This is a genomic window from Promicromonospora vindobonensis (assembly GCF_042685865.1).
In the GTDB taxonomy this organism is placed as follows: domain Bacteria; phylum Actinomycetota; class Actinomycetes; order Actinomycetales; family Cellulomonadaceae; genus Promicromonospora; species Promicromonospora vindobonensis.
Window position 1 is genome coordinate 3,303,962 of the sequence record NZ_JBHUOG010000002.1, and the last position, 57,671, is coordinate 3,361,632.

31 protein-coding genes (2 of these 31 running past the window's edge) are annotated in these 57,671 nt (G+C 71.6%); 2 read left to right on the forward strand and 29 right to left on the reverse strand.

The genetic code is table 11. The annotated features are described in order from the left end of the window. From ACFS27_RS28030 to ACFS27_RS28170, 29 genes are all read right to left on the reverse strand, one after another. Window positions 1-1,708, reverse strand: partial view of an FHA domain-containing protein gene (locus ACFS27_RS28030; protein WP_377190451.1) — the 5' portion only. 92 nt of this gene lie to the left of the window's left edge; the window shows 1,708 of its 1,800 coding nt (coding positions 1-1,708); its start codon is at window positions 1,706-1,708; its stop codon lies beyond the left edge, outside the window. 90 nt (window positions 1,709-1,798) lie between these two features. After that, on the reverse strand, window positions 1,799-2,605 hold the full coding sequence (locus ACFS27_RS28035) for a PP2C family protein-serine/threonine phosphatase (RefSeq protein WP_377190453.1): 807 nt from the start codon (window positions 2,603-2,605) through the stop codon (window positions 1,799-1,801). Then, on the reverse strand, window positions 2,602-4,173 hold the full coding sequence (locus tag ACFS27_RS28040) for an RDD family protein (RefSeq protein ID WP_377190455.1): 1,572 nt from the start codon (window positions 4,171-4,173) through the stop codon (window positions 2,602-2,604). Before ACFS27_RS28040 ends, ACFS27_RS28035 begins: the two co-directional genes overlap by 4 nt. After that, window positions 4,170-6,644, reverse strand: a complete 2,475-nt coding sequence (locus ACFS27_RS28045; protein ID WP_377190457.1) for a transglutaminase family protein — start codon at window positions 6,642-6,644, stop codon at window positions 4,170-4,172. The genes ACFS27_RS28040 and ACFS27_RS28045 overlap by 4 nt, the downstream gene beginning before the upstream one ends. Further along, window positions 6,641-7,984 (reverse strand): DUF58 domain-containing protein, encoded by a 1,344-nt coding sequence (locus tag ACFS27_RS28050; protein WP_377190459.1) that lies wholly within the window; start codon window positions 7,982-7,984, stop codon window positions 6,641-6,643. Before ACFS27_RS28050 ends, ACFS27_RS28045 begins: the two co-directional genes overlap by 4 nt. Beyond that, entirely contained in the window at window positions 7,981-8,955 is a 975-nt protein-coding gene (locus ACFS27_RS28055) for an AAA family ATPase (RefSeq protein WP_377190461.1), read from the reverse strand. The genes ACFS27_RS28050 and ACFS27_RS28055 overlap by 4 nt, the downstream gene beginning before the upstream one ends. Window positions 8,956-9,048: 93 nt before the next feature. Further along, a complete protein-coding gene (locus ACFS27_RS28060; protein WP_377190463.1) occupies window positions 9,049-15,105 on the reverse strand; it encodes an Ig-like domain-containing protein in 6,057 nt (2,018 codons plus the stop codon). Between the two features lie 171 nt (window positions 15,106-15,276). Beyond that, window positions 15,277-21,423, reverse strand: coding sequence for an Ig-like domain-containing protein (locus ACFS27_RS28065; protein ID WP_377190465.1), 6,147 nt, complete (start codon window positions 21,421-21,423; stop codon window positions 15,277-15,279). Window positions 21,424-21,530: 107 nt separating this feature from the next. Continuing rightward, the gene (locus ACFS27_RS28070; protein ID WP_377190467.1) at window positions 21,531-27,590 is read right to left on the reverse strand and encodes an Ig-like domain-containing protein; all 6,060 of its coding nucleotides are present in this window, start codon (window positions 27,588-27,590) and stop codon (window positions 21,531-21,533) included. Window positions 27,591-27,641: 51 nt separating this feature from the next. Continuing rightward, entirely contained in the window at window positions 27,642-33,773 is a 6,132-nt protein-coding gene (locus ACFS27_RS28075; RefSeq protein WP_377190469.1) for an Ig-like domain-containing protein, read from the reverse strand. Between the two features lie 216 nt (window positions 33,774-33,989). After that, window positions 33,990-35,390 carry an ATP-binding protein gene (locus ACFS27_RS28080; RefSeq protein ID WP_377190471.1) on the reverse strand — a complete coding sequence of 467 codons (1,401 nt, stop codon included), beginning with the start codon at window positions 35,388-35,390 and terminating at the stop codon, window positions 33,990-33,992. A gap of 57 nt (window positions 35,391-35,447) precedes the next feature. After that, window positions 35,448-36,536, reverse strand: a complete 1,089-nt coding sequence (locus ACFS27_RS28085; protein WP_377190473.1) for a polyprenyl synthetase family protein — start codon at window positions 36,534-36,536, stop codon at window positions 35,448-35,450. Further along, window positions 36,533-38,317: an NADH-quinone oxidoreductase subunit NuoN gene (gene nuoN, locus ACFS27_RS28090; RefSeq protein WP_377190475.1), complete on the reverse strand. Its 1,785-nt coding sequence runs from the start codon at window positions 38,315-38,317 to the stop codon at window positions 36,533-36,535. Before nuoN ends, ACFS27_RS28085 begins: the two co-directional genes overlap by 4 nt. Then, on the reverse strand, window positions 38,314-39,897 hold the full coding sequence (locus ACFS27_RS28095) for an NADH-quinone oxidoreductase subunit M (protein WP_377190477.1): 1,584 nt from the start codon (window positions 39,895-39,897) through the stop codon (window positions 38,314-38,316). The genes nuoN and ACFS27_RS28095 overlap by 4 nt, the downstream gene beginning before the upstream one ends. 11 nt (window positions 39,898-39,908) lie before the next feature. Then, a complete protein-coding gene (gene nuoL / locus ACFS27_RS28100) occupies window positions 39,909-41,834 on the reverse strand; it encodes an NADH-quinone oxidoreductase subunit L (RefSeq protein ID WP_377191209.1) in 1,926 nt (641 codons plus the stop codon). A 19-nt stretch (window positions 41,835-41,853) separates the two neighbouring features. Next, window positions 41,854-42,153: an NADH-quinone oxidoreductase subunit NuoK gene (gene nuoK, locus ACFS27_RS28105; protein WP_020016046.1), complete on the reverse strand. Its 300-nt coding sequence runs from the start codon at window positions 42,151-42,153 to the stop codon at window positions 41,854-41,856. After that, window positions 42,153-42,995 (reverse strand): NADH-quinone oxidoreductase subunit J, encoded by an 843-nt coding sequence (locus ACFS27_RS28110; protein ID WP_377190479.1) that lies wholly within the window; start codon window positions 42,993-42,995, stop codon window positions 42,153-42,155. Before ACFS27_RS28110 ends, nuoK begins: the two co-directional genes overlap by 1 nt. After that, on the reverse strand, window positions 42,992-43,918 hold the full coding sequence (gene nuoI / locus ACFS27_RS28115; protein WP_377190481.1) for an NADH-quinone oxidoreductase subunit NuoI: 927 nt from the start codon (window positions 43,916-43,918) through the stop codon (window positions 42,992-42,994). Before nuoI ends, ACFS27_RS28110 begins: the two co-directional genes overlap by 4 nt. After that, window positions 43,911-45,209 (reverse strand): NADH-quinone oxidoreductase subunit NuoH, encoded by a 1,299-nt coding sequence (nuoH, locus tag ACFS27_RS28120; protein ID WP_377190483.1) that lies wholly within the window; start codon window positions 45,207-45,209, stop codon window positions 43,911-43,913. The genes nuoI and nuoH overlap by 8 nt, the downstream gene beginning before the upstream one ends. Continuing rightward, window positions 45,206-47,812 carry an NADH-quinone oxidoreductase subunit G gene (locus ACFS27_RS28125; protein ID WP_377190485.1) on the reverse strand — a complete coding sequence of 869 codons (2,607 nt, stop codon included), beginning with the start codon at window positions 47,810-47,812 and terminating at the stop codon, window positions 45,206-45,208. The genes nuoH and ACFS27_RS28125 overlap by 4 nt, the downstream gene beginning before the upstream one ends. Next, window positions 47,809-49,179 carry an NADH-quinone oxidoreductase subunit NuoF gene (nuoF, locus tag ACFS27_RS28130; RefSeq protein WP_377190487.1) on the reverse strand — a complete coding sequence of 457 codons (1,371 nt, stop codon included), beginning with the start codon at window positions 49,177-49,179 and terminating at the stop codon, window positions 47,809-47,811. Before nuoF ends, ACFS27_RS28125 begins: the two co-directional genes overlap by 4 nt. Beyond that, window positions 49,176-49,988 carry an NADH-quinone oxidoreductase subunit NuoE gene (gene nuoE, locus ACFS27_RS28135; RefSeq protein ID WP_377190489.1) on the reverse strand — a complete coding sequence of 271 codons (813 nt, stop codon included), beginning with the start codon at window positions 49,986-49,988 and terminating at the stop codon, window positions 49,176-49,178. The genes nuoF and nuoE overlap by 4 nt, the downstream gene beginning before the upstream one ends. Then, window positions 49,985-51,340 (reverse strand): NADH-quinone oxidoreductase subunit D, encoded by a 1,356-nt coding sequence (locus ACFS27_RS28140; protein WP_377190490.1) that lies wholly within the window; start codon window positions 51,338-51,340, stop codon window positions 49,985-49,987. The genes nuoE and ACFS27_RS28140 overlap by 4 nt, the downstream gene beginning before the upstream one ends. After that, window positions 51,337-52,098 (reverse strand): NADH-quinone oxidoreductase subunit C, encoded by a 762-nt coding sequence (locus ACFS27_RS28145; RefSeq protein ID WP_377190492.1) that lies wholly within the window; start codon window positions 52,096-52,098, stop codon window positions 51,337-51,339. Before ACFS27_RS28145 ends, ACFS27_RS28140 begins: the two co-directional genes overlap by 4 nt. Next, window positions 52,095-52,646 (reverse strand): NuoB/complex I 20 kDa subunit family protein, encoded by a 552-nt coding sequence (locus ACFS27_RS28150; protein WP_275006255.1) that lies wholly within the window; start codon window positions 52,644-52,646, stop codon window positions 52,095-52,097. The genes ACFS27_RS28145 and ACFS27_RS28150 overlap by 4 nt, the downstream gene beginning before the upstream one ends. Window positions 52,647-52,720: 74 nt before the next feature. After that, window positions 52,721-53,080: an NADH-quinone oxidoreductase subunit A gene (locus ACFS27_RS28155; RefSeq protein ID WP_377190494.1), complete on the reverse strand. Its 360-nt coding sequence runs from the start codon at window positions 53,078-53,080 to the stop codon at window positions 52,721-52,723. A gap of 43 nt (window positions 53,081-53,123) precedes the next feature. After that, window positions 53,124-54,428, reverse strand: coding sequence for a geranylgeranyl reductase family protein (locus ACFS27_RS28160; RefSeq protein ID WP_377190496.1), 1,305 nt, complete (start codon window positions 54,426-54,428; stop codon window positions 53,124-53,126). A 145-nt stretch (window positions 54,429-54,573) separates the two neighbouring features. Further along, a complete protein-coding gene (locus tag ACFS27_RS28165; protein WP_377190497.1) occupies window positions 54,574-55,266 on the reverse strand; it encodes a response regulator transcription factor in 693 nt (230 codons plus the stop codon). Then, window positions 55,263-56,513, reverse strand: a complete 1,251-nt coding sequence (locus tag ACFS27_RS28170; RefSeq protein WP_377190499.1) for a sensor histidine kinase — start codon at window positions 56,511-56,513, stop codon at window positions 55,263-55,265. The genes ACFS27_RS28165 and ACFS27_RS28170 overlap by 4 nt, the downstream gene beginning before the upstream one ends. 133 nt (window positions 56,514-56,646) lie before the next feature. Here ACFS27_RS28170 and ACFS27_RS28175 point away from each other — a divergent pair, with 133 nt between their 5' ends. Together ACFS27_RS28175 and ACFS27_RS28180 are read left to right on the forward strand one after the other, a co-directional pair. Continuing rightward, entirely contained in the window at window positions 56,647-57,453 is an 807-nt protein-coding gene (locus ACFS27_RS28175; protein WP_377190501.1) for an ABC transporter ATP-binding protein, read from the forward strand. Beyond that, window positions 57,438-57,671, forward strand: the 5' portion of a protein-coding gene (locus tag ACFS27_RS28180) for a hypothetical protein (RefSeq protein ID WP_377190503.1). It continues 1,467 nt past the right edge of the window; only the first 234 of its 1,701 coding nucleotides appear in the window; its start codon is at window positions 57,438-57,440; its stop codon lies beyond the right edge, outside the window. The genes ACFS27_RS28175 and ACFS27_RS28180 overlap by 16 nt, the downstream gene beginning before the upstream one ends.

The following is a 57,671-nucleotide window of genomic DNA, read 5'->3' on the forward strand; positions in this document are numbered from 1 at the left end:
GCCGCGGGGGCTGGCCCGGCCGCAGGAGCGTGGTCCCGTTCGTGGTGGCGAGGTCGGTCACGAGCACGTGCCAGTCCTCGAGCGAGATCTCGGTGTGGGACCGCGAGATGTCCTGCTGCGGGCTGGAGACCGTGACGAGACGCGGCATCTGGTCGGCCGACGTGTTGTTGGTGCGGGGCCGGCGACCCACGATCACCGGCCGGTCCAGCTCGACCACCTGGCCGCCACGCACGCCCGCCGCGCCGGCCGTCGCGGCGCCGGACGTCACGACCATGCGGCCCAACGACGGGCGCACGGCCAGCTCGGCCTCTGCCGACAGCGCGCTGCCGCACTCGCGGCAGTTCTCGCGGGCGGTCGGGTTGGGGTGGCCGTTCTCGCACGTCACCGCAAGGATCCGTGGCGCGTTCGGGTTGGCGGGTACGGAGAACTTCGGCGCCGACGGCGCGGACGCGGCTGCCTTGAGGTCGGCGATCGCCGACGACATCACCGTGTGCCCGTCGTGGTCGTCGTCGGCCGCTTCCGCCTCTGCTGTCGCCTCCGCGCCGACGGCCGCTGCGCGGTGCGCGGCGGCAGGGGTGGCGCCGGACCAACCGGGCACGCCGGAGATCGGGACACCGGAGATCATGCCGTCCGGTCCGGGGTCCGCGGTGTCGGGCAACGCGGGCGCCGGCACGGGCGGGGCCGGAGGGGGCGGCGGTCCCGCCGGGATCGCACCGGACGGCGGGGCGGGCTCGTCCTCGCCCTCCTCGATGCTCTCCGGCCGCACGGCAGCCGCCTCGACCCCGTGGGCGACGGTGGCGCCCCACAGGTGCATGTAGTCGTCCTCGTCCGGAGCCTCCTCCGGGGCGGCCTCCGCCTCGGCGGAGGCCACCGACGCCTCGCCGCTGTTGTCCTCGTCGGGCGCGATGGTCTCCTCGGACGCCGGGACCATCGTGACGGTGCCCATCGGGGCGGCGGTCTCGAAACCGGGCTCGACCGGCGTCTCCGCGGCCGAGCCTCCGGTCGCGACCGGCGTCCCGGAGGTAGCGCCCTGGGTCTCGACGCAGTCGACCAGCGACGCGGCGGGCTCGGCGGTGGAGCTCGCCGGCTCAGGGGTCTCGACCGGCTGGGCCGGGACGAGGTCGACCAGCGGTGCGGACTCGACCAAGAAGGCCGACTCGACCAGCGGCGGGACGGGCTCGGCCAGGCGCTCGGCCGGCTCGACCACCTGGTGGCGCACCACGCCCGCGAGGACGACGCCCGACTCGACGGGCAGGCCGTCCGCGAAGCTGCCGAAGCCCGAGACCCCCGTCGCCACCTCGACCGCGGTGACGCCGTCGACCACGCGCTCCGTCCAGGAGATCACCCCTGCGCCCGACACGGTCTGCGACTCGTCACCGGTCTCGATGGTGACGGTCAGCCCGTCGCCGCGCGCCACCACGTGCGCGCTGGCCGGCTCGCCCGTGCCGGCACCCGTGAGCACCACCACCGCGAACGGCGGGACTCCCTTGAGCCCGCCCACCGCGGACGTCGTCAGCGTGCCGAGGACCTCCGCGACCCCGGCGCCGGGTGTCGCGAGGTCGGCCCAGAGCCCGGCTGCCGGGTCCGCCTCGTCCGCTCCGGTCCCTTCGCCGGGCAGCACGACGACGGCGTCGCCGCGCACGATGACGCGCGCCTTCCCCGTCGTGTACCGGATCCCGGTTCGCTGTCCAGCGTCCGAGGTGCTCATGGTCGCCTCCTAGTGTGTTGCTCTGCTCGTGTCCCGCCCCTGCCCACAGCCATGCGTCAGTCTCTACCGACTGCCGCGACCCTGCTCGGCTCAGTCCCGCGGCAGGGTGTCCTCGTCCGCGAACCCACCCCGTGGCGAGGTGCTCGTGCCCGCCGTCTCGTGCGCGACGCCCGTCGCGTCCACCACGATGACGGTGATGTTGTCCCGGCCGCCCGCGGCGATCGCTGCCTCGACCAGACGTCCGGCGGCCACCTGGGGATCCGGGTGGCCCAGCATGATCTCGGTGATCCGCGCGTCGTCCAGCTCACCCGTCAGCCCGTCCGAGCAGACCAGGATCCGGTCGTGCGCGCCGATCGGGATGTACCGGAAGTCGGCTCGTGCCTCGTCCCGCCCGCCCAGCGCACGCGTGATCACGTGTCGGCGCGGATGGTCTCGCGCCTCCTCGGCCGTCAGCGTACCGGCGTCGACCATCTCCTGGACCTCGGAGTGGTCGACGCTCACCTGGTCCAGCACCCCGCTGGAGAGCAGGTAGGTACGGGAGTCGCCCACGTTCACGAACAGCCAGTACGGCGCGTCGTCGAGATACGCGACGACTGCGCCGGTGAGCGTCGTGCCTGCGCCCCTGCCGAGACCCGAGGTGTCGATGGCCCGGACCCGTTCCTGCGCCGTCTCGAGCAGCGCCTCCACGTGGTGGGGCTCCACGCGCTCGATGTCCGACAGCGGGCGCAGCGCGTCCAGCGCCGTCGCGCTCGCGACCTCGCCTGCCGCGTGCCCGCCCATGCCGTCGGCGACGAAGAAGGCGCCTCCGCCGGCGAAGTAGCCGTCCTCGTTGAGCTGACGGCGCAGCCCCCGGTCGGAGGCAGCGCCCCAGGCGAGCGTCAGTGCCTCCTCGCTCATGCGGAGGCCTGCGGATGCACGACGACGCGTCGGTCGCCCACGTGGATCGTCGACCCCACCGGCACCCGGACCCTGGCGCCCGGCTCGGCGACGCGCGGCGGCAGACCGGGAGCGGAGACCACCGTGCCGTTCGTCGAACCGCGGTCGGTCAGCCAGAGGCCTGCGGTGTCGACGCCCAGCTCGGCGTGCGTCTTGGACACCGACCGGGTCGGGTCCTCCACCTTGATCAGGATCCAGCCCGACGTGTCAGGGGCCTGCGGGTTGCGGCCCACGAGGGCCTTCGTGTCGACGACGTAGCGCTCGCCGTTCTCCACCTCCAGCACCACCGTCGTCACCGGCGCAGGGGTGAGCGGCCGGCTCATGTGGGTGCGCGTCATGTCGATCGGCGCCGAGTCACGCTGCTCCGGCTCCGGCTGCTGGACGTGCTGCGCCGGCTGGGCCGGCATCGGAGCGCGCTGCGTCGGGTCCGGCTGCGCCGCGGGCTGCCGGACCGGCGCGACGGGCGCGACGGGCGGCGTCTGCTGGACCGACGGCTGCTGCGCAGGGGCCTGCCGTACCGGCGGCTGCGCAGCCTGGCTCGGGTGCGGTGTGCTGTCGGAGCCCGGGTGGGGCCGGCGGACCGTCGCGGGCTCCTCCTGCGGGGGCAGCGCCTCCGTCGGGGCGCCGGGCGCCTGGCCGGGGATACCGGTGATCACACCAGCTCCGCCGCCGTTCGCCGACGAGTCCGGGAACGCCCACGGGTCCTGGGCCGGTGCGGCAGGCTGGGCCTGCTGCGCCGGAGCCTGCTGGGCCGGGGCGCCGTTGGCCGCGCCGGTCCACACCTGTGAGGTACCGGCGGGTGCCTTGGCGGCGGCACCCGCTGCCGGCCTCGCGGCCGTACCCGTGGCCGACCTGGTCGCCGCGCCCGCGGCGGAGCTCGCCGGGGTGCCCGCGACGTCGGACGCCATGAGCACCACCGCGCGGCCGAGCTTGTCGTGCCAGCCCTGCCGCTTGCCCTGGCCGTCGAACGCCGGGGACACGAGCACCAGGATCTGGCCGACCAGGCACACCAGGGCGCCGAGCCCCACGATGAGCCAGCGCAGGAACGCGCGACCGAACCCGATCGGCCCGTGCGCGACGGCGTCGACGGTGCGGATCTTGCAGACGAGGTTGCCGATCGTCTTGCCGGTCTTGCCCTCCCACGCGGAGACGCCGAGCCAGTAGCCCAGCGCGAGCAGGCCGCTGATCAGCTGCGGCACCGTCATCGCAGAGGCGATGGCCTCAGGCGTCATCAGCAGGGCGCCGGTGCCGCCCGCACTGGCGAGCCCGATCATGAGGATGACCCAGGCCACGACCCCGATCACCGCTGCGTCCAGGAGCGCCGCGAGGAACCGGCGTCCGGTTCCCGCGTACGTGACGGGTTCCGGCTGCACCGCCGAGACGCCTACCCGCGTGTGCGAGAGCGACTCCGGCACCGTGGTCCCGACATCACCTTGCTGGGCACGCGGGAACGGGCGTCCGCACACGCTGCAGTACGGGACGCTCCCGTCCTGTGTCGATCCGCATCCAGCACAGACCACGTCCGTCATCGACTCTCCTTCGTCCGACGGGACCCGAGTCCCCCGAGTGCCGCGAAGATCCCGCGGCGGCCACCGATTCGTGCCCAGACGGAGCGGAGCGACAACGCTGCCCGCACCCTCCGTCGCGTGCTCACGGTGGAGCGTAGCCCGCCGACGAGCTCGTCCACCTCAACCCAGAACGCCTCGACGTCGGCGGGCGTCGGTTGCTCCCGCCCGAAGACCGTCGCGTCGGCGCGGTGCGCGAGCATGAGCGTCGACGGGACCTGGTGCGCCCCTGCGATCACTCCGGCACTCTCCCGCCGGGTCGCCCCAGGGGGCACGGTGGTCCCGAGGTCGGTGACGACGTCGACCACCTCGTGCCACCCGCCGCTGACGCGGTCGGCAAGCTGCTCCGCGCTACGGCGCAGCGCCCTGCGTCGCGCCTTGTAGGCGAGGATCGCCACGATCGGACCGGCGATCAGCAGCAGCGGGATACCGACGGCGAGCAGGATCACGCCGAGCAGACCCCAGTCGAAGAGGTCGTTCTCGGCCTCGTCCTTCTCGTCGTCCTCGACGCTGCCTGCCTTGGCCTTGTCCGGCTCCTCCGGCGGCTCCGGGTCCTGGAGCACCGGCGGCTTCGGTACCTCCTGGCTCTTCGGCTCCGGCTGGATCTGCGGCTTCTCCTCGGGGACGGCGTCGACCGGCACCCAGCCGTAGCCCTCGAACGGCACCTCGATCCAGGCGTGCACGTCGCTCCCGAGCACCGTCCAGGGCTCGCCCTCCTCGTACGTGCTGTCCTTGTCCGGGTAGAAGCCCATGACGACCCGGGCCGGGATCCCCGACTGGCGTGCCATGAGGGCGAGCGCGACGGCGAACTGCTCGTCGTCGCCGACCATCTTCTCTTCCTCGACGAGGGTGTCGATGCGCTCGGCCGAGTGGCCAGGGCGGGACGGCACCTCTCCGTCCAGGCCGCTGGACAGCACGCCCGACGCCTGCAGGGCGTCCCGGATCAGGAACAGCTTGGTGGCCGCGTCGGTCTCCTCGCCCGTGAACTGCGTCGACTTGGCGGGCAGGCCAGGCGGCATCGCGCTCGCGTCGGTCTCGGGCAGGTCCGCCTCGAGGATCGTGCCCTTCTTGAGGGTGTCCTCGTCCGGCTCCTCGGTCACCAGCGTGTTCAGCCGGTACGTGTCCCCCGGCTTGATGCCCGCAGTGGTGATGGCGGTGCTGGTGGTCGAGTTGTAGTACGTACCGTCGGTCTGCGCCTCGGCGTTCGTGCCGGTCCACTCCACACCCGTGAGGCTGCCGATCTCCGGGACCCAGACGCCGCTGTAGCCCGTCACGGTGACGTCGATCGGCGTCGGGCTGCCCTCCTGCGAGGTGGCGATCTGCTCGCCGACGCGCGTGTACACGCCGGTGTCGCCGCCGTCGCCGGACGCGTCGAAGACCACGCCGTCGTACCGGTCGAGCGTGGCGAGCCGGATGCGGCCGTCCTCCGGCAGGTCGCTGACCGTGAACAGCTCGTCCTCGCGGGCGTCCTTGGCGTAGTGCCGGAAGGCCACGAGCGGGCTGGTGAACTGGTGGACGTCCAGCGGCGGCACGATCGTCTCGCGCAGGACCGTGCGGGGCTGGTCCGGCATGAGGATCGGCGCGGTGAAACCTGCGGCCAGCGCGGCGACGCCAAGGATGGTCGCGCCGGTGCGGATGCGGTACCAGCGCAGTCGGCGAGTGGCCTCACGGCTCGCCTCCGTGCTGATCGAGTGCGTGCCGACGCGCGCCTCCATGACGCGCACAGCGCCCCAGAGGAGGGCGGCGATGGCGATCACGAGGCCCTGCACCACCGGCAGCGCGGCGTCGAGCGTGCCCAGCAGGATCGCGGCGACCAGGGCGACGACGACCGGCACCACTGCCCACACCGCGTGCTTCGCGCGCCAGGCGATGGTGCCGGCGATCAGCGCGGCGAGCAGCATGAGCAGGAACGGGACCACCGCGAGGTCGGGGAACGACCGCATGGGCGGCACGGTGGTGACGAACTGCTTCCAGCCCTCGACGGAACCGAGCAGCAGCTCGCGCAGCGTGTCCAGGGTCGGCACCACGCCGGCGATGGTCGTGTGCGGCAGCGCGAGGGCGCCACCGAACAGCAGGTAGCCCAGCACGGCGAGCGCGGTGACGGTCACGGCGGGGAACCGGCGCCAGGCGCCCACCCAGGCGACGAGCAGGCCGACGACGGCGCCGCCGACCGTCGGCAGCACGTAGCCCAGCGAGCCCCAGACCGGCCCGAAGCCGACGGCGACGGCGCCGAGCATCACGCTCAGCGCCGCGACGTCGACCAGGGCGAACCAGGTCAGCGCCCGTGGACGCTCGGCCTCCTTGCGGCGCGTGGTGCCACGGCCCGTGCCCGTGCCGTAGCCGGTCCGGGTGCCCCGGGTGCGGGACGACGGCCGGCCAGGGCCTGCTCCACCCGCCCCGACCGGGACGTTCCCACGGGTGTTCTCGTCGCTCATCCGTCGCTCATCTTCTTCAGGGCAAGGGGCAGGTCTGCGAGCCGACCGAGGGTGAGCACGCCCAGCTCGGCGATGGCGTGCCGGCCCAGGGACGCGCCAGGCACGCACTGGATGGCCATGACCTGCACCCCAGCGGGGACGCGGGCCGATGCCGAGCGCAGCTCGGTGGGCGTCACCCTGCTGCCGATGACGAACGCGATCACCGAGAAGTCCGCTGCGGCCATGGCGGCCGAACGAGCCAGGTCGACCAGCTTGGACTTGCGGGACTCGAGCTCGATCCGGGACAGGTCGTCCATGAGGCGCGTGCGGTGGTCGCCGCGCAGCGAGGCCTCGTTGACGAGCACCGTGACGCCGCGGTCCTCCTTGATGGCCTGGAGGCCGAGGGAGCCGCACACGCTCACCGCGAGCTCGAACTCCTCGTCGTTCGCGTAGTCCTCCGCGCGCGTGGACAGCAGCACCGCGAGGTGCGAGCGGCGGGTCTCCTCGAACTGGCGCACCATGAGCTGGCCCGTGCGCGCCGTCGTCTTCCAGTGGATGTGCCGCCGGTCGTCGCCGGGCACGTAGTCACGCAGGGCGTGGAAGTTCACGTCCGAGTTCGTGATGTCGTTGGTGACCCGTCCCTCGAGGTCCTTGAGGAAACCGGTCGAGGAGCCCGTGAGGTTCTTGACGCGCGGGTGCACGAAGACCTCCTGCTCGTTGGTCCAGGTCATCTCGCGGCGGAGCAGGCCCAGCGGGTCGGCGCGCACGGACTTGACCGGACCGACGGAGATCACGCTGCGGCGCCGGGTCGGGATGGTGAAGATCTCCTCGTGCGAGCCGCCGCCGGGCAGCCGCGGCACGGGAAACGCGGCGGTGCCGGTACCGACGGGCAGCTCCATGACCGACGGCAGCAGCGCGCGGCTCGAGGCGTTGCGCACGTCGAGGCGCCCGACGGCACGGTCACCGACCGTCACGCGGGCCTGCGCCAGGTCGAGCACGACGTCGTACTTGAACCGGCCGAGCACGAACACGATGGCGCACACGAGCGTCACGGTGAGCACGATCGCGGCGACGAGCACCTCGAGCCAGCCGAGCATCAGCCCGGCGACCCAGGCACCGACGGCGGTCAGGGTCACCGCGATGCCGAACGTGCTGAACGTCCGGCGGACGGGCGCCAGCACGCGGCCGACCGCCGCCGCCCGCGAACGGACGGCGGCGGTGAGGGTCACCCAGCCGCGCTGGCCGCGCAGCACCTGCGCGCGGCCGGCGGCCACTGCCCCGCCGAGACCGCGCGGCTTCTCCTGCCGTTTCCCGTACGCGGTCCCCGACACTCCGCCGGACGAGATGCCCGTTGCCGTCATGCCGAAGCCCGCTCCTGCGGAGCCGCGACGTCGGCCATGATCCGGGCCAGGATGACGTCGGGGCGGGAGCCCGCGAACTCGGCCTCCGGGTCCAGCACGAAGCGGTGGCCCCAGACGGGCTGGGCCAGCTCCTTGATGTCGTCGGGCAGCACGTAGTTGCGGCCGTGCGCGGCAGCCCAGACCTTGCAGCAGCGCACGAGAGCGAGCGCGCCACGGACCGACACGCCGACCCGCACCTCGGCCGCGTTGCGCGTCTCCTCGCTGAGGCGGCTGATGTACTCCAGCACGGCTGTGTCGGTGTGCACGGTCATGGCCAGGTCGGCCATCTCCGTGACGGCCTTGGTGGTGATGATCGGCTGCAGCGCCAGGCTGCGGTCCTTCACCGAGGCACCCGAGAGGATCTCCACCGTCGACGCGTGGTCGGGGTAGCCGACGGAGGTCTTCATGAGGAAGCGGTCGAGCTGGGCCTCGGGCAGGCGGTAGGTACCGGCCTGCTCGATCGGGTTCTGGGTGGCCAGCACCATGAAGGGACGGCCGGTCTCGTGCGCGATGCCGTCGACGGTGACGCGCCCCTCCTCCATGACCTCCAGCAGCGCCGACTGCGTCTTCGGCGAGGCACGGTTGATCTCGTCCGCCAGGACGATGGAGTTGAAGATCGGGCCGGGGTGGAAGTCGAACTTGCCCGAGTTCTGGTCGTAGATCGTCACACCGGTGACGTCGGACGGCAGCAGGTCCGGCGTGAACTGGATGCGGTTGTGCGTGCCCTGGACCGACGCCGCGATGGAGCGGGCGAGCATGGTCTTGCCTGTGCCGGGGGCGTCCTCCAGCAACAGGTGGCCCTCGGCGAGCATGCAGGTGAGCGCCAGGCGGATCACCGGTGCCTTGCCAAGGACCGCCTGGCCGACGTTACCGACGAGCCGGTCGAAGGTCTGGGCGAACCAGGCCGCCTGCTCGGGGGTCATCGTGGTCATCTCATGTTTCCCTACTGCTCGTTACTGCTCGTCCGTCGGGTGAAGTTGTGTCGATGATGGCGTGACTCTGCGCTGACGGCGCGGTGGCCGGTGCTATCCGTTCCACCAGGTCGAGGACCCGTACTGCACGCCGTCGATCCACACGCGTACCGGCACGCCTGGATGGCCGAAGAAGCAGTTGAGGTTCACCGCGCCGTTGGCCGGGAAGGTGTACCGCTGCTTGCTGCTGCTCTCCCAGGTGCGGTTGTGGCTGACGATGTCGTGCCAGCCCTTGACCTCAGGGGTGTCCCCGGCCCAGCAGGCCACCTGGTGGCTTCCCGGCTCGAAGTCGGTGACGTTCACCCGGAAGTACGCACAGGAGTCGTGGCTGCAGTCGCCGTTGCTGACCCGGCTGCCGTGGGTGACCGTCGCCGTCGGGTTCGGCTTGGCGTCCGACGTGGCGGCGGCACAGGTCCTCGAGGACTGCCCCTCGGAGTCGGTCACCGTGACGCAGGCCTCCCGCCGCTGGCTGTAACCCGCCGAGGCGGTCTTGGAGCCGCTGGTCGCGGTGCTGGTGACCGCACCGCTGACGACCACGGTGGTGGGCCGGCCGTTCGTGGCACGTGCGTCCCACGTGAAGCTGACCTGCTGGTTGCCGCCGGTGGCGCTGATCGAGGGCTTGGGCACCGGACCGTACGGCGTCACCGCGTTCGAAGCAGCGGACGGACCGGAGCAGGTGTACTCGTTGCAGGCCCGCACCATGAACGTGTACGACGTCCCGTTGTTCAGCCCCGTGTAGGTGTAGGGCGAACCGCTGCCCGCGTTCCGCCAGTCCATGCCGCTGGCCTGCACCTCGTACCGTGCGCCGGTGCCTCGGAACTGGCTGATGCCGCTCCAGAGCACCTGGGCCTGCCCGTTGGGGTTGGAACCGAGCCGTGCCGTAGGCCGGCTCGGCGTGTCCGGCACCCCGTACGGAACCACCTGGTTCGACTGAGCGCTCACCGGGGACTTCCCCGCCTTGTTCTCGGCCTGCACCGTGAAGGTGTAGCTCGAGTTGGTGCTCAGGTCCTGGATGGTCTGCGACGTGTCCGCCGTGGTGATGGTGCGCACCTTCGAACCGTCCTGGTGCACGGCAAGGTAGTAGTCCGAGACGGCGTCACCGTTGTTCGCCGGCGCCGTCCAGGTCACCGTGATCTGGCCGCCGACGGCGGTGTCCACCCGCTTGGCGGTCGGCGCGGCCGGCTGCGCGGGCGGTGCAGCGGGGGTCTCCGGCGCGGACGGGTTGCTCCAGTCCGACGGGTCGGGAGCATCGTTCTTGGCCTGCGCCCGCACGGTGTAGGCAGTGCCGTTCTCCAGGTTGCGCCAGACCGTCTGACCGCCCTCGACGCACGTCTTCTGGGTTACACCGTCGGCCGGGGGCGGGCTGATCTCGAGGTTGACGCACTCGATCGCCGACCGGTCGGTGTAGGTCCGGTTCTTCCAGGTGACCGTGAGCTCGCTGTCGCCGAACTTCAGCGAGGGCGCCTCCGGCATGTCGGGCTTCTGGTCCGGCCGGGCCTCGCGGGACGCCGGCGACGGCTCCGACTCGCCCACGTCGTTGGTGGCCGTCACCGTGAAGGTGTACTTCACGTTGTTCTGCAGCCCGTCGAACGTGCACGTGGTCGTCGAGCACGCGTGCTCCTGGCCGGTGTTGGTCTTGAGCGTGTATCCCGTGATGTCCGAGCCGTTGTTGTTGGGCTGGTCCCACGTGAGCACCACCGTCTCGGACCGCACCTCCTCGACCCGCGGGGCGCGGGGCGCCTCTGGCTTGCCGAGCACGGTGAGCTTCGCGATGCCGTCGACCTCACGGTCCGGGTCCTTCGTGGCGTCCTGCACGCGGTAGCGCACCAGCATCGCGCCGGTGAAGTTCTCGTCAGGCGTCACCACGAGCTGGTTCCCGCTGTACACCGCCTCGCCCAGACCGGTGTCGACCGTCGGGGCGCCCGACAGCACGAGGTCCTCCCCCGGGAACGGGTTGGTGTCGTTGTCGAGCACCGACATGGTCGTCGCCTCGCCCTGGTGCGCGTCGCGCACGACGTCCTCGGTCGTCTGCACCAACGGCCGGGTGGACGCGACGACCTCGACGGTCAGCTTGGACGCGACGGGCGGGTTCTTGCCGTCGGAGACCGTCATGGGCAGCTCCCTCGTGGTGCCCTTCGTGACCGACGGCTCGACCTGGCCGGTCACCGTGGCGCCGGAGACCGACGTCGAGATGCCGTCGCCGCTCGTGACCTCGAACGTCAGCGGGTCCTTGTCCGGGTCCTTGACGTACCGGGACAGGTCGACGGACGCCTCCTCACCCGCCGAGACCTCGAGCACCGGGGTGCCCGTGATCTTCGGCGGCAGGTTCTTCGCCGGGGTCACGTCGATCGGCAGCGTCAGCACGGAGGTGAGCCCCTCGGCGTCGTCCGGCCCGCTCCCGTCGGTGACCTCGAAGCTGACGGAGGCCGCACCCGCGTAGTCCTCGACCGAGGTGTACACCAGGGTGTCGTGGTCGGTGACAGAGACCGTGCCCTCGACCGCCTTGACCGTGTCCTCCTCGGTGATCCGCGGCTTGCGGTCCTCCCGGACCACCACGTACTCGGCCAGGTCGATGGTGAGCGGCTCGCCGCTCGTGGCCTTGAGCGGGCCCTGGCCCGGCTTCACGTGCGGCCGGGACTGGTCGCCCGGCACGCGCACGAACGCCTTGGCCTCCAGCCCGTCCATGTCGGTAACGGTGTAGGTGATGACCCGCGCGCTCTCGGTGAGCTGCACCTCGAGCGAGCTCGACTCGGTGACCGTCACGCCGTCGAGGGACTCGTCGACGGCGACCTCGAGGTCGGCGGCCACGCCGTCCGGGTCCACGTCGTTGTCGAGCACCTTGACCGTCACGCTGGAGGAGCCCTCCACGTCGTCGGCCGTCACCACGTCGTCGTGCGCGATGGGGCGCAGCAACGGCGCGTCCTGGTCGACGTTCACCGTGATGGCGCCGCTCGCCCGCGCCTTGAAGGTGTCCTGGATGCCGTAGTAGAAGGAGTAGGCCCCGTCCTCGCCGGGGGCTTCGACGATCACGTCGTCGTCGACGGCCTTCGGGTCCACCTCGTCGTTGCCCTCGAAGCCCTTGGCCACCAGACCGATCTGGTCGCCGTCGGGGTCCGAGTCGTTGTCGAGCGCGGCGATGGCCACCGTGCGGCCCGGGCGGACCCTCGTCTCGTCATCGACCGCGTGCGGCTCCTGGTTGCTCGCGGGCGGCGTGGCGATGCCCACGCGGACGGTGCCTTCGGCCGGGGCGCCACGCGTGTCCATCACCTGGTAGGTGAACGTGTCCAGACCGGTCCCGTCGTCAGCCGCCTGGTAGTCGATGAACCCGTCCACGATGGTGGCGGTGCCCTGGCTCGGCGCCCCCGAGATCGAGCTCAGCGTCACGTAGTCGCCGTCGGGGTCGGTGCCTTCCAGCGGCAGCGGGATGCGGACGATCCCGCCGCTGAGCACGCGAGCCTCGACGTCGGGCAGCTGCGGGGCACCGTTCTGCGGGTCGTCCACCACGTGGATGGTGACCTGCGCGGAGTCCTTCTGCCCGTTGCTGTCCTCGACCTCGTAGACCGCGTGGTACGTCCCGGCCTCCTGGCCGGCGCGGAACCGGACGGTGTCCTCCGAGACGAACGCCTCGCCCGCCCCAGCGGGCGGCGCCTCCTGCAGCTCGTCGGTGAGCGTCATCTCAAGACCGTCCGGATGCGTGTCGTTCTTCAGCACCGGGATGGTCACCACGTCGCCCGCGTGGACGGTGGCCTCGTCGGGCCCGGCCTCCGGGGGACGCAGCTGAGCGGGCGCGGGGATGGGCACCACGCGGATCTGGCCGGTCGCGGTACCCGAACCGTTGGCCACCGTGTAGTCAAGGACCACCGGCTCGTCGAGGCGCTTGATCTCCGAGACCTTCAGGATCTGGTGGTTCAGCACGGACACGCTCACCGGGGCGTCGGACGGCACGTCGACGCCCTGCACGACGAGCACGCCGCCCGCCGGGTCGGTGTCGTTCGCCAGGACGTCCACGAGCGCTGTGCCGCCGGTCGGGAGCAGCACCTGGTCGGACACCGCCACCGGCGATCGCGCCTCGTCGGACGGAGCGATGACGTCCACCCGGACCAGCCCCATCGTCGGGTTGGGCCCGTCGGTGATCTGGTAGGTGACGTCGTGCGAGCCGACCTTGTCGCTCTCGAACTTGAACGTACCCGCCGTCGGGTTCTGCTCGATCGTCGCTGAGTCCACCTCGGCGACGCTCGTCAGGCGGATCTTGTCGCCGTTCGGGTCGTAGTCGTTCTTCAGGGGGTTGATCGTGATCGGCTCACCGGCGAGGACCGTGACGTGGTCCTGCACTGCCACCGGCTGCACGTTGGTCGCCACGACGTCGATCAGGAGCTTGCCCTCGACGGGCAGGTCCATCGCGTCCGACACCGTGATGTCCACGATCTTGCTGCCGGTCGCGGCGCCGCCGTCCCGGAACTCGATGGTGCCGTCCGGGCGGAACCGCACCTCGTCGCGCTTGTCGGCGGTGCTCGCGTTCGACAGGAACAGGTCGTCGCCGTCCGGGTCCTTGAAGTACGGCAGCACCTTGATGGTCCCGAGCCCGTCCTGGCCGACGCGCAGCACCGGCTTGCCCGTCTGGGTGGGCGGGTTGTTCTCCTCGAGCGGCACCACCTTGACGTCGACCGACGCGGTGGCCTTGCCGTTCTCGCGACCGTCGTCGACCTCGTAGTCGAAGCTGGTCGTACCCGTCGCCTCCGCGGGCACGTTCGCCTGCAGCGCCGCGCCGTTGAGCACCCGGTCGACGGCGATGTCGCCCTTGACCTCACCCTTGACGGACGCGGTCATGACGTCGCCGTCCCGGTCGAAGTCGTTGCCGAGCACGTTGAGGACGGTGGTGCGGCCCGGCCGCACGCCGAACGCGTCGTCCTTGGGCTCGGGCGGGCGGTTCGCCTGGTCACGCTTGGCCACGAACTGGTCGACGTGCTCGGGGGTGGTGTCCTCGGACTCGGTCTTCTCGCCCTCCTCGTCCTCCGGCATCTTCAGGTCCCAGTCGTCGACCTTCTCGAACTCGTCGGCGGCCATCCACAGGGAGCCGTCCGCGACGTCGTTCAGCACGATGACGTTCCGGTTCACGCGGTAGACGAGGGTCGCGGCGGCGTCGACGCCCTCGAGCACCTGGTCGACGTCGTTGTCCGGGCCCGCGCAGTCACGCACCACCTGGCCCGAGCCGGACCACGCCCCGTAGGTGCACCCGCTGAGCTGCACGGGTGCCGACGGGTTGCCGGACGCCGTACGCGTGGTCGACTCCCCGCCGTCCAACGGCTGGGTGACCAGGCCCTTGGTCGTGGCGAGCGCCACGTTGGACGAGTCGCCGGAGGGCTGCTGCAGCATGCCCTGCGCGCCGTCCTCGATCTCCACCGTGTCACCGCCGGGAAGCACCAGCGTCCCCGTCGACTGGTCCAGCACCACCGGCTCGTCGCCGACGGCCGAAACCTGCACCTTGGCGTCGGGCTTGACCGGGAGCTCCGACTCCTCCGGCTCCTCGGCGACCCCCTGGGTGCCGGTGGGGATCGTGTAGAGCTTGCCGTCGGACGGGACCGCGACGAACACGGTGCCGTCGTCGCTCACCGTGACCTCGCCGCCCGGGCCGGCCTCGAGGACCGGCTTCATCTCCTTCTCGTCGAAGGCCACTGCGCCGTCGAACGGGATGACCCAGGTCCGGCCGGTCTCTGCGTCGTACACACCGGTCGTGGCGCCGCCCGCCGCGACCTTCGAGCCAGCCGGGAACTTCATGGTGCCGTCCAGCGCCAGCAGCGCCGGGTCGACCGGGCTCGCGGACGAGTCACCCCCGCTGTCCAGCAGCACGCGCTGCGCGTCCTGCTCCACGTCGAAGCTCGTCGAGTTGGCGAGCAGCGTGCCGTCGAGGGCCTTCGCCTCGTAGTTGAACCGCCCGAGCTTGCCTGACGCTGTCTGAGTCACCCAGACGCCGGAGTCGTTGAGCTCGACGTCCGCCGTCGCTTCGCCTTCGTAGAGGAGTGCGAAGCCGACGAGCCCCGCACCGAAGAGGGTCACTGCACCGATCGATGCCGCTGACCGGCGATTCTCGTACACGCGTGAGGCAAAGCTCATGCGTCCTCCTCTTCATCACTCCACCGAAGTCTGTTCACCCGGACCGCACACACAGGCGCAACGGGAGCACCTTACCGGGACGACGGGTGAATCGTCCTGGAGTTTTGGTGGGCAGGACTACCCATGGCGCTCGACCGGAATGTACGAGTCTGTCGGGTCCTCCGGCCCGCCTCAGGGATTCACGTTCGCGCGGTTCCAGTAGATGCGGTTCGAGTTGGCGAGGTTGCTCTCCTGGGTCTCCAGCCAGGTCTCCTCGTTCTGGTACTGGTGCATGCAGTCGGTGCGGCCGGACCAGTTGCCGTTGGCGTCGGTCCGCGTGGCGACACCGGCAACCTCGCCCCACCAGGGGCCCATCGCAGCCCGGGGGAAGTACACCTGACCGTTCGAGTCGTGCTGGGTAGACAGGCACCGGTAGTGGAAGACCTTGTTGGGCTCCCACCCACTGACCGTGAGGTTGAGCCACTTGCACCAGGTGTTCGGGCTCTGGTGGCAGCCCTGGTCGACGCCGCCGCCGAACACCCCGCCGACGCTGATCGAGACCGTCGCGTTCGCCGGGTTCGGCAGCGTCCTGCCGCTCCCGGACGCGGTCGCGCCCCAGCCGGCCGCGTTGTGCGCCTGCACGTCGATCGTGTAGTTCGCGCTGTACGAACCGCCGGCGTCGGCGGTGCCGCCCGAAGCCGGGAGCGACTGCCAGCCGCCGCCGTTGATCCGGTAGCGCATGGCGTCGATGGCGCGCCCACCGTTGCTGCCCGGCTTCATGGTGAACCGGATCGTGTCGGAGTCGACGGTCGACGACGTGACGCTCGGCGCCGCCGGCGTCGTATAGGGCGTCACCGGGTTCGAGCTACCGGTCCAGGCCGAGCACGTGTACTGGTTGCAGGCCCGTACCTGGAACCGGTACTCCGAGCCGTTCGCCAGGCCGGTGACGGTGTGCGGCGAGGTCGCTGCGTGCGCCGCCACCCCGTTGCCCTGGACCTCGTACCGGTGCGCCGGGCCGCGGAAGCCGTCGGAGGAGATCCCGGTCCAGCGCACGATCGCCCGGCCGCTCGTGTCGCTGCCGAGCGCCGCCGTCGGTGTGCCGGGCACCTGCGGCTTGCCGTACGGCACCTGCGCGGCCGACCGGTCGCTGGCCGGTGACCTGCCTGCCTTGTTCTCCGCGGTGACCGCGAACGTGTAGGTGGCTTCCGGCGACAGCCCCGAGACCACCTGCGAGGTGCCTGTGACCGTCTGGGTCTCCTTCTTGGTCCCGTTCTCGAACACGTCGAGGTGGTACTGCTCGACCGGGTCGCCGTTGTTCGCCGGGGCGGTCCACGAGACGGTGATCTGGCCGCCGAGGGCGTTGTCCACCCGCTGCGCGCTCGGCGCCGCGGGCCTGGCGGGCGGCGCGGCAGGGATCTCCGGCGCCGAGGCGTCGCTCCAGTCGGACGGCTGCGGCGCTGCGTTCACCGCCTGCACCGTCACCGTGTACGCGGTGCCGTTGGACAGGCCGTCCCAGACGGTCGAGGACCCGGTCACGCACGACTTCTGCAGCACGCCGTCGGCCGGTGCCGGACTGATCTCGAGGTTGACGCACTCGATGGGCGAGCGGTCGCTGTACGTGCGGTTCTGCCAGGCGACGGTCAGGGCCGAGTCGCCGAACGTCAGGGACGGCGGCTCCGGCTTGTCCGGCCTCTCGTCCGGCCGCGCGTCCTCCGACGGCCCCGACGGCTCCGACTCCCCCACCTCGTTCTTCGCGGTGACCGTGAAGTTGTAGACGACGTCGTTCTTCAGGCCGGTGACGGTGCACGTCGTGGACGGGCACTCGGTGGAGTCGCCCTTGCCGGACCGTGCCGTGTAGCCGGTGATCTCGGACCCGTTGTCCGCCGGCGGGTCCCACGCCAGCACCACCGTCCCCGACCGCACCTCCTCGACCTGCGCGGCGCGGGGCGCCTCCGGCCTGCCCAGCACCGTCAGGCGGATGGTGCCCTCGACCTCGCGGCCGGTGTCGGCCGTCGCGTCCGCCACGCGGTACCGCACCACCAGAGTGCCGACGAAGCTGTCCGACGGCGTCACGAGCACCCCGGACGCCGACGGCTCTGCGGTCCCCTGGCCCGTCTCGACGACAGCGCCTACCACCGTCAGCGGCTCTTCAGGGAACGGGTTCGCGTCGTTGGCCAGCACGTCCACCGGGACGGGCTCGCCCTGGTGCGCGTCGGTCACCTCGTCCGGGTTGGCGCGAGCCAACGGGCGGGTCGAGGCCACCACCGTGACGGCGAGCTCGCCCGCGACGGGCGGATGCCCGCCGTCGGACACCGTGAACGGGATGATCGCCCGCGTGCCCTTCGGGACCGATGCCTGTGCCTGGGCGTGGACCGTCGACCCCTCGGTGCCGAACGTGATCCCTTCCGCCGCTCCGGTGACCTCGACGGTCAGCGGGTCGCCCTCCGGGTCGACCGCCGTCCGCGACAGGTCGAGCGTCGCCTCCTCGCCCGCGGCCACCTCGAGCAGCGCGGTGCCCTTGATCTCCGGCGGCTGGTTGCGGCTGGCCCGGACCTCGATCGGCAGGGTGAGCACTGCCGTGCGCCCCTCGGGGTCGTCGGGGCCGTCGCCGTCGGTCACCTCGAACGTGACCGACGCCGGCCCCACGTAGTCCTCGTCCGACGTGAAGGTCAGCGTCGTGGGACCCATCACCTCGCGGGTGCCTTCGACGGCGGCGACCTTCTCCTCGACGGTGAACCGCGGCTCGTGGCCGTCGGCGACCTCGACGTGGTCGGTGATGTCGATCTCGAGCGTCTCGCCCGCGAACGTCTCCAGCGCCTCGACCGGCTGCTTCAGGTGCGGCAGCGAGCCGTCGCGGGGTACCCGCAGGAACGCCTTCGCGGTCAGGCCGTCCAGGTCGGTCACCGTGTAGGTGAGCACCTGCGGGTCCTCGGTGAGGGCCACCGTCACGTCGCCACCACCGTCGAGGGTGACGCCGGCGGGCAGCTCGCCGCGCTCGTCGACCACCGCGACCTCCAGGTCCGCCGCTACCCCGTCGGGGTCGGCGTCGTTGCGCAGCAGGTCCACGGTCACCGTGTCGGACGTGACGTCGGTGGGCGGGACGACGTCGTCGCGGGCCACCGGGCGCAGGAGCGGGGCGTCCTCGGCCACCTCGACGGTGATGGAGCCGGTGGCCCGCGCCGCGTACGTGTCCTCGATGCCGTAGTAGAAGGTGGAGGTGCCTTCGTCGTCGGGGGTGGTGACCACGACCATGTCGTCGACGACCCGCGGGTCCAGGTCGCCCGCACCCTCGAACGACTTCGGCACCAGGCCCACCTGGTCGCCGTCCGGGTCCGAGTCGTTGGCCAGCGCGTCCACGGCGACCTCCCGGCCGGGGCGCACGAGCGACTCGTCGCCGCCGGCGGTGGGTGGCTGGTTCACGCCCGGCGGCTGCGCCACCCCGACGGCGACCGTGCCCTCAGCGGTGGCGCCGCGCGTGTCCGTCACGGCGTACCGGAACTCGTCTGCGCCCGCGGCGTCCTGCGCCGCCTCGTACTCGAGGAACCCGTCGACCATGCGGGCCGTGCCCTGCGCCGGCGGGGCCGACAGCCCGTCGAGCGTCACGTGGTCGCCGTCCGGGTCGCTGCCGTCCAGGGGCAGCGCGATGCGCGTGACCGCGCCCGCGAGGACCCGTGCCGTGATGTCCGGCGGTTGTGGCGCAGCGTTCTCCAGGGTGTCCGTCACGTTGATGGTGACCTGCGCGGAGTCCTTTTGGCCGTTGCTGTCCCGCACCTCGTAGACCAGGTGCACGGTGCCTGCGGCCGAGCCGGCCTTGAACCGCACGGCGTCCTCCGAGACGAACGCCTCGCCGGACTCCGGCTCCTCGACCAGCTCCGGCGCGAGCGCGAGCTCCAGCCCGTCCGGGTGGGAGTCGTTCTTCAGCACCGGCACGGTGACGATGTCGCCGGTGTGCACCGTCGCGTCGTCCGCCGTCGCCTCCGGCGGGCGCAGCTTGGTCGGTGCAGCGACCGGCACCACCCGCACCTGGCCGACGGCGGTCTGCGTACCGTTCGACGCCGTGTACCGCAGGGTGACGGGCCGGTCGAGCCGCTCCGTCTCGGCCACCCGGAGCACGTGGTGGTCCAGCACCACGGCGGTGACCCCGGAGTCGGTGTCGACCGACGAGGCCACGAGGACCCCGCCCGCTGGATCGGTGTCGTTCGCCAGCACGTCGACGAGTGCGGACCCGCCCGCTGGGAGCAGCACGGTGTCGGCCACGACGACCGGCGGACCCGCCGCGTCCGGTGGCGCGAGCACGTCGACCCGCACCAGCCCCATGGTGGACCCCGGACCGTCGCTGACCTGGTAGGTGATGTCGTAGCTGCCGGGTTCCTTGCTCACGAACCGGAAGCTGCCTGCCGGGTAGTTCTCCGTGATCGTGGCCGGCGCCTGCTCGGAGACGCTGACCAGCCGGAGGAGGTCACCGTTCGGGTCGGTGTCGTTGCGCAACGGTCGTACCGTGACGGGATCACCCGCCAGGACGGACACGTGGTCGGCCACAGCGACGGGCGGCTCCTGCGTCGCGACGACGTCGACCAGCAGCCTGCCCTCGCCCACCTGGTCCAGCCCGTCCGACACCGTGAGGTCCACGACCTTGCGGCCGGTGGCCGTGCCACCGTCGCGGAACTCGACGGTGCCGTCCGGACGGAACCGCACCTCGTCCATCGGGTCGGCGGTGGTGGCGCTCGACAGGATCAGGTCGTCCCCGTCGGGGTCACGCCAGAACGGCAGCACCTTGATGGTCGCGTCTCCGCCCTGCGCGACCCGGAGCACCGGCTCCCCCTTCGGGACCGGTGCCGCGTTCTCGCTGAGCGGCACCACACGCACCCGTACCGTCGCCTCCGCCGTGCCGCCGCGCCCGTCGTCCACCGTGTACGCGAAGGTCGAGCTGCCCGACGCCGTCTCCGGCACGTTCGCCTGGAGCGCCGCGCCGTCGAGCACACGGTCCACCGACACCTCGGTCGCCCGTGCCCCAGCGGGTGCGGCGTCGCCACCCTGCGTGCCCGTGGCCGGCCCGACCGTCGCCGTCAGCACGTCGCCGTCCGGGTCCAGGTCGTTGCCCAGCACGTTGAGCACGGTGGTGCGGCCGGGCCGAACCCCCAGGTCGTCGTCCTCGGCCTCCGGGGGCCGGTTCGGCTTGTCGCGCTGCGCGATGAACTGGTCGACCATCTCGGGCGTGGTGGTCTCCGACTCGGTCTTCTCGCCCTCCGCGTCCTCCGGCATCGTGAGGTCCCAGTCGTCGACCTTCTCGAAGTCGTCGGCGGCCATCCACAGCGTGCCCGACGCGACATCGTTGAGCACGATCACCGTGCGGTTCACCCGGTAGGCGAGCTCGCCCTCCGCACCCTCCAGGCGCTGGTCGACGTCGCGGTCGGTGCCGGGGCAGTCACGAAGCACCTGGCCGGTGCCCGACCAGGCCCCGTACGTACAGCCGCCGAGCTGGACCGGGGCGGCCGGAGTGCCCTGGCCCACGCGTGTGGTGGAGTCCCCGCCGCCGAGGGGCTGCGTGACGAGGCCCTTGGGCGTGGCCACGACCACGGCAGGTGCGTCCGACGACGGCTGCTGCAGGCGCGCCTCGGCGCCCCCGGCCAGGTCCACGACGTCGCCACCGGGCAGCACCAGGGTCGAGGCCGTCCGGTCCAGCACGACCGGCTGGTCGCCCACGGCGGTGACCTCGACCTCGGCACGCTTGCCGACCCGCAGCTCCGACTCGGACACCTCGCCGGCCGCGCCGGTGGCGCCCGTCGTCACGGTGACGAGCCTGCCCTGCGCCGGCACCGCAGCGAACACCGTGCCGTCCGTCGCTACGGCGAGCCGGGAGCCGGCGGCGAGCTCCGCCGTCGGCTCCAGGTCCGCCTCGCTGAACTGGGCCGCGCCGTCGAACGGGAGCACCCACAGTCGGCCGTCCTCGGGGTCCAGGACTGCGGTCGTCGAACCGCCCGACGCGACGACCGCGCCGGCGGGCGTCGTCATGGTGCCCTGCAGGGCCAGGTGGGCCGGGTCGACCGGGCTCGCGGTGGCGGTGCCCGGGTCCGTCATGAGGACGCGGTACTCGGCCTGCTGCACGTCGAACGTCGAGGATCCGGAGAGCAGCGTCCCGTCCAGCGCCTGCGCCTCGCTGTTGAACCGGCCGAGCAGACCGGCCGAGGTCTTCGTGACCCAGACGCCGGAGTCGTCGAGGTCGACCTGCGCCGTGGCCTCGCCGTCGTGCTGCAGCATGAGGAGCACCAGTGCCCCGGCGAAGAGTGCGACGACACCGCCCGAGACGATCGAGCGCGTCGACAGCTTCAGTCCAGACACAGGAGACCCCACATCCCAGTTCGCAGCGGTGGCCGCAGCCTAGCGGGGCCCCGGGACGACGACGCCGTACCGGGGCCCCGGGCCGGGGTGAATTTGGCGACACCGGGTCACCAGATGACGGACGAGGCGTTGCCCCAGGCTCCGGTCCGGAACCAGACCGCCGATCCCGACCGGCTCCAGGTACAGCCGACCTCCGTATCGATGTTGCCGTTGCCGTCCAGCGCCAGCCGGTCGCCGAAGCGGTCGTAGCCCTCGAAGTACCTGGAGCCGTCGGAGCCGAACGTGTCAGGGTGGAACGCTTCGCCGTCGGCGACGCAGTGGACCCCGAACGTCGTGCCGGGCTCGCCGTTGCGCACCACGAGCCTGAGGTAGTTCGCGCCGCCGCCGGCGCTGCTGCCCTTCTCCGTACGCACCGAACGGTTCGAGTCGTCGTTGCCCGTCGTCCCGGTCTTCGAGGTCCAGGAGCCGCAGCCGGCCTCGTTGCAGCTTCGAGCCTTGAGCGTGAAGCTCTGGTTCGGCCCGGTCGGGACGGTCACGCGCCTCGTCGCGTTCGGCGACGTGCCCGAGTCATCACGGTCACCGCTGATGACCCAGTCGGTCTGCGTGATCGTGCGTCCCCCGTTGGAGGTGGCCCGGTACAGGGTGAAGTAGCCGTCGTCGCTGCGGTCCCTCGTCCACTCGATGGTCGGCCTGCCTGGCACCGTGTACGGGTTCACCGGGTTCGAGCGCGCCGTCCAGGCCGAGCACGTATAGGCGTTGCACGCCCGCACGTCGAAGGTGTGGTCACGGCCGTTCGTCAGACCGGTGAAGTCGTACGGGGAACCTGCCGTCCGCTTCTCCGTCGACCCGTCCGCCCGCACCTGGTAGTACGGGCCGTTGCCACGGAACTCGTCGATCTCACGCCACGACACCCGCGCCTTCCCGTTCGTGTCCCCCCTGACCAGCGCAGCCTTCGGCGTACCAGGCACCACCGGCGTGCCGTACGGCTCCAACGCCTTCGACCGAGGGCTCGCCGGGGACCGTCCAGCCTTGTTCTGCGCGACCACCATGAACTCGTACGCGGACCGCTGATCCAGGTTCTGGAGCGCCTGCGAGGTGCCGGACACGGTCAGCGTCCGCTCCCTGCTCCCGTTCCGGAACACGGTCAGGTGATACTTCTCGATCGCGGCACCGTTGGTCGCCGGCGCCGTCCACCGCACCGTGATCTGCCCACCCACCGCAGTATCCAGGCGCGACGCCGACGGCGCCGCAGGCCGGGCCGGAGGCGCGGCCGGGGTCTCCGGCGCCGACGGCGCACTCCACTCCGACGGCTCGGGAGCGGCGTTCCGCGCCTGGACCCGCACCGTGTAGGCCACGCCGTTCCGCAGGCCCTCCCACACCGTCCGGGTGCCGGTCAGGCACGTCTTCTGGATGGCGCCGGACGCCGGCGCGGGACTGATCTCCAGGTTCACGCACTCGATCGGCGAACGGTCCGTGTACGACCGGTTCTGCCACGTCACCGTCAGCGACTCGTCACCGAACACGAGCCCCGGCGCAGCGGGCGGGTCCGGCTTCTCGTCCGGCCGCGCGTCGTCGGACGGTGGCGAGAAGGGCGAGCTGCCCACCTCGTTGTCGGCCTGCACCGCGAACGTGTACGTCTGGTTGTTCGTCAGACCGGTCACCGTGCAGGTCGTCGTGGGGCAGTCCGTGGTGCCGCCCCGGCTGGAGCGCACGGTGTAGCCGCTGATCTCAGCCCCGTTGTCCGACGGCGGGTCCCAGCTCAGCACCACCGTCTCCGACCGCACCTCCTCGACGACCGGCGGACGTGGCGTCTCCGGCGCGCCCAGCACGGTGATCCGCGCGGTGCCCTCGACCTCGCGCGTCGGGTCGCCTGTCGCGTCGGCCACCCGGTACCGCACGACCGTCACGCCGAGGAAGTCGGCGGGCGGCGTCACGGCTACCTCGTCGCCCCGTACCTCGACCGCTCCTTCGCCGGACTCCAGGCGCGCGTCCACGAGCTCCAGCGGATCGGCCGGGAACGGGTTGGTGTCGTTGGCCAGCACGTCGATCGTCACCGGCTCGCCCTGGTGCACGTCGGGCACCTCGTCGGTGTTGGCGCGAGCCAGCGGGCGGTTCGAGGCCACCACGGCGACGGCCAGCTCGCCGACGACGGGCGGATGCCCGCCGTCCGACACGGTGAGGCCGATCGGCGCACGGCTGCCCAGCGCAGCGTCCGGTGCCGTGGTGACCCGCACGCTGGTGCCCTCCGTCGCGAGGCTCAGGCCCTCTGCCGATCCCGTGATCTCCACCGTGATCGGGTCGTCCTCTGGATCGGTGACGAACCGGGACAGGTCGAGCACCGTCTCCTCGCCCGCCGCGGCCTCCAGTGCGGGTGTGCCGCTGATGGCGGGCGGCTGGTTCTCTCCCGGCAGCACCTTCAGCGGCAGGCTGAGCACGGCGGTACTGCCCTCCGGGTCGTCCGGACCGGTGCCGTCGGTCACCTCGAACGTCACCGCCGCCGGACCGGAGTAGTCCCGGTACGCCGTGTACGTGAGCGAGGCGGGGCCGGTGACCTCGTGGTCGCCCTCCGTTGCCGCGACCTTCGACTCCTCGGTGATCCGCGGGGTGCGCCCCTCGGCGACGACCACGTAGTCGGTCAGGTCGAGGTCGGTGGCCTCGCCTGCGGTCACCTCGACCGGCTCGAGGCCGTCGCGCAGGTGCGGCAACGTACCGTCGCGCGGCACCCGCAGGAACGCCTTCGCCGTCAGGCCGTCGGGATCCGTCACCTCGTACGTCAGCACGCGCGGCTCGGCACCGAGCCGGACGGCGACCTCGCCCTCGTCGGACACGGTGACGCCCTCGTCCTCGGCGCCGGGCACCGCGACCGACAGCTCCGCGGCGAGACCGTCCGGGTCCAGGTCGTTACCCGTCACGTCCACCGTCACCACAGAGGACGTCACGTCCTCCGGCGCGACGACGTCGTCCCGCGCGACCGGAGGCAGCAGCGGAGCGTCCCGGGAGACCTCGACGGTGATCGCGCCCGTCGCGCGGGCGGCGAACGAGTCCTCGACGCCGTAGTAGAAGGTATGGGTGCCTTCCTCGTCCGGGGCCGTGACGACCACGAGGTCGTCCGTGACCACCGGGTCCAGCGCGCCGGCGCCCTCGAACGACCTCGGGACCAGGCCCACCTGGTCGCCGTTCGGGTCGGAGTCGTTCTCCAGCGCGTCGATGCCGATCGTCCGGCCGGGGCGCACCGACACCTCGTCGTCGACAGCGAGCGGCGGCTGGTTCACCTGCGGCGGCGCAGCGATCCCGACGGTGACGGTCCCACCGGCGGTCGCGCCGCGGGTATCGGTCACGGAATAGCCGATCTCGTCCGGCCCTGCGCCGGTCTCTGCCACCGTGTACTCCAGCTGTCCGTCCACGATGTCGACGGTGCCCTGCGTGGGCGGGTCGGTCACGGCCTCGAGGGTCACGTGGTCGCCGTCGGGGTCGCTGCCCTCCAGCGGGAGGGCCACCCGGGTGCTCGCCCCGGCGAGCACCCGCGCGGTGGTGTCGGGCGGCTGGGGAGCCACGTTCTCCGGGTCGTCGACGACGGTGATCGTCACCTGGGCGGAGTCCCGCTGGCCGTTCGGGTCCGTCACCTCGTAGACCAGGTGCTCGGTGGTCCCTGCCGCACCGGCCTTGAACCGCACCGCCTCCTCTGACACGAACGCCTCGCCGGAGCCGGGTTCCTCGACGAGCTCCGGCGTCAGCCCGAGCTCCAGGCCGTCCGGGTGCGAGTCGTTCCGCAGCACCGGGATCGTCACGACGTCGCCGGCGTGCACCGTCGCCTCGTCCGCGGACGCCTCCGGCGGGCGCAGCTTCGTCGCGGCTGGCACCGGCACCACCCGCACCTGCCCGACGGCGGTCTCCGTACCGTTCGCCGCCGTGTACTCGATCGTCACCGGGCCCTCGGGGCGCTTGACCTCGCTGACCCGCAGCACGTGGTGGTCCAGCACCGCTGCGGTCACCGGAGCACCGTCGGCCACGGTCACCGACTGCACCACCAGCACGCCCCCGGCCGGGTCCGTGTCGTTCGCCAGCACGTCCACCAGCGCGGACCCGCCGGCCGGCAGGAGCACCGTGTCCGTCACGGTCACCGGGGCGCCGTCCTTCTCCGGCGGCGGCAGCACGTCGATCCGCACCAGCCCGAGCGTGGCGTTCGGGCCGTCGCTCACCTGATAGGTCAGGTCATAGCTGCCCGGCTCCTGGCTCACGAACCGGAACGAGCCGGCCGCGAAGTTCGGCGTGATCGTCGCGGGAGCCTGTTCGCCGACATGGACGAGCCGCAGCCGGTCGCCGTTCGGGTCGCTGTCGTTCGTCAGCGGGGACACGGTGACCGCTCGGCCGGCCACGACGGCCACGTGATCCCCGACCGCCACGGGCGGCTCCTCCGCCGCGACCACGTCGACAAGGAGCTGGCCCTCGCCCACGAGGCCGCCGGAGTCGGCCACGGTGACGTCGACGATCTTGCGGCCGGTCGCCGTGCCGCCGTCCCGGAACTCGACGCTGCCGTCGGGCCGGAACCGCACCTCGTCGTCCGCGCCGACGGTCGTGGCGGTGGCGAGCACGAGGTCGTCCCCGTCCGGGTCCCGCCAGTACGGCAGCAGCTTGATGTCGGCGGTGCCGCCCTGTGCGACGCGCAGCACCGGTTCGCCGACGGGAACGGGCGGCTCGCTCTCGTCGGGCGGCACCACGCGGACCCGGACGTCGGCGTCGGCGGAGCCACCACGGCCGTCGTCGACCGTGTAGGTATAGGTGACCGTGCCGGACGCGGTGGCGGGGACGTCGGCCTGCAGCGCGGCGCCGTCGAGCACCCTGTGCACGGTGATGCCGCTCGTCCCTCCGGCGTCCCCCTCCGCGACCGACGCCGTCATCACGTCGCCGTCGGGGTCGGTGTCGTTGCCCAGCACGTTCAGCACGGTCGTGCGGCCGGGCCGGACGCCCAGGTCGTCGTCCTTGGGCTGCGGTGGCCGGTTCGGCTTGTCCCGCTCGGCGACGGCCTGGTCCACGAACTCCGGGGTGGTGGTCTCGGCCTCGACCTGCTCCCCCTCGGCGTCCTCAGGCATGGTGAGGTCCCAGTCGTCGACCTTCTCGAACTCCTCCGCCGCCATCCACAGGGTGCCCGCCGCCACGTCGTTCAGCACGACGACGTCGCGGTTGACCCGGTAGGCGAGCTCGCCGTCCGCGCCCTCGAGGATCTCGTCCACGTCCCGGTCCGTGCCGGGGCAGTCCCGCACCACCTGACCGGTGCCCGACCACGCACCGAACGTGCACGCCCCGAGCTGGACGGGTGCCGCCGGATTACCGCCCGCCCGGCGCACGGTCGCGTCCCCGCCCCCGAGCGGCTGGGTGACCAGGCTTCCGGGTGTCGCCACCACGACGACGTCGGCCTCGACCGACGGCTGCTGGAGCCTGGCCTCGGCCCCGTCGGCGACCCCCACAGCCGCACCGCCGGGAAGGATGAGGTTCGACGCCGTGCGGTCCAGCACCACCGGCTCGTCGCCCACCGCTGTGACCTCGACCTCCGCGTCCGTGGCAACCGCCAGCCCCGTCTCGGAGGTGTCGCCGACGCCGCCGAGCGCGCCGGTCTCGAACGTGTACAGGGTCCCGTCGGCGGGGACGGCCACGAAGACCGTGCCGGCGTCGGAGACGGTGAGCCGGCCGCCGTGGCCCAGGTCCGCGGTGGGCTTCAGCTCCTCCTCGTCGAAGGCGAGCATTCCCTCGAAGGGAAGCACCCACAGGCGGCCGTCCTCGGGGTCAAGGACGGCCGTCGTCGGACCGCCCGAGACGAGCAGCGCGCCTTTCGGGGCGCGAAGGGTGCCGGACAGCGCGAGGTGCGCCGGGTCCACCGGGCTGGCGGACGACGCACCGGTGTCCGCAAGCAGCACGCGGTACTCGTCCTGCTGGACGTCGAACTCGGCGGTGCCCGCCAGGAGCGAACCGTCAAGGGCCCGCGCCTCGTGGTTGAACCTGCCCAGCTCACCGCTGCTGGTCCGGGTGACCCACACGCCCGAGTCGTTGAGGTCGATCTGCGCGGTGGGCTCACCGTCCTGCACGAGGACGAGGAGCACCAGCACCCCGCTGACCAGGGCCACGACGCCACCCGAGATGATCGAACGCGGCGAAACCTTCAGTCCAGGCACAGGTCATCCCTCAGTCGTGGCTCGCAGCGCGAACGGGCGTGGTCCGACCGCTCACCACCTCACCGCCGTGGCCGGGCCCCAGTTGTACGTGCCCACGTGCACCTGGGCGCCCGGTGTGCCCCAGGCGCACGGCAGCTCGCCCGTGAAGTCACCGTTCGCGTCCGTCCTGAACGTCCGACCGTCATGGGTCTGCTCGAAGAAGAGGTTGCCGTCCGCCGTCGGTGCGAACTTTCGGTCTCCGGTGTAGCAGGCGACCCCGAACGCGAAGTTGGGCGTCGCGTTGCGCAGGCGCAGGCCGAGGTACCGGCACGAGGAGCTGGTGCACGTGGACCCGTCGTCGTTGGTGAAACCCACCGCGTTCGCGCCCTTGTACGTCGCGAGCGTCCGGTCGCTGTCGACGTTGCCCGTGCTGCCCGACTCCTGGGCCCACGCACCGCACCCGGCGGCGTTGCACAGCCGGGCCCGCACCGTGAAGCTCTGGCCCGAACCGGTCGGCACGTTGACCTGGAACGCATGCTGACCCGACTGCCAGCCGGCCCCCGGGTCCGAGCGCGAACCCTCTCGCGTCGCGTCACCGCTCAGCCGCCACTCGATCAGGTTCACCGTGCGCCCACCGTTGTTGTCGGGCGCCCAGATCCTGAAGTTTCCGTCGTCCCCGAGGTCCTTGAACCAGTCGACCGGTGGCGCACCAGGCACGGTGTACGGGTTGACCGCGCCGGAGCGCGCCGTCCAGGCCGAGCAGGCGTGGGCGTTGCACGCCCGCACGTCGAAGGTGTGGTCGCGGCCGTTGGTCAGGCCGGTGAAGTCGTACGGGGACCCGGAGGCCCGCCGCTGAGCCGACCCGTCGGCCCGCACCTGGTAGTACGGGCCGTTGCCCCGGAACTTGAACTTGTCGATCTCGCCCCACGACACCCGCGCCTTGCCGTTGGTGTCGCCCTTGATCAGCGCGGCCGTCGGCGTGCCGGGGACCACCGGAGTGCCGTACGGCTCCAACGCCTTCGACCGAGGGCTCGCCGGGGACCGTCCAGCCTTGTTCTGCGCGACCACCATGAACTCGTACGCGGACCGCTGATCGAGCTGCTGCAGCGCCTTGGACGTGCCGGTCACCGGCACCGTGTCCTCCCTGTTCCCGTTCCGGAACACGGTCAGGTGATACTTCTCGATCACGGCACCGTTGGTCGCCGGCGCGGTCCACCGCACCGTGATCTGCCCGCCCACCGCGGTGTCCAGGCGCGACGCCGACGGCGCCGCAGGCCGGGCGGGCGGTGCCGCGGGCGTCTCGGGCGCCGACGGGTCCGACCACTCGGAGGGGTCGGGAGCCGCGTTCCGTGCCTGCACGCGCACCGTGTAGGCGGTGCCGTTGCGCAGGCCTTCCCACACCGTCCGGGTGCCGTCGAGGCAGGTCTTCTGGATCGCGCCCGACGGCGGGGCCGGGCTGATCTCCAGGTTCACGCACTCGATCGGCGAACGGTCCGTGTACGACCGGTTCTGCCACGTCACCGTCAGCAGCTCGTCACCGAACACGAGCTTCGGCGCAGCGGGCGGGTCCGGCTTCTCGTCCGGCCGCGCCTCCTCCGACGCCCCCGACTCACCCGAGGTACCCACCTCGTTCTTCGCCGTCACCGTGAACGTGTAGGTCTTGTTGTTCGTCAGGCCGGTGATCGTGCAGGTCGTGGTGGGGCAGGTGGTGACGCTGCCCTGGCTGGGCCGTACGCGGTACTCGGTGATCTCCGCGCCGTTGTCCGACGGCGGGTCCCAGCTCAGCACCACCGTCTCCGACCGCACCTCCTCGACGACCGGCGGACGTGGCGTCTCCGGCGCGCCGAGCACGGTCACGCGGGCTATGCCCTCGACCTCGCGGGTCGGGTCGTCCGTCGCGTCGGCCACCCGGTAGCGCACCACCGCCACCCCGTGGAAGTCGGCGGGCGGGGTGACCGTCACGCTGTCCCCAGCGGTCTCGACGGCGCCCCGGCCGGACTCCAGCCGGGCCGAGACGAGCCGCAGCGGGTCCTCGGGGAACGGGTTGACGTCGTTCTCCAGCACGTCCACCGTGACCGGCTCGCCCTGGTGCGCGTCCGGCACCTCGTCGGTGGTGGCCCGCACGAGCGGGCGCGTCGAGGCCACGACGGTGACGGTGAGCTGCCCAGCGACCGGCGGATGGCCGCCGTCGGACACCGTGAAGCCGACGGTGGTACTGGTGCCCTTCGGCACGTCCGGCGCCGCGGTGGCCAGCACCGTCGTGCCCTCGGTCGCGAGGCTGAGCCCGCCGGTGTCGCCGTCGACCGTCACGGTCAGCGGGTCGTCGTCGGGGTCGGTGACGAAGCGGGACAGGTCGAGCGCGGTCTCCTCCCCCGCAGCGGCCTCCAGCGCAGGCGTGCCGGAGATCTCCGGCGGCTGGTTCTCGCCCGGCAGCACGGTGAGCGGCAGCGTGAGCAGAGCGGTACGGCCGTCGGGGTCGTCGATGCCCGAGCCGTCGGTCACCTCGAACGTCAGGGCGGCCGGGCCGGAGTAGTCCCGGTAGGCGGTGTAGGTGACCGCCGCCGGCCCGGTGACCTCGTGGTCGCCCTCGGTGGCAGCGACCTTCGCCTCGTCGGTGATCCGCGGCGCACGGCCCTCGGCGACCACGACGTACTCGGTGAGGTCCAGCGGGGTGGGTTCGCCGGCGACCACCTCTACCGGCGCCAGGCCGTCGCGGAGCCGCGGCAGCGTGCCGTCCCGCGGCACCCGCAGGAACGCCTTGCCGGTCAGCCCGTCGAGATCGGTGACCTCGTAGGTGATGACCTGCGCCTCCCCCGTCAGCGGCACGGCGATCTCCCCGTCGTCCGTGACGGTGGCGCCGTCCGGCCCCTGGCCCGGCACGGTGACCTCCAGGTCCGCGGCGAGCCCGTCGGGGTCGAGGTCGTTGCCCGTGACGTCCACGGTCACGGTGGATGACGTGACGTCCTCCGGTGCGACGGCGTCGTCCCGCGCGACGGGACGGAGCAGCGGCGCGTCCCTGGCCACGGCCACGGTGATCGCGCCGGTGGCACGCGCGGCGAACGAGTCCTCGATGCCGTAGTAGAACGTGTGCGTGCCCTCGGCGTCGGGCGCGGTGACGACGACGAGGTCGTCCGCGACCGCCGGCTCCAGGTCGCCCGCACCGTCGAACGACTTCGGGACCAGGCCCACCTGGTCGCCGTTCGGGTCGGAGTCGTTCTCCAGCGCGTCGATGCCGATCGTCCGGCCGGGGCGCACCGACACCTCGTCGTCGACGGCGAGCGGCGGCTGGTTCACCTGCGGCGGCGTCGCCACCCCGACGCGGACCGTGCCGGTGGCGGTCGCGCCACGCGTGTCCGTGGCGGAGTAGGTGAGCTGGTCCTCGCCGGCGGCGTTCGCGGAGGCCGTGTACTCCAGGTACCCGTCCACGATGTCGACGGTGCCCGCCGTCGGCGCCGACGTGATCGCCTCGAGCTGCACGTGGTCGCCGTCGGGGTCGCTGCCCTCCAGCGGAAGGGCGACCCGGGTGCTCGCCCCGGCCAGGACCCGCGCGGTGACGTCGGGCGGCTGCGGGGCGGCGTTCTCGTCGTCGTCCACCACCGTGACGGTGACCTGGGCGGAGTCCTTCTGGCCGTTGGGGTCGGTGACCTCGTAGACGAGGTGGACGGTGCCGCTCTGGTCGGGGCCCGCCTTGAACCGCACGGCGTCCTGCGACACGAAGGCCTCGCCCGTCTCCGGCTCCTCCACCAGCTCCTCGGCGAGCGTGAGCTCGAGCCCGTCCGGGTGGGCGTCGTTGGTCAGCACAGGGATGGTCACGACGTCGCCGGCGTGCACCGTCGCCTCGTCCGCGGACGCCTCCGGCGGGCGCAGCTTCGTCGCGGCTGGCACCGGCACCACCCGCACCTGCCCGACGGCGGTATCCGTACCGTTCGCCGCCGTGTACTCGATGGTGACGGGGCCCTCGGGGCGCTTGACCTCGCTGATCCGCAGCACGTGGTGGTCCAGCACCGCTGCGGTGACCGGAGCACCGTCGGGCACGGTCACCGACTGCACGACGAGGACGCCGCCGGCCGGGTCGGTGTCGTTCGCCAGCACGTCCACGAGTGCGGACCCGCCGGCCGGCAGGAGCACCGTGTCCGTCACCGTCACCGGGGCGCCGTCCTGCTCGGGCGGGGGCAGCACGTCCACGCGCACCAGGCCCAGCGTCGCTTCCGGGCCGTCACTCACCTGATAGGTCAGGTCGTACGATCCCGGCTCCTGGCTCACGAACCGGAACGAGCCGGCCGCGAAGTTCGGCGTGATCGTGGCGGGGGCCTGCTCGCCGACGTCGGCCAGCCGGAGACGGTCGCCGTTCGGGTCGGTGTCGTTCGTCAGCGGGTAGACCGTCACGGGCTGCCCGGCCGGGACCGCCACATGGTCGCCGACGGCGACCGGCGGCTCCTCCGCCGCGACGACGTCGACCAGGAGCCTGCCCTCGCCCACCATGCCGCCGCTGTCGCTGACGGTGAGGTCCACGATCTTGCGCCCGGTCGCCCCGCCGCCGTCGCGGAACTCCAGGGCGCCGTCCGGGCGGAACCGGATCTCGTCGGCGGTGTCACCGGTGGCGGCGCTCGACAGCACGAGGTCGTCGCCGTCCGGGTCACGCCAGTAGGGCAGCACCTTGATCGTCGCCTCTCCGCCCTGCGCCACCCGGAGCACCGGTTCGCCGTTCGCCACGGGCGCCTCGTTCGAGCCGGGCGGCACCACGCGGACCCGCACCTTCGCGTCGGCCGTACCACCACGGCCGTCGTCGACCGTGTACGTGAGAGTGGCCGAGCCGGACACGTCCGCAGGGACGTCCGCCTGGAGCGCCAGGCCCTCAAGCACGCGGTGCACGGTGATGCCCTTGGCGTTCTCGGGCGGGTCGGCCACCGACACGGTCATCACGTCGCCGTCGGGGTCGGTGTCGTTGCCCAGCACGTTCAGCACGGTCGTGCGGCCAGGGCGTACTCCGAGGTCGTCGTCCTCCGGCGTCGGCGCCCGGTTGGGCTTGTCCCGCTCGGCGATGAACTGGTCCACCAGCTCTGGCGTCGTGGTCTCGGTCTCGGTCTGCTCCCCCTCGGCCTCCTCCGGCATCGTGAGGTCCCAGTCGTCGACCTTCTCGAAGTCGTCAGCAGCCATCCACAGGGTGCCCTCGGCGACGTCGTTCAGCACGACGACGTCGCGGTTGACCCGGTAGGCGAGCTCGCCTGCAGCGCCCTCGAGGTTCTGGTCCACGTCCCGGTCCGTGCCGGGGCAGTCCCGCACCACCTGACCGGTGCCCGACCACGCGCCGAACGTGCAGGCGCCGACCTGGACGGGGGCAGCCGGGACGCCGTCGGCCACGCGCGTCGTCGCCGCGCCGCCGCCCAGCGGCTGCGCGACCAGCCCGGTCGGCGTGCCGACCGCCACCGACCGCTTCTCGTCCGACGGCTGCTGCAGCCGTCCCTCGGCGGCGCCGGGCACGTCGACGACCTCGCCGCCGGGCAGCACGAGGGCGGACGCCGTCCGGTCCAGCACCACCGGATCGTCACCGACGGCGGTGACCTCCACCTCGGCGTCCGCCGCGACCGGGAGCTCGCTCTCGACGACCTCGCCCGGCGCGCCCTGCGCACCCGTGTCGACCCGGTACAGCATCCCGTCCGACGGGACCGCGACGAACACCGTCCCGTCCGTCGCGACGGCGAGCCGCCCGCCGGAGCCGAGCTCCGCCGTCGGCTCGAGCTCCTCCTCGTCGAAAGCGGTCACGCCGTCGAACGGCAGCACCCACAGCCGGCCGTCCTCGGGGTCGAGGATCGCGGTGGCCGGGCCGCCGGACGCGACCTGGGCACCTCTCGGTGCCTGGACCGGTCCAGCGAGCACCAGCTGAGCGGGGTCGACAGGACTCGCCGCCGAGGCTCCCTCGTCCGTGAGCAGCACGCGCCCTTCGTCCTGCTGGACGTCGAACGTCGACGACCCGGCCAGGAGGGTGCTGTCCATGGCCCCTGCCTCGTCGTTGAACCGGCCGAGCTTGCCCGACGCCGTCTGCGTGACCCAGACGCCGGAGTCGTTGAGCTCGAGCTCCGCAGTGGCCTCGCCGTCCTGCAGGAAGGCAAGAGCGACCAGCGCACCGCTGAACAACGCCACCAGAGCCCAGGACACGATGAACCCCGTCGTTGCCCTGAACTTGCCCTCGACCGTGTCTGCCACGAACCGCCCCCTCGACAGGCTGCATCTTAGTCAGTAGTTCGGGAGCGCAGGTGGGGAGAAGTGCCCATGCACAGGGGTTGCGGAAGCACCGCCCTGGGGCGACCGACCGAACTCATCGACGCCGGAGACAGGTGTCCATCAGCCGACCATCGCCCTCGCCGTCAGGGTGCTCCAGCAAGCTCCTTGACCCCGGGGGCACCGCACCTGAGGCGCTGCTCAGGAAATCCGCCACACAGCCCTGGGATCCCTCGGCGACTGACCTTCCCATACGACGATGCCCAGCTCCTGCAGCTTTTGCAGATGCCGGATGGCGGTCGGACGAGTGATCCCCGCAGCAGCCTCGACCTGCCCCGTGCCCAGAGGGCGGCCGGCCGCACGTAGTACGTCGAGCACATGTCGCGCACCCCGGGAGAGCTGGTCGACGGCCTCTCGGGGCAACGTGTCGAGCGATGACAGGACCAGCCGCACGCCGCTATGCGTCTGGGTGTATATCGGGTCGGTCAGCCCCCTGCTCCGCATCTCGTCGAACATCCGACGAATCCCCTCACCGAGTTCCTGCGCGATGCCCAGATCCGAGCACACGCGCGCGATGCGCGGGTTGCGGGCATACCTGCTGATGTCGAGCGGCCGGTCCGGGTTGACGATCCCGGGAAAGCGTCCTGGGCTCGATATCTCCACCCGATCGGGGAAGATCTCGACACGCACGTGGTCGCCGACCATGCTGTAGGAGCGATGCAGCACAGCGTTGACGAGCCCTTCCAGCCACGCATCCCGCGGCACGATCCCTGATGCCTCGAAGCGTCCGGAGCCTGTGAGCGCCCTTCGGCGAGGAAGAAGCCTCTCGATCTCTCGGGCAGCATGGTCGATCTGCTGCGGGATCGAGCCTTCACAGCGCACGTCCGCATCGTCGTCGAGCGTGAGGCGCGACCCGGTGCCACGGTCCACGTCCGTGTATCGCAGCACGCGAACGTGCGCATTCGGGAAGAGCATCTGAGGTGACGCGGCGAACAAGAGATAGGCGGCAACCGTCGGGTCGCCGTCGCGTGTCAGCAGGCCTCGCGCCCGTAGCATCGCCTCCGGAGACGAGGATCCAATGGCGAGCTGGTACGCCCCAACCTGGACAGGGTCAAGTTCGTCGGCGTTCCCCCTGGCCCGCGTACCGTCGAACGGCGCGGAGCCGCGGTCGAACTCAAGTTCCTGGCGCTGCGCGAAGCCCAGCCGCCGTGACTCATCGCCGACACGCAGGTACACGTCACCTTTTGCGGTCTCATGGACCGCCTCCCCTGGATCAACTCGGAGAAGCAGCACGCGCCTGTCGCCCGCCAGCTCGAGCTCCTCGACCCGGGCACGGACGACCGGCCTGGTGAAGTCCTGTGCGGCCTGGCGAAGGGCGTTGACTCGTGCACCGGGCACGCCGTCGACCGCACCGTCATGCAGGCCGACGACGACACAGCCGCCCTCGGCGTTCGCCAGCGCGACGAGCGGGACCGCCAGGTCCTTCGGGTCGATCCGACCAGACTTGCGCTCGAACCATTGCCCCTCCGGCAACCGGACAAGGCCCTCGAGCGCCTCGGCCAGCGGAAGCGTCAGCGTCTGGTCCACCTCTGCCGCGTACATGAACCTACTCTAACATTGTTAGAGTAGGTTCGAGTCGACGGTCGGCGAACCTTCTTTTCAGACCGCCCGGTCCGCCAGGACCTGCGCGAACTGCTCCAGCGACTCCTTGACCGGGCCCTCCGGCAGCGGCGCCAGCTCCGCCGAGGCCGCCTGCGCCCACTGCACGGCCAGCTCCCGCGTCTCGGCCAGCACCGCGTGCGCGCGCAGCCGCTCCACCGCGGCGTTCAGCGCCTCGTCGGAGGAGAGGTCGCCGTCGAGCTTCGCGAGCAGGTCCCGGTCGTCGGGGGTGGCCTCGGGCGTGGCGACGTGCTGCCGCAGCAGCAGCACCGGCATGGTCGGCACGTGCTCGCGCAGGTCGGTCCCCGGCGTCTTGCCCGACGTCTCACCGGACGAGGCGATGTCGAGCACGTCGTCGGCGAGCTGGAACGCGACGCCCACCTTCTCGCCGTACGCGCCCACCGCCTCGATGTGCGCCTCCGGCGCCCCGGCGAGCATCGCCCCCAGGCGGGCCGACGCCGACAGCAGCGCCGCCGTCTTGTCGGACAGCACCTGCAGGTAGTGCGCCACCGGGTCCTCGCCGTCGTCCGGACCCATCGTCTCGTGCAGCTGTCCGAGGCACATCCGCTCGAAAGTCCTGGACTGCAGGATCACTGCCTCGGGCCCCAGCTCGGCCACGAGCGCGGACGCCCGCGCGAAGAGCATGTCGCCCACGAGGATCGCCACCGAGTTGCCCCACACCATGTGCGCCGCCGGCGCACCACGCCGCATCGGCGCGGAGTCCATGACGTCGTCGTGGTAGAGCGAAGCGACCTGCGTCAGCTCCACCACGACCGCTGCGTCGACGACCCCGGGCGCCGACCCGTCCCCCAGCTCACCCGTCAGCAGGGTGAGCAGGGGGCGGAATCGCTTGCCGCCCGCGTCGATGAGGTGCCGGGAGGCACCGTCGGCCAGCTTGTCGGTGCTGGCGACGGCCTCGAGCAGCACCGCGTCGACCCCGGTCAGCCGGTCCGCGAGGCGCGAAGCCAGCTCCGGGTCGGTGATCGGCAGGCCGAGCGCGGTGGGATCGGGCGGGTCGGTCGGAGCAGCCAAGGGGGCAGACTCCGACGTACCCGTCGTCGTCTGGTGCGGCAGCGGTACGGAGGTCACGGCACGAACTTACTTGCCTGTTCGACCAGACCGAGAACCCAGGAGGGGAACACGCCGAGAATCACTGTCGCGATCGCACACACCGCGATGGCCACAGCGGCAGGCCCACGGGACCTGACCACGGTGACCACGACGCGCTGCGGGCTCGTGACCTGCACCTTCGTGAGGGTGGCGGCCCCGCTCGTCGAGACGGCGGACCCGCTGGCCGGGGCCTCCTCCTCGCTGGCCGAACCAGTCGGGACCGCTGCCTCGCCGTGCTCGGCTCCCGACGTCTCCGGCTCGTCCTGCGCCGGCTGGAACACCATGACGACCAGGAGGCGCACGTAGAAGGCGACCGCGACCACCGACGCAAGCACGCCGAGGAGTGCGAGCCACCACAGGCCGCCCGTCGTCGCCCCGGTGAACGCGCCGAACTTGGCGATGAACCCGGCGGTGAGCGGGATGCCCGCCATCGACAGCAGGAACAGCGCGAACGCGGCGGTGAGCCACGGGGCCTTGCGACCAAGCCCTGCCCACTGCGCGATCTCCGTCGCCTCGCCGAGCACCACGCCGTCGCCCGCACCCACCGGGCCGTTGTCCTCGCCGCTGCTCGCGGTGACCCGCCGCTCGCGCACGAGGGTGACCACGCCGAACGCGCCGATCGTCGCGAGTCCGTAGGCGAGCAGGTAGAAGAGCGTGGACGACTGCACCGGTGCGTTGAAGCCCGCGATGCCGACCAGCAGGAAGCCCGCGTGCGCGATCGACGAGTAGGCCAGCAGGCGCTTCACGTCGGTCTGGACCACCCCGACGACGGTGCCGACGACCATCGTCAGGATGGCGACGACGACGATGACGACCTGCAGCTGGCGCATGATCTCCGGGTTGATGCTGCCGACCCCGATCGTGATGCGGTACAGCACCTCCACGAGCGCCGCGACGGCCGCCACCTTCGTGCACGCCGCCATGAACCCGGTGATCGGCGTGGGTGCGCCGGTGTACACGTCGGGCGTCCAGGCGTGGAACGGTACAGCCCCGACCTTGAACAGCAGGCCGACGACGACCAGCAGGACGCCGGACACGAGCAGCACGCTCATGCCTTCCAGCGGCAGGCCACCCTGCTGCACCCGCTGGGCGATCTCCAGCAGCCGCACCGTGCCGGCGAACCCGTAGATCAGCGCGACACCGAAGATGAACAGTGCCGAGGCGAACGCGCCCAGCAGGAAGTACTTGGCGGCCGCCTCCTGCGACAGGAGCCGACGCCGGCGCGCCGTCGCGCACAGCACGTACAGCGGGAGCGACAGCACCTCCAGCGCGATGAACATGACGATGAGGTCGTCGGTGGAGGCGAACAGCATCATGCCGCCTGCCGCGAAGAGCAGGAGGGGGTAGATCTCGGTCTGCTCGAGGCCGGAGCGCCGGGCCAGGTCCTCGTACGGGGTGCCAGGCACCGCCGACGCAGCGGGCGCGAACGCGTCCTGGCCGGTCGTCGTGCGGTCGGCCACGACGAGCACGCCGAGGAAGGCCAGCACGGCGATGATGCCCTGCGCGCCGAGCGCGAACGGCGTGAGGGTCAGGCTGCCGCCGACGACCTGCACGGGCTGCACGACGATCTGCGGCCACAGGACCGCGATGAACGCGAACCCTCCGGCCAGAGCCGCGAGGGTCAGCACGATCTGGGTCGTGCGGCGGGCCTTGGCAGGCACGAACGCCTCGATGAGCACACCGACCACGCCCGCACCCAGCACCACGAGCAGCGGTGCGAGGGCGAGCCAGTCGATCTCGGGTGCCACGAACTCGGTCACTTGTCGCTCCCCATCTCCGTGGCGGCATCCGCCGGTTCGTCGACCGTCGTGAGGGCCACCGACTGCTCGGCCGGCGCGTTCACGTAGGTCAGGGCCAGGCCAGGCACGAGACCGAGCACGAGGAGCCCGACCACGAGCGGTGCCGCGACGATGCGCTCACGCACCCTGAGGTCCGGCAGGGCTTCGAGCCCTGCGGCCGGTGCTCCCGTGAAGATCTTCTGGTAGGTCAGCAGCACGTAGATCGCGGCGAGGACCACGCCGGGTATCGCGGCGATCGCCCACCCGGCCGATCCGGCGGGCGAGCCGCCGAACGCGCCGACCAGCACCATGATCTCGCTGACGAACGTGGCAAGGCCGGGCAGCGACAGCGTCGCGAGGCCCGCCACGAGGAACGTCCCTGCGAGCACCGGCGTGACCGACCGCAGGCCGCTGTAGTCGGAGATCTTCTGCGACCTCTCCGGGTGGCGGGAGATCAGGAACCCGGCCACCAGGAACAGCGCACCGGTCGCCAGCCCGTGGTTGAGCATCATGAAGCTCGACCCGGCGGTCCCCAGCGGCGTGAAGGTGAAGATGCCGAGGATGATGAAGCCGAAGTGGCTCACGGACGTCCAGCCGACCAGCCGCAGCAGGTCGGTCTGCATGATCGCCATGATCGCGCCGTACAGCACCGAGATCACGGCGAGGGCGATCACCAGCGGCGCGGCCCAGCGGGACGCCTCGGGGAACAGCGGCAGGCACAGCGTCAGCATGCCGAACGTGCCGACCTTGTCCAGCACACAGATCAGGAGGGTGGACGTGCCGGGGGTGGCGTTCCCCGCGACGTCGGGCAGCCAGCTGTGCACCGGCACCATGGGCGCCTTGATCGCGAAGGCGATGAAGAACCCGGCGAACATCAGGCGCTCGGCGGTGGTCCCCAGGTCGACCGCGACCAGCTCGTCCACGAGGAACGCCCTGCTCGGGTCGATACCCGCACCGATACCGAGGAAGTACAGCGCGATCACCGCCGCGAGCATGATCAGCCCGCCGCCCAGGCTGAACATCAGGAACTTCACGGCGGCCTTGCGCCGGCCGGCGCCCTGCCCGAACCCACCGATGAGGAAGTAGGCCGGGATCAGCATGGCCTCGAACAGCACGTAGAACAGGAACACGTCACGGGCGCAGAACACCGCGACCATGAACGCCTGGAGCAGCAGCACCAGGCCGACGAACTTGCGCAGCCGTACCTCGTCCCTCCCCTGCTCCTTCCAGGCGGCCAGCAGCACCAGCGGTACCAGCAGCACGGAGAGCGCCACGAGCAGCAGGCCGACGCCGTCGACCCCCACCGCGTACGAGACGCCGATCTCCTCGATCCACGGGTAGACGGCGCCGAGCTGGTGCTCGGCCGCCGCACCGGTGTCGAAGGCGACGAACGCGCCGACGAGCAGTCCCACCTCGACCAGCGAGAACAGGAGCGCCAGCGGGCGGGCGAGCCCGACCCCCGCGCTCGCCGGGCCCGTGCGGGACCGGACGAGCGCGCTCAGCCCCACCACGGCAGCGCCGGCCAGCGGCCATGCGATGAGCACGGTCAGCCAGGGAAACATCTCTCCTCCGATCACTGGGCACCACCGAGGCCGACGACGAGCCACGCGACGACGGCGATCACGAGGACGCCACCCGCCATGCCGGCCGCGTACGAGCGGACGTAACCGCTCTGCGCCTTCCGGAACACCGCGCCGAACCACGACAGCGACTGGGGCAGGAGGCTCCAGCCGCGGTCGACGACGTCACGGTCGCCGACCTGGACCAGGCGGGCCACCCCGAAGCCTGGCTTCATCACGAGCGTCTCGTTCGCGGCGTCCTGGTACAGGTCCTTGCGGGCCGCCCGGGTCAGGAAGGAGCCGCGCGGCGCCTCCTCCGGCACGAGCTGGACCGCGTACATGCGGAAGGCCAGCGCGGCCCCGATCAGGACGACCAGGATCGTGACGCCCATGATCACGGGCACGGGAAGCACTGGCTCGTGGTGCTCGGCGTGCCCTACCACCGGCTCCAGCCACGTGACGAACCGCCCGCCGAAGCCGAGCACCAGACCCAGCGCGGCCGAGCCGACGCCGAGGAAGACCAGCGGCCACCACATCAGGGGCGAGGCCTCGTGCGGGTGCTGGTTCTCCGTCCAGCGCGGACGACGTCCGCCGAACGTCATGAAGAACAGGCGGGTCATGTAGAAGGCGGTGATCGCGGCGCCGAGCACCGTGACCGAACCGAACACCCACGCGCGCCACGGCTGCCCGTCCACGGGGATGAACGCTGCCTCGATGATCCCGTCCTTCGACCAGAAGCCGGAGAACGGCGGGATACCGAGGATCGCCAGCCAGCCGAGGCCCATGGTGATCCAGGTGATGGGCAGGAACCGCGACAGCCCGCCGAAGCGCCGCATGTCGGTCTGGTCCCCCATCGCGTGCATCACCGAGCCGGCGCCGAGGAACAGCCCCGCCTTGAAGAAGCCGTGCGTGAGCAGGTGGAAGATCGCGAACGCGTACCCGGCCGGGCCGAGGCCCGCCGCGAGCATCATGTAGCCGATCTGGGACATCGTGGAGGCGGCCAGCGCCTTCTTGATGTCGTCCTTCGCGGTACCCACGACGGCACCGAAGAGCAGCGTCACGGCTCCCACGATCACCACGACGAGCTGCGCCGTCGGCGCCGCCTCGAGGATCGGGCCGGAACGCACCATGAGGTAGACGCCCGCCGTGACCATCGTGGCGGCGTGGATGAGCGCGGAGACCGGCGTCGGGCCGGCCATCGCGTCGCCCAGCCAGGCCTGCAGCGGGAACTGCGCCGACTTGCCGCACGCGGCGAGCAGCAGGCACAGGCCGACGGCGGTGGCGGTGCCCTGGGAGAGCGAGCCGACGGCGTCGTCGGACAGGGTGGTGCCGAAGTCCAGGGCGCCTGTGCCCGCGAACAGCAGCGCCATCGCCGCGATGAGGCCCATGTCGCCGATGCGGTTCATGACGAACGCCTTCTTGGCCGCCACCGCGTTCTCCCGGGCGCTGGGACGGCCGGTGTCCCAGAAGCCGATGAGCAGGTAGGACGCGAGACCCACGCCCTCCCAGCCCACGAAGAGCAGCAGGTAGGAGTCGGCGAGGACCAGCGTGAGCATGGCCGCGACGAACAGGTTCAGGTAGCCGAAGAACCGACGCCGGTGCGGGTCGTGGTCCATGTAGGCCACCGAGTACACGTGGATGAGCGTGCCCACGAAGGTCACGAGCATCACGAACGTCAGGGACAGCGGGTCCAGCCGGAGGCCGAGGTCCACGTCCAGGCCGCCGGCGGACAACCAGGTCCACAGGTGGTGGTCGATGGAACGTTCCTCGGCCGGCGTGCCGATCATGCGGAACATCAGGATGAAGCCGATGACTCCGGAGGCGGCAGAGGCCGCCACCCCGAGCCAGTGGCCCCAGCGGTCGGTGGCCTTGCCACCCAGCAGCAGAATCGCTGCGCCGATCAGCGGGATGCCGACCAGCCAGGGGGCGAGCCCGATCACGTCGTTCACTGTCTCCCCCTCAGCCCTTCAAAAGGTTGACGTCGTCGACCGAGGCCGAGCGTCGGGTGCGGAAGATCGTCACGATGATGGCGAGGCCGACGACGACCTCGGCGGCGGCGACGACCATGACGAAGAAGGCGAGCACCTGGCCCGTCAGGTCGCCGTGCATCCTGGCGAACGTGACGAAGGCGAGGTTTGTCGCGTTGAGCATGAGTTCCACGCCCATGAACACGACTATCGCGTTGCGGCGCAGCAGCACGGTCGTCGCCCCGATGGCGAAGAGGACCGCGGCAAGGACCACGTAGTTGGTGATGTCCATCAGACGTCCCTCTCCGACTCAGGGGTCGAGCCGGCCGCCGCGCGGGTCGGGCTCGTCTCCCCGGGGGTCGAGCGTGTCGATACCACTACCGCAGGGCCCTCCGGCGCCGGCCGCTCCTGCCCACGGATACGCAGCACACGCGACACCGACTGCGGCACCTGCTCGCCGTCCGGGCCGAGCGCCGGGGTGTCCATCGCGTTGGACCGGGCGTAGACGCCGGGAGGCGGCAGCGGGGTGAGCACCACGCCGTCCGGCAGCGCCTTGATGCGCTTGTCGGCCACCGACTCCTGCGTCTGCCTCGGCGTGAGCCGGCGGCGGTGCGTCAGCACCAGCGCGCCGACCGCCGCCGTCACGAGCAGCACGCCGACGGCTTCCATGGCCAGCACGTAGTCGCCGAACAGCACGCGGGCCAGCGCCTGCGGGTTGGCCACGCCACCGGGGTCGCCCCCGTTGAGGCCAGCGGCGGGCGGGAACGTCGCGTTCGCCACCACGCCACCGAGGATCACCGCGAGGCCGATGCCGATGAGCACGCCGATCCAGCGCTGCCCCCGGATGGTCTCGGTGAGGGAGTCGGACGCGTCGACGCCGACGAGCATCAGCACGAACAGGAAGAGCATCATCACGGCGCCCGTGTACACGACGACCTGGACGACGCCGAGGAACGGCGCCTCCTGCGCGATGTACAGGATCGCCATGCTGACCATGACGAACACGAGGCACATCGCCGCGTGCACTGCCCGCTTCACGAACAGCAGGCCCAGCGCGGCGAGGACCATGAGCGGGGCGATCACCCAGAACAGGACGGTCTCGCCGCCCGAGATCTCCAGCCCGGCGGGGGTCATGCCCTCACCTCCGTGCCGGTGCCCGGGCCGGTCGAGGCCCCTGCGGTGAGGTCCGCTGCCGACGTCGAGCCGGGTTCGCTGGTCGCACGCGCGCCGGTCTCGACCGCGTCCACCTGGGAACCGTCGGCCAGGACCCGCACCGAACCGACGGCCGCAGCACCGGCCGACTTCTCGGCCGCGCCGGGACCCTCGTCCGGGCGCACCTCGTGCTGCCTCTGCGTGGGAGCCGGCGCCTTGCCGGATGCCACGGCCTCGGCCGCGTCCAGCGTCGGGTCGTCCGGCCGGTGCTCGCGGACCCAGTCGACCTGCGCCGCCGTCGGGCCCAGGACGTCACCGCTGTAGTAGTTGGTGTCCGTCGAGCCCTCGACCATGGGGTGGGGCGCCGCCAGCATGCCCTCGGAGAGCGGGGCCAGCAGGTCCTGCTTCTCGTAGATCATGCCGGCCCGCGTCTTGCCCGCCAGCTCGAAGTCGTTCGTCATCGTCAGCGCGCGCGTCGGGCACGCCTCGATGCACAGCCCGCAGAAGATGCAGCGCAGGTAGTTGATCTGGTAGACGGAGCCGTACCGCTCGCCGGGGCTCATGTGCGCCCCCTGCGAGTCGTCCGCGTTCACCTGGAGGCCGGCGTTCTGCGGCAGGGCCGCGTTGGACGCGCCCTCCACGTAGATCGCGTCCGCCGGGCACGCCCAGGCGCACAGCTCGCAGCCGATGCACTTCTCCAGCCCGTCGGCGTACCGGTTGAGCTGGTGGCGACCGTGGAACCGGCGCTGGGTCGGTACCTTCTCGCGCGGGTACTGCTCAGTGACCGTGGGCTTGAACATCGACGACAGCGTCACGCCGAAGCCCGCGACAGGGGCAAAGATCTCCCCGATGGCCCCCGGCTTGGGACGCAGGGGCTGGTACTCGCCTCCCTGGTGCTCATTCACCATGGACCTCCTTTCCGAACCGCTTGGACGGGGGCAGCTTCTCGCCGGGCAGCGGCGGCACCGGGAACCCGCCGGCGAAGGCGTCGACAGGCTCCTTGTCCGTGTCCGCGCCCGGTGGCGCTTCCTTCTTCTCCGGCCAGAACCACATGATCGCTATGAAGACGACGGCGGCCCCGATGATCACCGGGATGAACTGCTGGTAGGTCACGCCCTGCACGCGCTGCAGCCACTGCACGACGGCGAGCACGACGACCCAGCCGAGCGCGACCGGGATGAGGACCTTCCAGCCGAACACCATGAACTGGTCGTAGCGCAGGCGCAGCAGCGTGCCGCGCACCCACACGAAGACGAACATGACGGCCCAGAGCTTCACCAGGAACCAGAGGATGGGCAGCCAGCCCTCGTTGAGGGCACCGCCGAGGAACGCGTCGGGCACCGGAGCCCGCCAGCCGCCCAGGAAGAGCGTCACGCAGACGGCGGAGACGTTGAGCATGTTGATGTACTCCGCCAGGAAGAACCAGGCGAACTTCATCGACGAGTACTCGGTCATGTAGCCGGAGACGAGCTCGCCCTCTGCCTCGGGCAGGTCGAACGGCAGCCGGTTGGTCTCGCCGATCATCGAGATCACGTAGATCACGAACGCGGGCGCCAGCGGGATGAACCACCAGATCTGCGTCTGGCTGTCCACGATCTGCGACGTCGACATCGACCCCGCCATGATGAACACGCTCACCAGCGACAGGCCCATCGCGAGCTCGTAGCTGATGACCTGGGCCGTCGAACGCACGGCGCCGAGCAGCGGGTAGGTGGAGCCGGAGGCCCAGCCGCCCAGGACGATGCCGTAGACACCGAGCGACGCGGCGGCCAGCACGTACAGCACCGCCACCGGGAAGTCGGTGAGCTGCGCCGGCGTGGTCCAGTCCGTCCAGAAGAAGGACAGGCTCGGCCCGAACGGGATCACGGCGAACACGAGCAGCGAGCAGAACACCGAGATCATCGGCGCCAGCAGGTACACGAACCGGTCGGCCCGCGTGACCGTGAGGTCCTCCTTGAGCAGGAGTTTCATGGCGTCGCCCAGCGACTGCAGCAGACCGAACGGCCCGTGCCAGTTGGGCCCGGGGCGCACCTGCATGCGCGCGACCACCTTGCGCTCGAACCAGATGGCGAAGAGCACGCTGGTCAGCAGGAACACCACGATCAGCACGGCCTTCACGATGGAGGCCCAGATGGTCTCCTGCGAGAAGTCGGCGGTCACCCCCGGCGCTGCGGCCGCCACAATCATGGGGTTCATAGCGCGTTCCCTTCCGAGTCGTCAGACGTCCGGGCCACCCGGGTGACCTGTGGGTCCGACACGTGGGGCGCAACGGTGACGAGGTCCCCGGCCGCCGCACCGAGCGTCTCGTGCACGCGGCAGCCCGCGCTGTTGAGCGGCAGCCACACGACGCCGTCGACCATCCCGTCGGTCACCACGGCGGGCACCTCGACGGCCCCGCGCTGTGTGCTGACGGTGACCTCGTCGCCGTCGGCCACGCCGAAGCCGGCCGCCGTGGCGGCGGACAGGCGAGCGACGGGCAGCTTGGCCGTGCCGGCGAGGAACTGCTCGCCGTCCTGGCCGCGTGCCGCGTCCAGCTGGAGACGCCAGGTGGCGAGCACCGCCTGCCCGCTCCCGACCGACGGCGGCCCGGCGGGCGTGCCGCCCTGAACCTTCAGCCGGTCGCCGTCCCAGGCACCGCGCTGCGTCATCGCGATGGAGAGGTGGGCCTCGGTCGGCGACGCCGCCTGCAGGTCCACGCCGAGGTGCTGGGCCAGCACGTGCAGCACGCGGTGGTCGGGCAGGGCGCTCGACTCGAGCGCCTGCCCGAAGGACCGCACGCGGCCCTCCCAGTTCCAGTACGACCCGGCGCGCTCGACGGGCGGCGCGACGGGCAGCACGACGTCGGCCCGCTCGGTGACCTCGGAGGCTCGCACCTCGAGGCTCACCACGAACCCTGCGGCGTCCAGCGCCGCGCGCGCGACGGCCGGGTCGGGCAGGTCGGCGAGCTCGACACCGCCGACGACCGCCCCGCCCAGCGCACCGTCCATCAGCGCTGCGAGGATGCCGGACGTGTCGCGCCCCGGGGTGTCCGGGACCTCCCCGCCCCAGGCCTCGGCGATCTGGGCACGCGCGGCCGCGTCCGCGACCGGGCGACCGCCCGGCAGCAGCTCGGGCAGCAGGCCCGCCTCGACGCCGCCACGCTCACCCGCACGGCGCGGGATCCACGCGAGCCGTGCACCGGTCGCCTCGGCAAGGCCGAGGGCCGCCGCGTAGGCGCCGGGCGACCCGGCGAGGCGCTCGCCCACCAGGATCACGGCGCCCGGCTGGGCCAGTGCGCCGGTGTCGATGTCCGAACCATCGGGCGCAAGGCTCGTGGTCAGGCTGGTCAGCCACTCCGCCTCGGTACCCGGCGCGGCCGGCAGCAGCGTGCCGTCCATCCGGGTCAGGCCACGCGTCGCGTAGGGGGCGATCGAGAACACCTGCGTCTTCGCGGCCCCCATCGTCCCCTTGCGCAGCCGCAGGAACGTGATGCCAGCCTCTTCCTCGGCCTCCAGGCCGACGAGCAGCACCGCAGGCGCCTGCTCCAGGTCGCCGAACGTGACGCCGACGCCGGACCCGGCCACGACGTGCGCAAGGAAAGCGGCCTCCTCGGCGGAGTGCACGCGAGCGCGCTGGTCGACGTCGTTGGTGCCGAGCGCCGTGCGCGCGAAGCGCGACCAGGCGAAGGCGTCCTCGACGGTCAGCCGGCCGCCCGGCAGCACGCCGACGCCGCCGGCCCGCCTGGCCCTGGCCAGCCCGGCCGCGGCGATCTCGAGGGCCTCGACCCAGGACGCGGGGCGCAGTGTCCCGCCCTCCCGGACCAGCGGCGTGGTGATGCGGTCCGGCGCGGTCTGCCAGGTGAACGCGAAGCGGTCCTTGTCGGTGATCCACTCCTCGTTGACCACGGGGTCCTCGCCCGACAGGCGGCGCAGCACCTGGCCGCGGCGGTGGTCGATGCGGATCGCGGAACCGCAGGAGTCGTGCTCCGCGATGCTCTCCGTGCTGACCAGGTCGAACGGACGCGAGCGGAACCGGTAGCCCGCACCGGTGAGCGCGCCGACCGGGCAGATCTGCACCGTGTTCCCGGAGTAGTAGGAGGAGAACGGCCGACCGGAGGTGTCGGTGGTGGCCTCCCCGATCGGACGGTCGACGGGCCCGGTGCTGGACTCCGCCCCGGCGAACCCGAGCACGTCCTCGTCGAACCGGCCGATCTGCTGGTGCGCGCCGCGGTCCTGGAGCGCGATGAACGCGTCGCCGGCGATCTCCTCGCTGAACCGGGTGCAGCGCTGGCAGAGCACGCAGCGCTCACGGTCCAGCAGGATCTGCGTGGACAGCGCGATCGGCTTCGGGAACGTCCGCTTGACGTCGGTGAACCGCGTCTCCGGCCGCCCGTTCGACATCGCCTGGTTCTGCAGGGGGCACTCGCCGCCCTTGTCGCACACCGGGCAGTCGAGCGGGTGGTTCATGAGCAGCAGCTCCATGACACCCTGCTGGGCCTTGTCCGCGACGGCGGACGTGTGCTGCGTCTTGACGATCATGCCGGGCGCGACGGTCATGGTGCAGGACGCCTGCGGCTTCGGCATGGGCCGGACGTTGCCCTCGCGGTCCGGCATGGAGACCTCGACGAGGCACTGCCTGCAGGCGCCGGCCGGCGCAAGGAGGGGGTGGTCGCAGAACCGCGGGATCTGGATCCCTGCCTGCTCGGCGGCCCGGATGATCAGCGTGCCCTTGGGGACGCTCACCTCCGTGCCGTCGATGGTGAAGGTGACCAGCTCGACCGGTGCGGCCTCGGTCGAGGAGGTGTTCGTGGTGACGGTCATCGGTGACCTCCCGCGCCGGCGCCCGCTGCTCCGACCAATGCAGCGCCCGGTGACGTAGTTTTCGGGGTGTACGGGAAGAGGGCCGAGGCGCTCGGGTCGAACGGGCAGCCGTGCCCGTCGATGTGCGCCTGGTACTCGTCGCGGAACAGCTTGATGCTGGAGGTGATCGGCGAGACGGCGCCGTCGCCCAGCGCGCAGAACGCGCGGCCCAGGATGTTGTCGCACAGGTCGAGCAGCAACTCAATATCGGCGTCGCCGCCGTCTCCATTTTCGATGCGGTGCAGCACCTGCTTGAGCCAGTACGTGCCCTCGCGGCACGGCGTGCACTTGCCGCACGACTCGTGCGCGTAGAAGTCGGTCCACCTGCTCGTCGCCCGGACCACGCACACCGTCTCGTCGAAGATCTGCAGCGCGCGCGTGCCGAGCATCGACCCGGCGGCGCCGACGGACTCGTAGTCGAGCGGGACATCGAGGTGGTCGGCCGTGAAGATCGGCGTGGAGGAGCCGCCAGGGGTCCAGAACTTCAGCTCGTGCCCCGCACGGACGCCACCGGCCAGGTCGAGCAGCTCGCGCAGCGTGATGCCGAGCGGCGCCTCGTACTGGCCGGGCCTGGTGACGTGCCCCGACAGGGAGAACAGGCCGTGGCCCTGCGACTTCTCCGTGCCCATCGAGGAGAACCAGTCGGCGCCCTTTGCCACGATCGCAGGGACCGACGCGATGGACTCCACGTTGTTCACCACGGTGGGCCGCGCGTACAGGCCCGCGACGGCGGGGAACGGCGGCTTGAGCCGCGGCTGGCCACGCAGGCCCTCCAGCGAGTCGAGCAGCGCCGTCTCCTCACCACAGATGTAGGCGCCGGCCCCGGCGTGCACGGTGACGTCGAGGTTGAAGCCGGAGCCCTGGATGTTCTTGCCCAGGTAGCCCGCCCGGTACGCCTCCTCGACGGCGTTCAGCAGCCGCCGGTAGACGTGCAGGACCTCGCCGCGCACGTAGATGAACGCGTGGTCGCAGCCGATCGCGTAGCTCGTGATGGCCACGCCCTCGATCAGGTGCTGCGGGCTCGCGAGCATGAGCGGGATGTCCTTGCAGGTGCCCGGCTCGGACTCGTCCGCGTTGACGACCAGGTAGCGCGGGCCGCCGTCGGGCGGAGGCAGGAAGCCCCACTTCATGCCGGTGGGGAAGCCCGCACCGCCACGGCCGCGCAGGCCGGAGTCCTTGACGGCCTGCACCAGGTCGGCCGGCTCCGCCTTCAGCGCCTTCTTCAGACCGGCGTACCCGCCGGCCTTCTCATAGGTGGCCAGGTGCCACGAGTGGTCCTTGTCCCAGGTGTCGGTCAGTACCGGTGTGAGCGTCGCGACGGAAGTCACTTGGCGTCCTCCCCTGGCTTCTTGTCCTTGCCGACCTGGGTGTCCGCCGGCGTCGTCGGCCTGCGCTCGGCGGAGGAGCCCGGTTCGCCCGTGATGGTCTCGCCCGGCCGGTCGGCCGCAGCGGCGGCGGCGTCCGGGGCCGTCCAGCCGCGCTCGCGGGCGATCCGCAGCCCGGCGAGCGTCGGCTCGCCCGTTCCTGCGTCCTCGTCGGCTCGTCCGTCGGAGAACCCGGCCAGGACGCGGCTCATCTGCTTGAACGAGCACACCGACGCGGCACCCCTGGTGGGGGCGACGTCCTCGCCGAGCCGCAGCTTGTCCGCGAGCGCCGTCGCCGTCTCGGGGGTCTGGTTGTCGAAGAACTCCCAGTTGACCATCACGACGGGCGCGTAGTCGCAGGCGGCGTTGCACTCGACGCGCTCGAGGGTGATCGCCCCGTCGTCGGTGGTCTCGTCGTGCCCGACGCCGAGGTGCTCGCTCAGCTCGTCGAAGATGGCGTCGCCGCCCATCACCGCGCACAGCGTGTTGGTGCAGACGCCGACGGTGTAGGTGCCGTTCGGGTGCCGCTTGTACTGGGTGTAGAAGGTGGCGACCGCCGAGACCTCCGCCGCCGTGATGCCGAGCATCTCGGCGCAGAAGAGGATGCCGTCCCTGCTCACGTACCCGTCGACGGACTGCACGAGGTGCAGCATCGGCAGCAGGCCGGAGCGCGGGTCCGGGTAGCGCGCCATGATCGCCGTGGCATCGGCGGTCAGTGTCGCCAGGGTCTCCCCGTCGTAACGGGTCCTGGTCTGTACGGGCTCTGCCGTCATCGGTCCACACCTCCCAGCACAGGGTCCAGCGACGCGACGGCGACGACGACGTCGGCCACCTGGCCGCCCTCGCACATCACGGACACGCCCTGGAGGTTGTTGAACGAGGGGTCGCGGAAGTGCGCGCGGTAGGGGCGGGTGCCGCCGTCGGACACGACGTGCACGCCGAGCTCGCCCCGCGGGTGCTCCACGGTCTGCCAGGCCTGGCCGACCGGAACGCGGAAACCTTCCGTGACCAGCTTGAAGTGGTGGATCAGGGCCTCCATGGAGGTGCCCATGATCTTCTTGATGTGCTCGAGCGAGTTGCCCTGCCCGTCGCCGCCGACTGCGAGCTGGGCGGGCCAGGCGATCTTCTTGTCGGCCACCATGACCGGCTCGCCCTCGGTGCGGTCGAGCCGCTCCATGGCCTGCTCGATGATCCTCAGGGACTGGTAGCACTCCTCGACGCGGAGCACCACGCGGTCGTAGCAGTCGGCGCCCTTCGCGGTGGGCACGTCGAAGTCGTACGTCTCGTAGCCGCAGTACGGGTTGTCCTTGCGGACGTCGTACGGCAGGCCGGTGGAGCGCAGCACCGGTCCGGTGATCGCGAGCGCCATGCACCCGGAGAGGTTGAGCACGCCGACGCCGGTCAGGCGCGCCTTGAAGATGGGGTTGGCGAGCATGAGGTCGGTGAGCTGCTTGAGGTAGCCGCGCACGTTCTTGAGCGCCGCGCGGGCCTGGGTGGTGAAGCCCTCTGGCACGTCGACGGCCACGCCGCCGGGGCGGATGTACGCGTGGTTCATGCGCAGACCGGTGACGGCCTCGAAGAGGCGCAGGATCTCCTCGCGGGCGGTGAACCCGACGGTCATCACGGTGGTGGCGCCCATCTCGTTGCCGCCGGTGCCGAGACAGACCAGGTGGGAGGCGATCCGGTTGAGCTCCATCATCAGGACCCGGATCACGGAGGCGCGCTCCGGCACGTCGTCGGTGATGCCGAGGAGCTTCTCCACCGCCAGGCAGTACGCGGCCTCCTGGAACAGGGGCGCGACGTAGTCCATGCGGGTGCAGAACGTGGTGCCCTGCGTCCACGTCCGGTACTCCATGTTCTTCTCGATGCCCGTGTGCAGGTAGCCGATGCCTGCGCGGGCCTCCGTGACGGTCTCGCCGTCGATCTCCAGCATCAGGCGCAGCACCCCGTGCGTGGACGGGTGCTGCGGCCCCATGTTGACGACGATCCGCTCCTCGCCGATCGCCTCGCGCGCGATGTCGTCCCAGTCGCCGTCACCGTAGGCCTCGAAGGCGCGCACCGTGGACGACGTGTCATCGGCGCCCGCCGGCCTGGTGGCGTGCGGAGCAGCAGTGGGAGCGCTCATGAGTAGCTCCTCCTCGTGTCCGGCGGGGGCACCGTGGCCCCCTTGTACTCGACGGGGATGCCGCCGAGCGGGTAGTCCTTGCGCTGCGGGTGGCCCACCCAGTCGTCCGGCATCTCGATGCGGGTCAGGGCGGGGTGGCCGTCGAAGACGATCCCGAAGAAGTCGAACGTCTCGCGCTCGTGCCAGTCGTTGGACGGGTACACGGAGGTGGTCGACGGGATGTGCGGGTCCTCGTCGGACGCCGTGACCTCCAGCCGCAGCCGGCGCGAGTGCGTGATCGAGGCCAGGTGGTAGACCGCGTGCAGCTCCCGGCCGGCGTCGTGCGGGTAGTGCACGCCGCTCACGCCGAGCGACAGCTCGAACCGCAGGTCCTGGTCGTCACGGAGCGCCTGGCACACGGCCACGAGGTGCTCGCGGGCGACGTCGATCGTCAGCTCCGCCTGCTGCGCGTCCGCGCTGTCCGCGCCGTGCAGGTCGACGACGACCTTCTCGATCGCCTGCTCCGGCGGCACGCCTGCCTCGTCCAGCACCTCGGTCAGGACGTCGATCACCTGGTCGAACCAGCTCCCGTACGGGCGCGACGACGCGGCGGGCATCGCGATCGGCGTGACGAGACCGCCGTAGCCGGACGTGTCGCCCGACCCGCCCACGCCGAACATGCCGCGCTTCACCTCGACGACCTCGAGCATCGTGGCGTCCTGCGGTGCCTGGACCTCGCCGGTGGTGCGCGTGTCGCCGCCCGGCGTGACGTCGCTCATCGCAGCAGCCCCTTCATCTCGAAGGTGGGCGTTGCCTCCATCGCGGCGGCCTCCGCCGCGCGCGCCGCCTCGATCCGGTTCACGCCGAGCGGCGCGTTCTGGATCTGGTCGTGCAGCCCGAGGATCGCGTTGATCAGCATCTCCGGGCGCGGCGGACAACCGGGCAGGTAGATGTCGACCGGAATCACGTGGTCGACACCCTGCACGATCGCGTAGTTGTTGAACATCCCGCCCGACGACGCGCACACACCCATCGAGAGCACCCACTTGGGCTCGCTCATCTGGTCGTACACCTGGCGCACCACCGGGGCCATCTTCTGGCTCACCCGGCCTGCCACGATCATCAGATCGGCCTGCCGCGGCGACGCACGGAACACCTCCATGCCGAACCGCGAGAGGTCGAACCGCGACGCACCCGCCGCCATCATCTCGATGGCGCAGCAGGCCAGGCCGAACGTGACCGGCCACACCGAAGCCTTGCGCAGGTACCCGGCGAGATCCTCGATCGTCGTCAGCAGGAAACCTGACGGCGCTTCCTCGACACCCATGTCCCCTCCTTGCTGCCGGGACCAGCCCGGCGTCGCTGCACGGCACCTGGCGGCGCCGCGCATGAAGTCGTTGGTCAGACCCAGTCGAATCCGCCGCGGCGCCACTCGTAGACGAACGGCACGGTGATCAATGCCAGGAACGCCAGCATCGCCACCAGTCCGAACGTCGCGAGCGTCGTGAAGTCGACGGCCCACGGGTAGAGAAAGACGACCTCGATGTCGAAGACGATGAATGTCATCGCCACCAGGTAGTACTTGATCGGCAGCCGCCCACCGCCCACCGCGTGCGGGGTCGGCTCGATACCGCACTCGTACGAGTCGAGCTTGGCGCGGTTGTAGCGCTTGGGACCGATGACGGCGCTCGCTGCGACGCCACCGAGCGCCAGGACTGCCCCGATCGCCATGAGGATCAGGACGGGTACGTAGGGGTTCATGCTGTGCCCTTCATGGACGACTTGCCCTTCGGATGCGTACTGCTCATGAGCTCGGGACCACCCTGGTCAGGCCCGCGATGACGCGGTCGACCCAGTCGCCGCCCTGTGGCTCGTAGGAGTCGGACAGGAGCTTGAGCGTGAACTGCATGACGACCTTGCGCGGCAGCCCGTACCTGACGCACACCCGCATGATCTCGGGGTGCTCGATGAGCCGCACGAACCAGCGGCCCAGGGTGTAGTAGCCGCCGAGGTCCTCGCGCATGCGGTCCGCGTAGGTGCCGAGCGTGGCCTCGCGGGCCGCGTCGGTGGTCTTGTGGCGGGCCTGGCTGATCGCCTCGGCGGCGACCCGGCCGGCCTGCAGCCCGTACGCGATGCCCTCACCGTTGAACGGGCTCACCATGCCGGCGGAGTCGCCGGCCAGGAGCACACCGTCCGCGTACAGCGGGCCACGGTTGTAGCCCATGGGCAGGGCCGCGCCGCGGATCGGGCCGCGCTCCGGCTCGTGCACCAGGTCCCAGCCCTCCGGGGCGCTCTTGGCCAGCCAGGTCTCCATGAGGCGCCGGTAGTCGATCCCCGCCGCCGACTGCCTGGCCGGGGTGGAGTGCACGCTGCCGAGGCCGACGTTCACCGTGCCGTCGCCGAGCGGGAAGATCCAGCCGTAGCCGGGCAGGAGGGCGCTCTTGCCCGGCTCGCCGTCCCACAGCTCGAGGTGCGACTCCATGAACGGGTCCTCGTGGCGCGCGGTGCGGTAGTAGGCCCGCACGGCGGTCCCCATGGGCCGGTCCTCGCGGCGTTCCCGCCCGACGGCGAGCCCGAAGCGCGAGCTGACCCCGTCGGCCGCGACCACTACCGGGGCGCGCAGCTCCGTGGCCGGGCCCTCGGCGCGCCCACGGGCGTCGAGCGACTGGACGGTCACGCCGACCACGCGGCCGTCGTCGTCGCGGACCGGTCCGGTGACCTTGGTGCGCTGCAGCAGCTTCGCGCCGCTCGCCTGCGCGTGCTGGGCGAGGGTGTGGTCGAGCGTCATCCGCGTACGCGCCATGCCGTAGCCCGGGTAGCTGGTCAGGCTCGGCCAGTCCAGCTCGTAGGAGCGCCCACCGCCGTGGACGCGCAGGCCGCGGTTGCGGATCCAGCCGTCGTCCTCGCGGGTGGGGACCCCCATGCGGACCAGCTCGGCCACTGCGCGTGGGGTCAGGCCGTCACCGCAGATCTTGTCGCGCGGGAACTCGCCCTTCTCCAGGAGCAGCACGTCAAGACCTGCGGCCGCGCACCAGTGCGCGGTGGACGATCCGGCCGGACCGGCGCCCACCACGATGACGTCCGCGTCGTCGCGTCTTGCTGTTCGCACGTTCACCCCCGTTGGGAACCCGCTGCCGGTCGCTGCTGACCATGCTGTGCGGGGTCGGTTCGAGCTTCTGACAAGCCCTTGTGAACCCTGTCACAACACCGACACCCTAGCCACACTTAGGGGGGATTGTGTAGGAAGGTTCCCCTTACTTTTGGGGCGGTGCCGAGGGCGGCACACCAGCGGTTCCCGCCGTGTGCGCCGCGATGGCGAGCTGCGTGCGGTTCTCCAGGCCGAGCTTGGCCAGCGCACTCGAGATGTGCGCCTTGACCGAACCGTGCGACAGGTACAGGCGGCGGCCGATCTCCGCATTGCCAAGACCTTTCGCCACGGCGACGGCGACCTGCCGCTCGCGGTCGGTGAGCGGCGCCAGCGCGTCCTCGCCGGCCGGCGCCGCTGTGTCCCCTCGCGCGTCCGCCACATGGTCGATCAGTCGCCGCAGGACGGTGGGCGAGACGGTCGGCTCGCCGTCGGCCGCCGCACGGATCGCCCGGACGATCTCGGCAGGCGGCGTGTGCTTGAGCAGGAACCCCGACGCCCCGGCGCGCATCGCGTCGAGCACGACGGGCTCGGTGTCGAACGTGGTCAGCACGATCACAACGGGCTGAGGGAGGTCCGGCGTCGACCGGAGCGCGCGCAGCGCGGCCACCCCGTCCAGGCGCGGCATGCGGACGTCCAGCAGCACGACGTCGGGCGCGGCCTCGCGGACCAGGCCGACCAGCTGGTCGCCGTCGTCCGCCTCGCCGACGACGTCGATCCCCGGAGCCCCGGTGAGCATCAGCCGCAGCCCCTGGACGACGAGCGGGTCGTCGTCGACCAGGACCACCCGGACCGGCGTCACGCTCGCTCCAGCGGCAGGTGCGCGGCCAGGCGGAACTCGCCGTCGCGGACGCCGTGCTCGAAGCGCCCGCCGTCGAGCCGCACCCGTTCGGACAGGCCGGTCAGCCCGGCCCCGGCGCCGGGGATCTCGCTGGCCGTCACCCCGACGGGCAGGGGGTTGACCACCGCGACGTACACCTGCTCGTCCGCCGGGCCCACCGTCACGGTGACGACGGCGCCGACAGCGTGCTTGCGCGCGTTGGTCAGCCCCTCCTGCACCGTCCGGTAGACGGTGCGCTGGACGTTGTCCGGCAGGTCGGCGAGCGGATCGAGGTCCAGCTGCGCAGTGACCCGCTGTCCCGCACCCCGCGCCTCGTCCACCAGTCGTGGCACGTCGCGGAGCAGCGGCTGCGGCCGCTCGGGGAGGGCGGCGGACCCCGCGGCGGGCGCCGTGCCGGCCGCCGGGTCGCGCAGCACGACCAGCACCTGCCGCAGCTCCTCGACGGCGAGGTGCGCGTTGTGCCGGATCACCGTCGCCGCCGCGCGCACCTCGTCGAGCGTGGGCGGGGACTCCCCGGCCGTGCGGTACTCCAGAGCGCCCGCGTGCATGGAGAGCAACGAGACCCGGTGCGCCAGCACGTCGTGCATCTCGCGGGCGATGCGCTCACGCTCCCCCCGGCGCGCTCCCTCGAGCCGCGCCGCCGCGAGCGCCCGCTCGCGCGCGGCCTCGGCGCGCAGCCCCTCGAGCACGAGCCGCCGCGAACGCGTGAGCAGACCGAAGCTGAGCGCCAGGAGGTGCAGGAGCGAGATCACGAGCACGTACGAGGCCCAGTCGACCCCGGGGATGGGAAACAGCGCGTGGTACGGGATCGCCGCCGCGAGGTAGACGGCGACGAGCGGCACGGACGCCCTCGGGCGCAGATAGGCCGCCATCCGGTAGACCACGACGACGACGGCGACCGCCGCGCTGGCGGAGAGCGCAGCAGGGACGAAGACCACCAGCCCGACCGCGAGCGGATGGCTGCGGGTCCACCACATCGCACCGCAGGCCACGAGACCCATGGCGACGTCCCAGGGCAGGAACCAGTCCGGTACCCCTCCTGCGCCGCCTTGTAACGGGTCGAGGTACGACGCCCAGACGAGGAGCGCGACGACGAACAGCAGCCCGTCCACCGCCCACTGGGCGCTGGTCCGCCGAGCTCGCGACGGGCTCGGCCCGGTGCGGACGGACGGCTGTCCGCCCTCGACCGGGAGTGCCGCCGTGACCATGCGTCGAGGATAGGTACGCGGGGCGCGGTGCGGCCATGGCTCTGGACAGGTCTGGCCGATCGGCCGGACCCTGCGGTGCGGGTCTGGCCGATCGGCCGATGCGCACGGCGCCCGCGCGCACCAGGCTGTGAACATGACCTCAGAACCCTTGACCCTGGACGACGCGCCACCGTCCGGCGCGGTCCCCGCGTTCGAGCTCGTCGGGCTCCGCAGGGAGTTCTCCGACAAGGTGGCGGTGGACAGCATCGACCTCCGCGTTCCGCCCGGATCGTTCTTCGGCCTCGTCGGCCCCAACGGCGCAGGCAAGACCACCGCCCTGTCGATGGCGGTCGGCCTGCTGCGGCCGAGCGCGGGCCGGGCGCTCGTGCACGGCGTGGACGTCTGGGACGACCCGATCGCCGCCAAGCGGCTGCTGGGGGTGCTCCCTGACGGCCTGGCCCTTCCCGAGCGGCTGACCGGTGGCGAGCTGCTCACCTACTGGGGGCGGTTCCGTCAGCTCCCTGCGCAGACGGTCGCCGACCGTACCGCGGAGCTGCTGCGCGTCCTCGAGCTGGACGAGGCGGAAGCCCTCGGCACGCTCGTCGGCGAGTACTCGACGGGTATGCGCAAGAAGATCGGGCTGGCGACGGCGCTGCTGCACTCGCCGCGCCTCCTGGTCCTCGACGAGCCGTACGAGGCGGTGGACCCGGTCTCCGCCCGGGTGCTCACGGCGATCCTGCGCCGGTTCACCGACTCCGGCGGCTCCGTCATCGTCTCCAGCCACGTGATGAGCCTGGTCGAGCAGCTCTGCGACCGGGTGGCGATCATCGCCCGCGGTCAGGTGCTCGCCGACGGCACCCTCGACGAGGTCCGCGGCGCGGGCACCCTGGAGGACCGGTTCGTCGAGCTGGTCGGCACCACCGACCTCGCAGAGGAGGACCTGACATGGATCGGGAGCTGATCTCGCTCAAGCTGACCACGCTGCGCCACACCGCGGCCGGCATGCGGCCGGCAGGGTGGGCCATCGGCGGTCTGCTCGTCGTGGCCACCTGGACCGCTGCGCTCGTCGCGGGCGGGGACGCCGCCCGGCACTCGATCCTCACGCTCGCCCTCCTGTTCTGGGGCATCGGCGCGGCCATCGGCCCCGTCCTGATGAGCGGCGCAGGCACGCTGCGCCCC

What these genes read in the sequence shown, in the direction of transcription:
- ACFS27_RS28035 (WP_377190453.1), bottom strand. Translation starts at nt 2,605, where the DNA reads ATGAGCGAGGAGGCACTGACGCTCGCCTGGGGCGCTGCCTCCGACCGG.
- ACFS27_RS28040 (WP_377190455.1), bottom strand. Translation starts at nt 4,173, where the DNA reads ATGACGGACGTGGTCTGTGCTGGATGCGGATCGACACAGGACGGGAGC.
- ACFS27_RS28045 (WP_377190457.1), bottom strand. Translation starts at nt 6,644, where the DNA reads ATGAGCGACGAGAACACCCGTGGGAACGTCCCGGTCGGGGCGGGTGGA.
- ACFS27_RS28050 (WP_377190459.1), bottom strand. Translation starts at nt 7,984, where the DNA reads ATGACGGCAACGGGCATCTCGTCCGGCGGAGTGTCGGGGACCGCGTAC.
- ACFS27_RS28055 (WP_377190461.1), bottom strand. Translation starts at nt 8,955, where the DNA reads ATGACCACGATGACCCCCGAGCAGGCGGCCTGGTTCGCCCAGACCTTC.
- ACFS27_RS28060 (WP_377190463.1), bottom strand. Translation starts at nt 15,105, where the DNA reads ATGAGCTTTGCCTCACGCGTGTACGAGAATCGCCGGTCAGCGGCATCG.
- ACFS27_RS28080 (WP_377190471.1), bottom strand. Translation starts at nt 35,390, where the DNA reads ATGTACGCGGCAGAGGTGGACCAGACGCTGACGCTTCCGCTGGCCGAG.
- ACFS27_RS28095 (WP_377190477.1), bottom strand. Translation starts at nt 39,897, where the DNA reads ATGTTTCCCTGGCTGACCGTGCTCATCGCATGGCCGCTGGCCGGCGCT.
- nuoK (WP_020016046.1), bottom strand. Translation starts at nt 42,153, where the DNA reads ATGGACATCACCAACTACGTGGTCCTTGCCGCGGTCCTCTTCGCCATC.
- ACFS27_RS28110 (WP_377190479.1), bottom strand. Translation starts at nt 42,995, where the DNA reads ATGACCCCCGCCGGGCTGGAGATCTCGGGCGGCGAGACCGTCCTGTTC.
- nuoH (WP_377190483.1), bottom strand. Translation starts at nt 45,209, where the DNA reads ATGAACCCCATGATTGTGGCGGCCGCAGCGCCGGGGGTGACCGCCGAC.
- ACFS27_RS28125 (WP_377190485.1), bottom strand. Translation starts at nt 47,812, where the DNA reads ATGACCGTCACCACGAACACCTCCTCGACCGAGGCCGCACCGGTCGAG.
- nuoE (WP_377190489.1), bottom strand. Translation starts at nt 49,988, where the DNA reads ATGACGGCAGAGCCCGTACAGACCAGGACCCGTTACGACGGGGAGACC.
- ACFS27_RS28140 (WP_377190490.1), bottom strand. Translation starts at nt 51,340, where the DNA reads ATGAGCGCTCCCACTGCTGCTCCGCACGCCACCAGGCCGGCGGGCGCC.
- ACFS27_RS28145 (WP_377190492.1), bottom strand. Translation starts at nt 52,098, where the DNA reads ATGAGCGACGTCACGCCGGGCGGCGACACGCGCACCACCGGCGAGGTC.
- ACFS27_RS28150 (WP_275006255.1), bottom strand. Translation starts at nt 52,646, where the DNA reads ATGGGTGTCGAGGAAGCGCCGTCAGGTTTCCTGCTGACGACGATCGAG.
- ACFS27_RS28155 (WP_377190494.1), bottom strand. Translation starts at nt 53,080, where the DNA reads ATGAACCCCTACGTACCCGTCCTGATCCTCATGGCGATCGGGGCAGTC.
- ACFS27_RS28170 (WP_377190499.1), bottom strand. Translation starts at nt 56,513, where the DNA reads ATGGTCACGGCGGCACTCCCGGTCGAGGGCGGACAGCCGTCCGTCCGC.
- ACFS27_RS28175 (WP_377190501.1), top strand. Translation starts at nt 56,647, where the DNA reads ATGACCTCAGAACCCTTGACCCTGGACGACGCGCCACCGTCCGGCGCG.